We start from the raw sequence: 56,298 nt of genomic DNA on the forward strand, positions 1-56,298 counted from the left end.
GGTGGGGCCCCGGGCCTGGGTCAATGGGGGGCCCCCCCACCCGGCCCTCCCCCCTTGTCCCCCTGGCCCTGGTCTGCTCGGCTTGCCTGGGTCGGTGGTAGACGGGATGGCAGCTCCCCAACCACCTACCCACCGGAACCGTTCGGCAACTCCATCCTGGAGTCGTCTGGCCCCCGCCGGAGGCAGCTCTAACCCCGCCCCCTCCCTCACCTCTCACCTCCCCACTTCCTCTCATCCTGCGGCCCCCAGCGGCCCGCGTGAGTCGTTCGGCAACTCCGGCCCTGCCCGTGGTGAGCTACGGGGCATCCGTGCGCACCTGGATCGCGGAAATGCGGGGAAGTTGTTCCGCCTGGCTCACGGTCACCCCTGGGACTCGTCACCGGATCGCCCTGCCTATCGAGGCGGACGCGCGGGGCGGGGCGTGGGGTTCGGGCCGGCTGACTTTCCGCCCCGGCGCCGTAGGCGGCCGGGGCGGCGGCTCCGGTAGGAGCCGGTTACCGCGCCCCGGCCCGCGCCGCGCGGAGCGCCTTGATCTAGTACAGGCAAATTCGGCAACAGATCACCGGTAGCGTTCTGTCCGGTCACGGGACATGCTTGACACTCGCGTCCCACCACAGCCTTTACAAGATCCGTTCGGCCAGTCGATGACGGAGTGGGTCGGCGGAGATGATGTCGGCATGGACGCATGGGCAGACGGCGACCTGGCTGGCGAGTTCGAGCGGCAGCTTGACGACCTCCTGGCTGAGCTGAGCTCAGACTGGGTAGAGCCCGAACTGCCGCCGAGGTTCGCGAGTAACGAGTCGTTCCGTCGCTACCACCGGAGCAACGGCAAGCGCTGGCAGCTTGCTTGCGCTCTTCGAGAACGTCCTGACCTGGCGGCCGCCCTGGCCGACAGGGTCCTGGCCGCTGTGATCTGCGACGAAGATGCGGCCGCCAATCGCCAACTCATCGAGCCGATGGTGACGGCGGTGGGCCGTCGCAGGGTCCAGGAGTACCTCATCTCGGTCGTCACCTCTGGATCACTACTACAACGCGTCTGCGCAGTCCGCGCCTGGTATTGGTCGCAGGCCGTGCTCGTGTACGAGTCGACTGAGGCGCTGACCAGCAGACAGCCCACGACGGTTAGCCAAGCCCAAGATGACGAGGTTGCCGACCTTCGCGCGTGGTATCGCGCAGCCTGTCTCACCGCCTTCGTCGAATGCGACCACAACACCACACGCGAATGGCTGGCCCGAGGCTTCATTCTGGACGAGTCCTTCTACCCGTCGAACCTCCGCCGCACGGTGGCCCAGGCCCGCGCTATCGCCGAATCCGACCCGGTCCGGTTCAAAGAACTCATTGTCAAGACCACCGACGGGACGAACCTCGCTGCCATCCGGCCCGCTGATGATCGATGATTCTGGCGCAACTCGCCCGAATCTCGTGATTTCCGCGTAGCGACCTGATGCCACATTTGACAACGCAACGAACCGAGGTCTGACAAGCATCAGGTGGGACGGATCCGTCAAGCGTGTGGTGGGACTAGACAATCACCGGTAGCGTTCCGGGTCAGACCCTGGCCGGCACGACACACCCCGCCGGCCGTCGTCGTCCAAGAATCGCCACGGATGCTCTCGGCCCCAACCGTCGCGCGCCCGGCCGTCGTGACCGTCGAGCGCGTCATGCTGCCGCCTGGGCGACTTTCCCTCATCGGCCCCCACGGTGCCCCTGGCAGCTATCCCACCGGCTCTACCTGTGGGTTCCTCCGCGTCTCATCCATCCTGCACTACGCGAACGAGGCGGCCAGCTTGTCGCGGATGGCGGGCCACTCGGAGTCGATGACGCTGTAGAAGACGCTGTCGCGGTATCGACCGGTGCTGAGTATCCGGTGGTTACGCCAGACGCCTTCCCGGTGCGCGCCAAGCCGCTCAATGGCCCGCTGTGACCTCACGTTGCGCAGGTCGGTCTTGATCGCTACCCGTCCGGCGCCAAGCACCTCGAACGCGTGCCGCATCAGGAGGAACTTGGCTTCGGTGTTGGCGCCGGTTCCCCAGTGGCTGGGCGTGAGCCAGGTCCAGCCGATCTCTAACGTGCGGTCGTTCGGGCGGATGTCGATGTAGCTCGTGCTCCCGATCGCCCGTCCGCTGTGAAGATCCACCACGGCGAAGGGCAGTCGTTGACCGCGTCCCTGGTCCTGTAGCGCGTCGCTGATGAACGCGCCGATCGCCTCGCGGGTGCGGGGCGTGGGCTCATCAAGGTACGTCCAGATCTCGTCGTACGCTGCGGCGGCTAGCAGGTCCTCGGCATGCCCCGGCCCAAGCGGTTCAAGTCGGATCAGACGGCCCGTCAGCGTCACCGGTGTCGGCTTCATTCGGCGTCAACTTCGTACAGCAGGACGTGACGGTCCCCGGGCAGGATCACCTGATACACCTCGATCGGCCGGTCCTCCTGGTCCAAACTCGTTCGCAGGAGTCGGCCGACTGGCGTCGCCGGTCCGAGGTGAAGCTTCGTAGCTTCCTCTGCGCTCGGCATCCGCCAGGTGATCTCGTCCTCGTACCGGGTCGGGGTGTGGCCCAAGTCTTCGAGCACTTGGTCCGTGCCTTCCACGACGTCCGCAGGGTCCATGATCTTGCTGTCCTGCACGATGCTGAGCGGGTAGTAGCTGTCCCCGAGCTGCAACGGCTGATCATCGGCGTACATGACTCGGCGCCGCACGGCGACGGGATCACCCGGCTGGACGCGCAGGTGCGATGCGATCTCGTCGTTCGCCGGCACTACCTCGACCGTGCTGACCTGCCGCGCGGTCTTGCCCTGGGCTTCGATCTGCTGGCTGAAGGTGTCCCGTCGGCGGTCAGCCTCCAACCGCTTCCGGCGGGATCCGGTGAGTGAGGCGTAGTAGCGCATGGGCGGCTCGGAGCGCACGAAGCTGCCGCGTCCACGCCGGGACACGATCAGTCCCTCATTACGCAGGACGTCCAGGGCGAGGCGCACCGTGTTCCGGCTGATGCTGTAGCGGTCGGAAAGCTCGCCTTCGGTGGGAAAACGGTCACCCGGCACAAGCTCGCCGCCCTGAATCTGCTGTCTGAGCATCGACGCAAGTTGCTGGTAGAGCGGCCGAGAGTCAGCCGGGTTCAAGGTCATGGCACTTCCTAACGGGGAGTTGTACCTACACGCTAACAACCCCTTGACCCGCGCGCCATCAGACTGATAGACAGTAGTTGTTGTTGGTACAACCCAACAACGACGGATGTCTAGGGAGGCAGAGCAGTGGCTCTTCGTGGTGGTACTCGGTTCTCGGTTCCGTTCGAGGCGGCGTTCCCGCACGGTGCGGTGTTCGTGCCGGACTCGATTGCGGAGGCGCAGGACTTCAACGAGGCGACTCGGCAGCGGACGCCGAGTAAGGACAAGCTGACGGGTCAGCGGGTGTGGCAGTGCCGGGTGATGGACATGGACCCGGAGTTGGGCGCCCGGTCGCGTGAGGTGTCGATCAAGGTTCTGTCGGATGTGCAGCCGGTGCCGCCGGTGGGTCCGTTCCAGCCGGTGGAGTTCGAGAACCTGACCGTCACTCCCTACGTGGGTAGCAACGGCCGGTTGGCCTTCTCCTACCGGGCGACTGCGCTGGTGGCGCCGAAGACCCTGGACGAGTCGCGCGGGAAAGCCGCCTGATGTTCGGCCGGAAGCGCTCTGAGCCGGAGCCGGTGCGCCGTGACCAGGTGATGAAGCTGATCAGCCTGGGGATGAAGGAGACCGACGCCGCCGATCGGGACATCGACAACCCGGAGTTCGACACGGCCAAGGCCGCGTTCGACGCCGCCTTGGGCAAGGCGACTCAGGCGGAGAAGGCCGCGGCGTTCGACGCGCTCAAGCGGCACGGCTACTGACTAGTGATGTTGGCGCGGGGCGGCCCATGCCCTAGGAAAGCCGGCCGCCCCGCTGCCCCACCAATTCCTCTCGGCCTGGAAGGGCGGGTTCATCATGCCTTCTTTCCTGGACTGGACTCGTGGCGGTGGTGCCGGCGAGTCCGCTCCGTGTGTGATCTGCGGGCGTCCGGCGATCTGCCGTAGCCCCAGTGGGAAGCCGGTGCACAAGGTTTGCGCGGAGGCGTGGACCGAGCAGCGCAAGGCTCCGAAGGCGGTGGCGTGATGCGCGCCCCGCTGGTCAACTTCCGCCGTCTTCAGGTCGCTACCCCGTGGCCCCTGGTCTGGACGATCACGATCGCGTTCCTGCTGGTCCGGCTCGTCGTCGCGGTCGTGCGCTTCGGGGTGTGGGCGGTGCGGCATTGGCGTGCCTGGCCGGGCGTGTTCCTGGTCCTGGTCGCCGTCGACGTGTACCAGTCGCACGGCTGGTGGCCTCACCTCCTGGTCCTGCTCGTCCTCGCCGCGGGCGCCGGCCTCTGGTGGTGGCGTGGTCGGGATTCGTTCCACCGCCTGGTCGTCCTCCGGGCCGTGACGGTGTGGCGGCGGCTGTGGGTCTACCGCCGTCAGTGGCACGAGACCATGTCCCTCTGCGGGCTGGTGAAGAAGTACGACGGGGGCGAGAAGACCCCGGAACTGCTCTCCGTCCGCTGCTCGTACGCCACGGATGAAGTCGTGCTGCGGATGCCCCGCGGGCAGAACCCGGAGGCGTACCAGAAGGCGGCTCGCGATCTGGCGTATTCGTTCGGTACCCGGCACTGCCGCGTGTTCTCCGGCCGTCGGCAGGCACCGCCCTTCCGCTCGGGTCGCCTCGCGTGGCTGCTGCGGCTGGTCGACGCGATCCGGTTCCGGGACCGTCCGCGGCACGTGTGGTTGGTGTTCATCCGCCGTGACCCGCTGACCCGCATCGTCGCCCCCCTGCCCGTCCCGGCCCGCCCGGACTTCACCGCCCTACCCCTCGGACTGCGGGAAGACATGGCCGTCTACAGCCTGCGGCTGCTCGCCACCCACGTCCTGGTCGGCGGGGCCACGCGGATGGGCAAGGGCTCGGTGATCTGGTCTCTGCTGCGGTCCTTGGCGGCCGGGATCCGGTCGGGTCTGGTGCGGGTGTGGGCGATCGACCCGAAGGGTGGCATGGAACTCGCCATCGGCCGGCCGCTGTTCTCCCGTTATGTCGATGACGACTGGTCGCGCATGGCGGATCTGCTCGAAGACGCCGTGGCCCGGATGCGCGCCCGGCAGCAGATCCTGCGCGGCAAGGTCCGGGTGCACACCCCGACGGTGGACGAGCCGCTGATCGTCATCGTCATCGACGAGATCGCCGCCCTGCTCGCGTACCTGCCTGACAGCGAGATCCGCAACCGCATCGCTCACGCCCTGGGGCTGCTGCTGTCGCAAGGCGCCGGGCTCGGCGTCCTGGTCGTAGCCGCGACGCAGGACCCGCGCAAGGAAGTCGTGTCGGTCCGGGACCTGTTCCCCACCCGCATCGCCCTCGGTCTCACCGAACGCGGCCACGTCGATCTGCTGCTCGGGGATGGTTCCCGCGACCGCGGTGCCCTCGCCGATCAGATCCCGCTGTCCGGCAAGGGCGTCGCCTACGTGCTGCTCGACGGGCAACCCGAACCCGCCCGGGTCCGGTTCTCCTACATCCCCGACGACCTGATCCGCGACATGGCGGCCACGTTCCCGGCCCCGCCCGAGGTCCAGCCCGGACCGGAACCCATCCCCGCCCCCGCCCCGGTGAAGACGGCCCGCGGCAACGGCAACGGGCGGTACCCCTATCGGCCGACTGCGCCTCGGCAGGCCGCTCCGCTGCTGCCGCCGTCGCTGCTCAACGCCCTGGACCTCAACGGCACCAACGGGAGTGACCCCCGATGACCGATCACGAGCTGCCCGAGTCGGCCCCGGTGCGGATGTCCTACGCCGACGAACCCGACGAGCCGACCCCCCAGGAGCCGCGGCGTTTCTACCGGCTGCGCGCCCCGCACGTCGACAAAGCCTCAGTGCCGGTCACGGTCCGGGTCACCCCCGACGCCGACCTGTACGTCGCGGTCGGCTCCGGCAGGCGCCGCATGTACCTGACCCCGAACGAGGCGTGGGCGCTGTGGCGCTGCCTCTCCGAAGCCGTCGCCTCGACCGGTGAGCCGCCGGAGTGGATCCGCGTGCACATCACCCCCACCCACCGCTGACCCCCGCAATGTCTGGAGCTTGCGTGATGCGTACCCGCCGCCCCATCCGCCGGACCTGCCTCGACCTCACCCACACCGACCCCGACCAGCACTGCCCCTACTGCGCCCCCGACACCCAAGCCGACGCGATCCTCGCCGCCGCCCTCAACCGGCACGCCGAGATCGCCGCCGAGGACGCCGAGACCTGGGGGTGGGCCGCGTGAACCCGCAACTGTGGTCCTGGCTCCTGATGGCCGTCGGCGTCACCGGCCTCTACCTGGCGGGGAAGCGGTCGTGGACCGGCTGGGCCGTCGGCCTCGGCGCCCAGGTCCTGTGGCTGGCCTACTCGATCAGCACCGGACAGTGGGGCTTCCTCGTCTCCTGCTTCGTCTACGGCGCCGTCTACCTGCGCAACCTGCGCGCCTGGCTCCGCCCGGCCCTGCCCGCGGCATCTCAGCGGGAGGTGACTCGTGTCGAGCACTGACCCGAGCACGTTCACCCAGGAGTTCGCCGCCGAGTACGCCCGAAACGCGGTCCCGACCATGCTCAAGGCAATCGGCTCGATCAAGAAATACAACCGTTTCGTCCTGCTCGCCGCGCTCGCGACCAGCTACCTGCACCAAGGCCACTACCTGTGGACCCAGAACGCCGGCTACTTCGCCTACCTGGTGCCGCTGATCTTCGACGCCGCGATGGTGTCCATGCTGACCATCGTCCGCACCTCCGGCATCGCCAAGGACGCCAAACGGGGCGCACTGGTCGTGTTCGCCGCCTGCGGTCTGCTGTCGGCCACCATCAACTTCGCCTCCCCAGGCAGCCTCGGCCTGCGCCTGGTCTTCGCCCTGGTCGTCGTCCTCGTCATCGGCGTCGAACTCGTCGCCGGACGCATCCGCCCCGACTTCGCCGCCATCGAAACCGAAGCCGCGGCACTGCTCGCCGCCGCCCGCGACCTGGCCGGCAAGAGTCAGCACACCGGCGACGACACCGAACCCGACGACACTCCCGACACCGCCGAACCGAACTCGGTCGAGACCGCCCCGGATCCCGCCGACGAGCGCGCCGATTTGGTGCCCGTCGACGTGCCCACCGAACCCGCCCCGGTCGTCGTCCCGCCGGCCCCCGTCCCGACCCCGACCCCGGTTCCGGCTGCGGTTCGTTCGGCGCTCATCACGTCCACCGTCCAGACCCCTCGCAACGGCCACGTCTTCGCCTCGGAGGTCACCCGATGACCCGCACCCAACTCGCCCGCAACAACACCCGCCGTCCCGCCGTCGTCGCCCGTCGGATCATCGGCACCCCCGCCGAGGTCGCCGCATCCGTCGCACTCGTCCGCGACTCCGGCCGACTGCTGTCCATGACTTCACCGCGACAGCTCTCCGGCGATCCCCGGGTGACGGTCACGGTGCGGTTCCTCGACACCGGCCGTTCCGCCCCGGCTCCCGTCCGTCGGCTTCGACATGGCCCCCTCGTCGCCGCCATCGCCGTGCCCGCCGTGGGTGTCATCGCGGCGGTCGGCTACCTCGCCGCCCAACTCGTCCAGGCGATCCGGGCCGCATTCCCGCTCATCGCCGGCGGCGCCCTGGTCCTGCTCGTCATCGCCCTCCTGCTGCGCAAGTCGGGACGCTGCTGCCCGGGTCTGCACTGCCCCGGCTGCGGCCACTGACCGCCATGACCGCCGGTTGGCCCACCTACTGCGCCCGCTGCCGTAGGTGGGCCACCGCCCTCATCGAAGCCGGCAACCCCGGCACCGGCCACTACCGCGCCGAGGTCGCCTGCGCCCGCCACGAGCAAGCGGCCCACCGCTGGGCCGGCCGCCTCGGCCCGACCCGCACCACCCGCATTGACGGCGACCAACCGGCCCTGTTCGAGCTACCGGAGGTGATCACGTGATTGGGACATGGTGGCGGGTCCGGTGGTGGTCATTCAGGGCGCCGAGCGTGCGCCACGCGTGCGGCTGCCACCTGCACCGCCTCTTTCTCCCACCGGTTCGGTCTCAACGGACCTCGGGCGCCCCGCCGCACCTGTTGAGGCGACGGCCCGATCTTGTCACGCACCGCGCACTCACGCCTACCCCGCTCAACCTCTCGGAGGTGACTCGTTGACCGCCCCGACCTTGCCTGGCCTCACCACCGACCCCGCCACCGAACCAACCCCGGACCCGGCTGACCCGCCGGCGGCTGGCTCCCGCGCCGCCCGCCTCGCTATGCCCATGTCCCGCCACGTGCTCACGGAGATGGCCGCCGAGTACGGCGTCTGCCTGCGCCCCGTCACCCTCCGGCGTACCGACCTGCACACCGGTCAAACCGAAGTGATCGACCTGCCCTGCGGCACCACCCGCGAGGACAAGTGCGCCCCGTGCGCGAAACGCGCCCGCCGGCTGCGGCAGACCCAGATCCGCGAGGGCTGGCACCGCGCCGACGAACCCAACCCGTCCGCTCCACACGCCGCGAGCGAGGCACAACGGGAGTTGGTCATGTTCCGGGCGCATCTCGAGTTCGCCCGCGACGAAGCCCAACGCTCCGCACAGTTCGACCAGGTGCCCGGCATCGACGCCGCAATCGCCGAAGTAGAGGAAGCCATCGCCGCTGAGGGCCTCCGCGGGCAAGTAGCCCCATCCCACGACGGCGAAGAATCCTCCGGTGGCCGGCGCAAGCGGTCCACCAAACGGCGTCAGGACACCCCCGACCTGCCCCGCAAACGGGTCGAGCCCCGCACCGTCGGCCGCGTCTACACCGCCCCTGACGGTACCCAACACCGGCCGTCGATGTGGCTGTCGCTCACTCTCGACTCCTACGGCCGGGTCCTGCCCGACGGCACCCCGGCCGACCCGGACACGTACGACTACCGGCGGGCCGCCTGGGACGCCGTGCACTTCCCGCGGCTGCTCGACCGGTTCTGGCAGAACCTGCGCCGCTGCGTCGGCTGGAACGTCCAATACGCCGGCTGCGTCGAGCCGCAGCGACGGTTGGCGCCGCACGCGCACTTCGCCATCCGCGGCACGATTCCCCGCGCGGTGCTGCGGCAGGTTGCCGCCGCGACCTATCACCAGGTGTGGTGGCCCCCGGCCGACGAGCTGGTCTACGGGTTGGATCGGCCGCCGGTGTGGGACAACGACGCGGACGCCTGGGTAGACCCAGACACCCGCGAGCCGCTGACCACCTGGGCTGACGCCCTGGACGCCCTCGACCTCCAAGCCGACCCCGAACCATCGCACGTCGTCCGCTTCGGGCGGCAGGTCCACGCCGAAGGCGTCACCCCCGGCACCGTGCACGCCGAACGCACCATCGGCTACATCACCAAATACATCACCAAGAGTGCCGCCGACTGCCACAAGCCCGAAACGGATCGACAGCGCAACCACCTCGAACGGCTCTGGCAGCAACTGCGCATCACGCCGTGCAACGAGCGGTGCGCCAACTGGCTGCTCTACGGCATCCAACCGAAGAAGGCCCACGGGCGCCTGCAAGCGGGTCGCTGCAAGGGGAAGGTCCACCAGCGGGCGACCCTCGGCATTGGCGGACGCCGCATCCTCGTCTCCCGCGATTGGTCCGGCAAAACCCTCGCCGACCACCGCGCCGACGCCCGCGCCTGGGTCCGCCGACTCCTCGGCGTCAGCACCGGCACCGACGAAGCCAACCCCGTCGACCAGGACGACCCGCCCGCCTACGCCTGGGAAATGGCCCGGCCCGAAGACCCCGACATCCCACCCCTGCAACACCGGCTCCTGCGGGCGCTTTCCCAACGCGCCCAGTGGAGAGCCGCCGTACTCGCCGCGAGAGACCGAGCAGCAACCACCGACCCAACCGCCGATGACCGCGCCACGTACTGACCGGAGGATCCATGGAACACGCCACCACCTCGATCGCCACCCGACCGACCATCACACCTGACTTGTCCGGCCGTACCACGCGTACTAGCGACAGCCGTGCTGTCTACTCCGTCCGCGAAGTCGCCCGCCTCCTGTCACTCTCCCTCGGCAGCACCTACGCCCTGGTCCGCGAAGGCGAGATACCCGCCCGCAAGCTTGGCGGACGCTGGGTGATTCCCAAGAAGCGATTCCACGAATGGCTCAACGAAGCCACCGAGCTAACCCAGGTTCCGGGAGGCTGGGCCTAATGGGACACATCGTCAAGACGCCAGCGGGAACGTTCCGCGCAAACTGGCGCGATGCCAGCGGCCGGCAGAAGGCAAAGACGTTTCCCACCCGCCGGCAGGCGGCCTCCTTTCTGGCCGAGACGGAGTCCGCCATTAGCCGCGGCGGGTACATCGATCCCCACGCCGGCCGCCTGCTGTTCGGAAAGTACGCCGAACGGTGGCGAGAGTCCCGCAACGATGAGCTGACCACGCGTGCCCGAGATGGGTCGATCCTGCGAACCCACGTGCTTCCACGCTGGTCAGAGGTGCCGCTCGCCCGGATCGATCACCTCGCCGTTCAGCACTGGGTGACGGACCTCGGCACCCGCCGCTCACCCGCCACCGTGGCGGAGTGCTTCCGTCTGCTGTCCGCCATCCTCCGTGCGGGCGTTCGGGATCGGCTCATTGGCACCAATCCGTGCGAGGGCGTCAAGGTCCCGGCTCGACGGAAGAAGGACACTGACGGGCACGTGCTGTCCCGTGCGGACCTGGTCACTCGTCTCCTGCCGGCGGTCCCGGACCGGTATCGTGCCCTGGTCGCGCTCGCCGGCGGCACCGGGCTTCGATGGGGCGAGTGCACCGGGCTCCGCTGGGAATCACTTGACCTGGCTGCGAGGACGGTCGAGGTGGTCCGGGTCGCGGTCGAGGTTGCGGGCACTGTCACGATCAAGCCCTACCCGAAGTCGAGGGCTGGCCGGCGAATCGTCCCGCTGCCGGAGTTCACCGTCGATCTGCTGACCGCACACCGTGAGGCGTTCCCGGCTGGCGCCCGCGGTGAGGTGTTCACCAATTCGTCGGCTGGTCCGCTGCGACGGACGCTGTTCCGGGCTCGTGTCTGGCGGCCGTCCCTGGTTCGCGCTGGGCTGCTCGGGAAGGTGGATCAGCTGGGGCACTTCAAGTGGCGAGCAGTCTGGGCGGACTCCGAAGGGGTGGAGTGGTCGGCGGAGTTCACCACCGAACGAGAAGCGGTCGCGCACGTGGTGAAGATGGCGCCGGGCGGGCTGCGCTTCCACGACCTGCGGCACTCCTACGCCACGGAGCTGGTGTCGCGGGGCGTGCCGGTCAACGACGTCCAGGCGGTGATGGGCCACGAGAAGCCATCAACCACTCTGAACCTCTACACCCACCGCTCCGACGGACGGCACCAACGCATCCGTGACGCGTTCGCTGACGATCCGCTGACGCCCAACGACGAATGACGATGGAATCAGCAAGAGGCACCCTCTTCCGAGGGTGCCTCTTCTGGCTATTTCGATGGTGGGCGATACTGGGATCGAACCAGTGACCTCTTCGGTGTGAACGAAGCGCTCTCCCGCTGAGCTAATCGCCCTCAGCGCGGATGACTTTACCTGATCGTCCGCCTCGACCGCGAATCCGGGGTCAGTGCGTCGCGAGGTACTGCATCAGGCGGGCGATCACGTCGATGCCGAGGCTGTACTTCAGCGACAGCCAGAGCACCACCGCTACGAAGATCAGGCCGACCGAGCCGAGCACGATGCGTACGCCGAGGGTTTGTCGCGTCACCCAATGTGTCCAGCTCTGCACGTGGCGGCGGGTGAAGCCGAGCAGCCTTCGGGCCCAGTGGTACTCGACGGCCCAGATGCCGAGGCCGGCGATCACCAGCAGCCAGCCGGGTCCGGGTAGCGGGATGAGAGCGACACCCACGGTGACCACGATCGCGCCGGCGATCGTGATGAAGATCTTGAGGGTGATCCGGCCGGTCGGGTTGGCGCGGATGAGTTCGAGGGTGGTGGAGGCACGGGTCCGCCAGCGCGGCCGTGGGTCCGCGAGGGCTACACCCCCCGCGTCGACCTCCGACCACCTTTCGCCGGAGTCCGGCCGACCGGTCTGGTCGTGCTGATCCATCGGCACCGCGTACCCCCGCTTTTTGGCTGCTCGGACCGCGACTTTCGGTGGGCGAGGCGCCGCGATCGGATCCACTGAGGATCGGTTCGTGACCATTTCACCCCCTAGTGTCGCTCGGGACCGTCACCCCTTCCGACGACTGGACGTTACCGGAGTAAGTCGACGACTGAGCCACCCGATCCCGGGCGGGACGACGCACTGGGCAGAACCGGAAATCCTACATGAATTTTCACATTCAGGGAGCCTTTCCGAACCCCTTCCCACCACTGGGTGAAGTCAGCGTATGGCGGAGCGTAGCCAGGAGTAGCACCTGAGTATGGGAAAAGCGGGACACGCGCGTTCCGCAGCGGTGCCGGGGGGAGAACGTCCATGAGTGTCATCCGACCGACGACCGTAGAGGTCGAGACGTCGCTAAGGCTCGTCGCGCCTGACGCCACCGCCTTGCCGGTGCGTGCCAGCTTGCGTTACGACCCTGCTGACCCGTATGCGGTCCATGTCCTGTTCCATGCCGAGTCGGCCGGTGGCGAGGCGGTGAGCTGGTCCTTCGCCCGCGAACTGCTGGTCACCGGGCTCGACGAGCCGGCCGGCATCGGGGACGTCCGGGTATGGCCGTGGGCCACCCCGCGCGGCGACTTCGTCGCGCTCGCGCTGTCGTCACCCGACGGCAACGCTCTCTTCGAGGTGCCGCGGAGCGTTCTGGTGCGCTTCCTGCGGCGGACGTACGTCGTCGTCCCACGTGGCCGCGAGGCCGAGCACCTGGACGTCGACACGGCGGTGAACCGGCTGCTCGCCGGTCGCTGAATACCCGCACACCGGGCAACACCGGCCATCCGGCCACAGGGGCCGCGCGGATCTGCCGAGTCCGCGCGGCTCCGGCATGCCCAGGCGTACGCCGACCGCCCGCCCCCGACGCCGGTCCGGCGCTCGGGGACCGCCGGTCTCTCAGCCGTGGGTGGTGATGCCCCCGTCGACCGGTATGACTGCTCCCGTGAGGTACGCCCCGGCGCGCGACGAGAGGTAGATGGCCGTACCGGCCATGTCCTCCGGCCGCCCGATCCGCCCCAGTGGCACCTGCTGCTCGATGGCGGCCCGGGACCTCGGGTCGTCCAGCGCGAACGCCATCATCTTGCTCTCGAACGGGCCCGGCGCGATCGCGTTGACGGTGATCCGCTCGCCGGCGAGCTGGTGGGCGAGGCTGCGGGTGAGCATGTGCACGGCAGCCTTGGTCGCCGAGTACGCGTACACCTCCATCCACGGCACCCGAATGCCGTCGATGGAGCCGATGTTGATCACGCGGGCGGGGTCGTCGTCGCCGGCCGCGGCGCGCAGCGCCGGCAGCAGCGCGGTGGTGAGCCGGAACACGGCCTTGACGTTCACCGCCCAGAGCTTGTCGAACGCGCTCTCCGGGTACGCCTCCAGCGGCGCGCCCCAGGTCGCACCCGCGTTGTTGACCAGGACGTCGAGCCGGTCGTACCGCTGGCGGATCGCGTCGGCGAGCCCTTCGGCGCCGGCGTCGGTGGACAGGTCCGCCGGAATCGCCTCGCAGCGTCCCTCCGCGGAGAGCTTCTCGGCCACGGCGGCGCAGACGTCCGCCTTCCGCGACGAAATGATCACGTGCGCGCCGGCCTGGACGAAGCCCTGGGCGATCATCAGGCCGATGCCTCGAGAACCGCCGGTGACCAGGACCGTCTTGCCTTCGACCGAGAACAGATCCGTCATGCCCATCCCATCGCGAGTCGCCGGGTCGCCGCCGGCCGTGCACCGGGCGGCGGCCGGTCGAGCGACGACGCGGCACTGTCGTCGCCGACCGGCACTACCGCCGGGTAACGTAGCCCGGCACGGCGGACCGGGACAAGACCGTGCCGCCGCGGTCCGTTGGTGGGCCACACCACGTCGAAGATCCGCGATGCGGCGGAGAGATGCGACGACCTGCGAGGCGGGCTAACGTCGGGTGCGATGCTCTCCTCTGGTCAGTACCCCCCGGCAACGGTTAGCACGGCTCTCCCCTCCGCCGCGGCCGAGATCGACACTCTCGGGCTGGCCGACTTGGCCGGCGATCCCGGCTGGCGCCGGCCGGTGCTGGTCGACCGGGACCTGCTGGTGCTGACCACGAGCGGGCACGGTGACGCCGAACTGGACTTCGAGCCGATCCCCTGCCGCCCCGGCACCCTGCTGCGGGTGCACGCCGGGCAGGTGCTGCGCTGCCCCTGTCCACAGCTGGACGCCACGGTGGTGCGCTGGAACGCCAATGCGCTGCGGGGCCTCGACGTGGATCCGGACGCCGTACCGACCTGGCGGCAGCTCGCCGGCGAGGACGAGGACGCGGTGATCACCGAGGTGAGCCAGCTCGCTGTGGACTGTGCCCGGCACCGGACGGTGCCCGCCGCGCGGGGGCTGCTGCGCCATCAGCTCGCCGTGCTGCTGCTCCGGCTCACGCTGGCCGGCGGTGGGCCGCCGACGTCCCGGCCGGAGGAAGTCACCTTCCACCGGCTCTGCCGGGAAGTCGAACGCCGCTACCGGCACACCCGCCGGGTCGAGGACTACGCGGCGCGGCTGGGCTGCTCGGTGCGTACACTCACCCGGGCCTGCCTGGCGGTGACCGGGCGCAGCGCCAAGCAGGTGATCGACGAGCGGGTGGCCTTGCAGGCCAGCCGGTTGCTCGCGGCAACCGACGAACCGATCGCCCGGATCGGCCGGGGTCTGGGCTTCAGCGAGCCGACCAACTTCGGGCGGTTCTTCACCCGCGAGACGGGGACGAGCCCCGGCGCGTTCCGGGCCGCCCGCGAGCAGCCGCTACCCGGTCAGGTCGTCCGGCCCCGTACGCTCGCCGAGCCGAGCCTCGATCGTCCGCTCAACGCTCTCCCCGACGCCCGGCGACCGCGCTGACTCCAACGTGGACCGGGCGGGCGTTTCCCGATCCGCCGCTACGGGCATCTTCGATCCCGACACGACTGGCATGGCGGGGAAGGGAGCGCGGCGATGGGTGTGATGTTCCGCAAGCGGCAGAAGATCGGGCCGCTGATCCTCAACTTCACCGAGAACGGCTTCTCCTCGTGGAGCGTCAAGATCGGCCGATGGTCCTGGAACTCCCGGGCGCGGGCGCACCGGGTCGACCTGCCCGGCCCGCTGTCCTGGAAGCAGGACAAGTCGCGCCGCTGACCTCCGGAGGACGGGTGGGGTGCCGGTGGCGACACCGGCACCCCGTTTTCGTCGCCGGGTGTCGGTGCTGATCAGGCGGCTGCTCCGGCCGGAGGAGCGATGATCACGTCGCCGCCGAGCCGGCCCCCGACCGGGTCACGGGTGACCACGCCCGCCGTGAGCAGCTCGGTGAGCGCCCGCACCGCGTCCGACGAGCGGTAGACGGTCGCGGTCAGGGCGTGGCGGCGAAGCTCGGTGACCGTACGTGGGCCGGTTCGGGCCAGCTCGGCGAGGAGTTCCCGGCCCAGCGGGTCGAGCTCCGGGTCGGGGCCGGCGTCGGGCAGCCGCCCGGCCGGGTCGCGCAGCCGTACGTCGCCGGCCGCCCAGAGCGCCTCCTTGAACGCCTCCAGGCTCCGGTCCGACCCGGTGCCGAACGTGATCGACGCCGGCTCACCGGCGGTGGGCACCAGATCCACCTCGGTCACCAGCGGAAAGCCCGCCGCGTCCAGTTCGGCGCGGGCGCCGCGGCCGGCGCGGAGCAGGATCTCGGCGGGGCGCCCCCCGGCTGCCGCTCGCAACACCGCGGCGTCCGGGACACCGGGGGCGCCGGCGGCGTCCACGAAGGAGAAGAGTGGGGCGCCGGCCGCCCCGCCCGCCTTCAGCGCGACCGGCAGCCGGCTGGGGTCACCCGGCACCACGTGCACGGCGACGTCGGCCGGCAGCCCGGCCTCGATCGGGCCGAGCCGGGCCGGCAGGTCGGCCGCCGTGTCGGCGAGCACCAGCACGGTGAGTCGGAGCCCGCGCAGCCGGTCGGCCTGCCCGGCGACGAGCCGCAGCGCGGCCTCGGCGGAGTCGACGTCGCGGTGCGCGTACGCCAGGGCCAGGGTGGCCCGTCGGGAACGGTGCTGGGCCGTCGGCAGCCAGGTCTCCAGCTGGCGGACGAGCAGCTCGCGGAGGGCGGCGGCGGTCGGGTCGGTCGGCATCCTGCCGTTCTACCGCATCGGCGAGGCCGGCACGGAGATGCCCACCCCGCCGCGGGTCTGCCCGCCGTAGCGCTGCCGCTCGCGGTCCAGGTCGAGCCGTCCGATGCTCTTGCGTGCGGCGCGGGTGGCGTCGTCGAGCAGGCCGGCCGGGACGAGCCAGACCACCTCGAACTCGAGGCCGTCGGGGTCCTGCCCGTAGAGGCTCTTGGTGGTGCTGTGGTCGGAGCTGCCGACCAGCGCGCCGGCCGCGGCGAGCCGCTCGGCGGTGACGGCGAGCTCGTCGAGCGTGTCCACCTCCCAGGCCAGGTGGTAGAGGCCGACGGTGCCGCGCCCGGCGGTCGACCGGCCGGCGTCCGCACCGATCTCGAACAGGCCGAGGTCGTGGTCGTTGGCCGAGTCGGGTGCTTGGAGGAAGGCGCCGCGGAAGCCGTCCGGGGCCATCTCGACCGGGCGGAAGCCCAGCACGTCACGGTAGAAGGCGACGCTGCGTGCGAGGTCGCTGACGTAGAGGACGGCGTGGTTGAGGCGGTGGATTCCCATGCCCCAACGGTAGCCCGAGTTAGTTGAGCGTTCAACTACCGACGCTATGATGGGTGTCATGACGCGGTGGTTGACCCCGGACGAGCAGCGCACCTGGCGGGCGTTCCTCGCCGCCTCCCGCGGCGTGATGGACGCCCTCGACCGCGAGCTGCAACGGGACGCGGGCATGCCGCACGCGTACTACGAGATCCTGGTCCGCCTCTCCGAGGCACCCGAACGCCGGATGCGGATGAGTGAGCTGGCCGAGCAGACCGGCTCGTCGCGCAGCCGGCTCTCGCACGCCGTCGCCCGCCTCGAGGCGGCCGGCTGGGTACGCCGCGAGGACTGCCCCGCCGACCGGCGCGGCCAGGTCGCACACCTCACCGAGGCCGGTTTCGAGACCCTCGCGGCCGCCGCGCCCGGCCACGTCGAGGGCGTACGCCGGCACCTGTTCGACGCCCTCTCCCCCGCCCAGGTCGACCAGCTGCGCGGAATCAGCGAGACACTGGCCGCCCACCTGACCGGATCCTGACGCATCCACACCGGCGCGGGTCTTGTACTTACCGTCGTCGGATGAGCACGATGGGGCGTGCCCTCCGGCTTCGGCGAACTGACTGACCAGGCGCACCACCTGGTGTCCACCGGCGACCTGGCCGGTGCCCAACGGCTGCTCTCCGACGCGCTGAGCGACGCCGATCCGCGCCCGGCGAACGCCACCACCGAACTGGCCGAGGCGGCGAGCCTCCAAGCGCGGGTCCTGGTCGCCCTCGGCGAGCCGCACTCCGCCCGGGGTTGGGCCGCGTTCGCGTACGCCGCCCACACCCGGCTGCACGGCCACTCCGACCCGCGTACGGTGGCCGCCGCCGCGACCCTGGCCGCGGTGCTGCACCGGGTGGGCAGCCACTCCCGGGCCGCCCGGCTCTACCAGGACGTCATCATCGAACTGACCGCGCAGGACGGGCCGGAGTCGCTGCGGGTGCTCGCCGCCCACGCCGACCTGGCCACCGTCGAGTACGCCCGCGGGCAGTGCCGGACCGCCCGGGACCGCCTGCAGGACGCCTGGGAGCTGCACCGCGAGGTCTACGGCGACGGGCATCCCAGCGGCATCAAGATGCTGGCACGGCTCGGCGCGATGCAGCGCGACTGCGGGCAGTTCGCCGAGGCGCACGACAACCTTGCCCTGGCCCGGGAACTCTGCCGGCAGCACCTCGCCGGCGACGACCCGCTCGCCGGCCAGGTCGCCACGCTGGCCCGGGCCGCCGCCAACTCCGATCACGTCTGCACCGACTCCGCGCAGGCCACGCACGACGCACCGGTCGTCCCCGCAGCCCGCACCCCGTCCCACGGGGACAAACCCGGGTACCCGCAGCCGGAGCCGGAGGGGCGGACCGTGCCGGTGCCGCGACAGCCGGTGGACGACCCGGCGGAGGCGGGGCAGGCGGGGACGGAGCAGGCCTGGTGGCCGCCGGAACACCCCGACCGACCGGCCCGGGAGGACGCCGTGCCGCCGGCCGGGAACGCCGTGCCACCGGCGGTGCTGGCGCTCGGCGGTGGGCAGCAGGAGGCCGACGGGGTGCACCGGGTACGGCGCGACGTCGAGCCGTACGAGCCCTCGAGGCGGCTGCCCGTGCCGGTACCCCGCGCGCCCTCCGCGTCGGGGCGACGACTGGTACCGCTCGTGATCGCCGGGGTGGCCGTGGTGCTGCTCGGCGCCGCGGCGGTGATCGCCGGCGTTTCCGGGGTCGGCGGCGACGACCCGCCACCCGATGCACCCCCCGGCCCGGCCGGCGCCACCCCGACGAGCACGGCCGCGAGCCGGTCCGCCGCGGCGAGCCCGACGCCCCGCATCGGCGCCCCTCCCGCCGGCGTGGACCTGCGCGACAACCGGGACAACGTAACGCTGCGTTGGACCTACCCGCCCGGCGGCGAAGGGCCGGTGGTCATCTCCGGTGGACGGGCCGGCCAGCCGAAGAGCGCCCTCACGGATCTGCCCGCGGGCACGAGCGACTTCGTCGTCTACGGGCTGAGCCCGAGCAACGACTACTGCTTCACGGTGGCCGTCGTCTGGTCGACCGACACCGTCGCCACCGCCGACGAAGTCTGCACCCACCGCCGCTGACCCCCGGCCCGCCCGGCATCCGCGCGCTTCGGTGGATCAGTTGCCGCGGTCGTCGGTGGGTAGGGGCGGGAGGCGGAGCAGCACCCGCAGCCCCGGCTCGGCATCGGCGAGGCCGACCGTGCCACCGGCCCGGCGCACCAGCTCGCGGACGATCGACAGCCCCAGGCCGGCCCCACCGGCGTCGCGGGTCCGCGCGTCGTCCAGGCGGGTGAACCGGTCGAAGACCCGATCGCGGTCCGCGGCGGGAATGCCCGGTCCGTCGTCGGTCACCGTCACCAGGTGGTACGCGCCGTCCGGTACGGCGGTCAGCACCACCCGGGTACGCGCGTGCCGAACGGCGTTGTCCACCAGGTTGGTCAGCACCCGGCGCAACTCGTCCGGGTGCCCGACGATCCACAGCGGCTCCTCCGGCGGCGACACGTGGACCGGCGGTGCCGGGTATCGGGCGGCCACCGCGGTGAGCAACTCACCCAACTCGACCGGGCCGATGCTGCTCGACCCGGCCCCACCGCCGGCGCTGCTGCCCGCCCCGGTCGCGCCGGCACTCCCATCCTGGCCGGTGCCGGACTCGTCGAGCCGGGCCAGCAGCAACAGGTCGTTCACCAGCCGGCCCAGCCGTTCGGTGTCGACGAGCAGGTTCTCGGTGACCGCCGCCCAGTCCGTACGGTCGCCGAGCCGGCGGGCCACCTCCAGTTCGGTGCGGATGTTGGTGACCGGGCTGCGCAGCTCGTGGGCCGCGTCGGCGAGGAAGGCCCGCTGCCGCCGCCGGGCCGAATCCAGCCGATCCAACATTCCGTTGAGGGTGAGAGCCAGCCGGTGCACCTCGTCGTGCGAGGCGGGCACCGGAAGACGGTCGGGTCCGGCGCGTCCGGTGATCTCCTCGGCGCCGCGGCGCAGCGCCTCCACCGGCCGCAGGGTCGCGCCGACCACCCGCCAGGCGACCGCGGCGAGCGCCGCCACGAGCAACGGGAAACTGATCAGGAGGATGGTCCCGACCACCTGAGTGCTGTGCCGTACGTCTGTCATCGACTTCGCGACCAGGACGGTGAGCGGGTCGGTGGCCGTGCCGGCGGGCACCGTCACGACCCGGACCGGGCCGGCGAGCCCGGCCCGCTCCCCCGACACCGACAGTCGCTGCCGGCGGTGCGGTTCGAGCCGTCCGGGGCGGACCATCGGGACCAGGCGGTCGGCGTCGATCGACGCGGCTCGTACCCGCCCCCGGGTGTCGATCACCTGGACCCGGACCTGACCGCCGGCCACCGGCAGCGGATCGGGCAACGCGTCCTCGGCGGCGAGCAGGGCGACCGCGTCCGCGGTGCGGAACGCCTCGCTGTCCACGCTGCGCTGCAGCACCCACCCCAGGACACCGAGCAGCACCAGCCCGCCGAGCGCCAGCCCGACCGAGAGACCGAACACGCCGATCGCCATCAGCCGGCCGCGCAGCCCGAGCGCGGCCAGCCACGGACGCGGCAACGCGCTCACGTGGCGAGCCGGTAGCCGGCGCCGCGGACCGTCTCCAGTCGCTCCCGACCGATCTTGCGGCGCAGGTAGCCGACGTAGACCTCGACCGCGTTGGGCGCGGTCTCCACGCTCGCGTCCCAGACGTGGTCCAACAGTTCGGTCTTGGACACCACCTCGCCGGGGCGGCGCATCAGGTAGTCGAGCAGCGCGAACTCGCGGGCGGTGAGCGCCACCTCCGTGCCGGCCCGGGTCACCCGCCGTCGCGCGGGGTCGAGCCTGAGGTCGCCCACCGCCAGCACGGCCGGGCGTTCGGGCGCGCCGCGGCGCAGCAGCGCGCGCAGCCGAGCCAGCAGCACCACGTACGAGAAGGGCTTGGTGAGATAGTCGTCGGCCCCGCAGTCCAGCCCGTCGGCCTGGTCGTACTCGCCGTCCTTGGCCGAGAGCATGAGCACCGGAAGCCAGTGCTCCTCGGCGCGCAGCCGGCGGACCACCTCGTAGCCCGAACAACCCGGCAGCATGACGTCCAGGATCATCGCGTCGTAGCCGCCGCCCCGCGCCGCGTCCAATCCGGCCGGCCCGGTCGGCGCCACGTCCACCGCGAAGCCCTCAGCCTGCAACCCTCGTTGCAGCGAGGCCGCCAGCCGCGCCTCGTCCTCCACCACCAGCAGCCGCACGGGTCAAGGGTGCCACTGCGCCGCACTGGGGCCTCCTCGCCCTCGAAGCCGGGCGAGGAGGCCGGTGCCGCCGGCCGGGGTGCGGCCGTTCGTACGCCGAGCCGGGCAGGCGTCGTCGATCGGCTGGTCGGGGCGGCGGGGAGTTCAGCGGACGACGTCGTAGACGAGCTTGGTGATGCCGTTGGCGTACGTCTCGGACTCGAGCAGCTTCAACATCTGCTTGTCCTTGTCGGTCTCGCTGAACATCCGCTTGCCGGCGCCGAGCAGCAGCGGGTAGAGCAGCAGGTGGTAGCGGTCGATCAGGCCGGCGTCGGAGAGGTTGCGGGCGAGGGTGGCGCTGCCGTGGATGAAGATCGGGCCGCCGTCGGTCTCCTTGACCTTCGCGACGTCGTCGAGGTTGCGAAGGATCGTGATGTCACCCCAGTTGTCGACGAGGGCGTCCTCGCCGAGGGTGCCGGACACGACGTACTTCGGCAGTTCCTTGAGGTCGGCGAACTCCGCCATGTCCGGCCACACCGGCGAGAACACCTCGTAGCTCTTGCGGCCGAACATCAGCGCGGTGGCCTCCTGGGTCTCCCGGCCCTTGAGCTCGTACGCCTCGGGCACGACCTTGATGTCCTTGAAGGTCCAGCCACCGCTGCGGTGGTTCTCGGTCGGGCTGCCGCCGCCGGGCGAGTCGACGACGCCGTCGAGCGAGACGAAGGCGGTGTAGATCAGGGTGCGCATTCTCAATGTCCTATCCGTTGTCCGAATGGTGACCTCAGTCTGTAGTGGTGTCCCACGCCCGGCCACGATTAGGCTCAGACCTAATCGGGGGGGGTGGCGGATTGATCCACCTGCACTTCACGGCGGCCGACCTGGCCCGGGTACGCTTCGCCGCCTCGCCCCTCACGGAGACCGTCGCCAGCCTCCGTGCGCTGGCCGCCGGGAGTCGGGGACGGCACCTGCACCGTCCGTGGATGGACCGGTTCGCCGAGGGCGCGGGCAGGCTGCGCAAGCGCGACCTGGACCTGCTACGGGCGCTGGTGCCCCCGGCGGGCTACATCCCCGACTTCCTGGTGCCGCCGCCGGGTCGCCGGTCCGCGACCTTCGCGGAGGCCCTCGCGCAGCTCGCCGACGCCGACCCGGAGGCGGTGGCCAGGGAGTTGGCGCACCTGGCGTCACACCGGGTCGCCCAGCAGGGGCCCGGCTGCGAAAGGCGGCAGGCACTGCTCCAGGCGCTGGTGGACCGGCCCGATGCGGGCATCGGCCCGATCACCGAGGCGATCGAGGCGTACCACCGGGCCGCCATCGCCCCACACTGGCCGCGGATCGACGCGCTGCTCAACGGCGACATCGCGTACCGGCTCGACGCGCTGGCCGACGGCGGCGTCGACCGGATGATGAACAATCTGCATCCGTCGGTCACGTTCGCCGACCTGACGCTGACGATCGCCAAGTACTACGAGGGCCACGCCGACTGCGGCGGACGCGGCCTGCTCCTCGTGCCCTGCGCCTTCGCCTGGCCGGATGTCCTGGTGCGGACCGCGCGGCCGGAGTCACCCAGCGTCTCCTATTCCCCGCGCGGTCTCGGCCGGCTCTGGGGAGAGCACGCCGAGCAGCCCGACTCGGCGCTCGCCGGCGTGCTCGGGCAGACCCGGGCCGCTTTGCTGGCCCAGCTCGACCTGCCGATGTCGACCAGCCAGGCCGCCACCCAGATGGCGCTCTCCGCGCCGACGCTCAGCGTGCACCTTCAGGCGCTGCGCGCCGCCGGACTGCTCACCTCGCGTCGGACCGGCCGGCAGGTGCTCTACTCACGGACGGCGCTCGGCGACCAGCTGCTCAGCGAGGCGGGTCGACGGTCCGGCGCCTGAACGTGCCCACCCGCTGGTGTGGCGCGACGCCCGACGAGCGCCCGGATCGGCCGCTCTCAGCACCGTCACAGCGTGCACCAGGCAGTATGTCATCAGGAGGTGTCACATCATGTCCGTCCTGAAGAGCCGTCCCATTCTCCGCTGGCTGGTGCCGGCGGCCGCCGCGGTCACCGTGATCGGCGGTGGTGCCGCGGTCGGCACGTTCGCCGCCGAGGCCGAACCGAGCCTGCCGCCCCGCACCGCCGCGCAGCTCCTGGTAGACCTGCAGACCTCCCAGCTGGAAGGGCTCTCCGGCACCGTCGTGCAGCGGGCCGACCTGGGCCTGCCGCCGATCGCGGGCCTCGCCGCCGGCAGCAACGAGCTGGCCGCGTTGGCCAGCGGTACGCACACCCTGCGGGTCTGGCACTCCGGGCCGGACCGGCAGCGGATCGCGCTGCTGGACACGCTCGGCGAGCGTGACCTGATCCGCGACGGGCGGGACCTGTGGACCTGGGACAGCCGCGGCAACACGGCGACCCACCGCACGCTGGGCAGCGCGGCCGCCGGGAAGCACGGGACCGGCGACGCCGCGCCGGAGCTGCCGGCCACGCCTCAGCAGGCCGCCGACCAGGCGCTCGCCGCCATCGACCCGAGCACCGCGGTCAGCGTCGGGCGCGCCGCGACGGTCGCCGGGCGGGAGGCGTACGAGCTGGTGCTGGAGCCGCGCGACGAGGCATCGCTGGTCCACCAGGTGCGGATCGCCATCGACGCCGACGAGCACATCCCGCTGCGGTTCGAGATCTTCGCCACCGGCAGCGACCAGCCGGCGTTCGAGGTCGCGTTCACCCAGGTCGACTTCCAGCGCCCGGACGCCGACCAGTTCAGCTTCAACCCGCCGCCCGGCGTGACGGTGCAGGAGGAGAAGGCCGACCGGACGGACCGTCCGGCGCCCCGGTCCGGGATGCCGGAGCACCCGCAGGTGCGTACGGTCGGGACCGGCTGGACCACGGTGCTGGTGGCGCAGGTCGGCGCGAAGGGCGCCGCCGGCGCCAAGAGCCCGGCCGGCGGTGAGATCGCCGGCGTGCTCGGCTCGTTGCCGGAGGTCAGCGGCGCCTGGGGCAGCGGACGGCTGTTCACCGCGAAGCTGTTCAACGTGCTGCTCACCGACGACGGCCGGGTGCTGGCCGGGGCGGTGACCCCGGAGCGGCTCTACGAGGCGGCCCGCGGCTGACCCTGGCCGCCCGCCCGACTCGGCGGGGGTGACATCGAGAGACGACGGCGCCGCCGGCACATCACCGGCGGCGCCGTCGCACATACCGGACCGGTGGCGACCCCCACCGGTCCGTTCGTTTGGCCGGGACGGCGGCGGCACGCTATCTTTCAGAATTCAGGCACAAAAAAGAACGGCTGAAAAATGCCGTTCTCGCGTCAATCATAGTTTCTAGGGAGACGGCTTGTCAAGGCACTCCGGCGGTACCGGCGAATTGCCGCTCGACGACGAGATCGGCCGCGAGCAGGAGTACGTCTCCGTGCTCTACCAACGCCTCGACCAGCTTCGTGAGCAGGCCGCCAGCCGGCTCACCGATGAGCTACGGACGACCGGCGGCACCCTCCAGGCCCGCTCCCAGCGCGACAGTTCCGTACGCATGTACGCCGAACAGGTCGAGCAGCTCTCCGCCGTCGAGAACGGGCTCTGTTTCGGCCGGCTCGACGGCGAGGACGGTTCGCGCCGCTACATCGGCCGGATCGGCATCTTCGACACCAGCGGCGACTACGACCCGCTGCTGATGGACTGGCGGGCCCCGGCGGCCCGCCCGTTCTACCTCGCCACGGCCGCCAACCCGCAGGGCCTACGGCGCCGACGGCACCTGCGTACGCGCCAGCGCAAGGTGACGGGCCTCAACGACGAGGTGCTGGACATCAACACCGCCTCCCCCACGGCACACGAGGAGCTGACCGGTGAGGCGTCGCTGCTGGCGGCCCTGAATGCCGGGCGCAGCGGCCGGATGCGGGACATCGTCGAGACCATCCAGGTCGAGCAGGACAAGATCATCCGCGCCGATCTTCCCGGCGTCCTCGTGGTCCAGGGCGGCCCGGGCACCGGCAAGACCGCCGTCGCGCTGCACCGGGCCGCGTACCTGCTCTACACGCACCGGCGCGAGCTCTCCACCCGGGGCGTGCTGCTGCTCGGCCCGAACGCCACGTTCCTGCGCTACATCTCCCACGTGCTTCCGGCACTGGCCGAGACCGGTGTGCTGCTGCGTACCCAGGCCGATCTCTTCCCCGGCGTACAGGCACGCCGCGTCGAGCCCGCCGAGACCGCGGCGCTCAAGGGCCGTGCGGTGATGGTCGAGGTGCTGGCGGCCGCGGTCCGGGACCGGCAGCGGGTGCCGGACGAACCGATGGAAATCGAGATGGAGCGGGAAGCGCTCACCCTGGACCCCGAGACGGTACGCGGGGCCCGGGATCGCGCCCGCCGCACCGGCCGACCGCACAACCTGGCCCGGGCGCTCTTCGACGTCGAGATCGTCCACGCACTCGCCGAGCAGGTGGCCGAGCGCATCGGCGCCGATCCGCTGGGCGGCGAGAACCTGCTCGACGAGGCCGACCGCGCCGAGATCCGCCGCGAGCTGCGGGAGGAACCGGAGATTCAGGCGGCGTTGGACGAGCTGTGGCCGGTGCTCAGCCCGCAGCGACTCCTCGCCGACCTGTACGCCGACCCGGACCGGATCGCCACCGCGGCCCCGATGCTGACCGCGGACGAGCGGACGCTGCTGCACCGGGAGCCGGGCGGCTGGACGCCGGCCGACGTGCCGCTGCTCGACGAGGCCGCCGAACTGCTCGGCGAGGACGAGCGCGAGGCGGCGGCCGTCCGCGAGCGCATCCGCTCGCTGCAACGGGAGTACGCCGAAGGCGTACTGGAGATCGCCCGGGGCTCACGCTCGATCGACGTGGAGGACGAGGCCGACGGCGGTGAGATCCTCGGCGTGACCGACCTGATCGACGCGGAGCGGCTGCTGGAACGGCAGGAGGAGACCGACCGGCTGACCACCGCGCAGCGAGCGGCGGCCGACCGGAAGTGGGCCTTCGGACACGTCATCGTGGACGAGGCGCAGGAGTTGTCACCGATGGCCTGGCGCCTGCTGATGCGCCGCTGCCCGAGCCGGTCGATGACCATCGTGGGCGACGTGGCGCAGACGGGCGCGCTCACCGGCACCCGGTCCTGGCGGGAGGCCCTGGCGCCGTACGTGGCCGACCGGTGGCGGCTGACCGAGCTGACCGTCAGCTACCGCACCCCGGCGGAGATCATGGCGGTCGCCGCCGACCTGCTCACCGAGATCGACCCGACGCTGACCCCGCCCCGCTCCGTACGTGCCAGCGGCGTACCGCCGTGGGACCGCACGGTCGCCGCGGGCCGGCTGACCGCCGAGCTGGTCGACGCGGCGGCCCGGGAGGCGGCCGGCCTGGGCGACGGCCGGCTCGGTGTGATCGTCCCGGCCGGCCTGGTCGACGAGTTGGGGGCGACGCTCACGGCGGCGCTGCCGGAGGCCGCCATCGGCGACAACCCCGAGCTGGAGAGCCGGGTGGTCGTCCTCACCGTGGCGCAGGCGAAGGGACTCGAGTTCGACTCCGTGCTGGTGATCGACCCGGACCTGATCGTGGCCGAGTCGCCGCGCGGCCGCAGTGATCTCTACGTCGCCCTCACCCGCGCCACCCAACGCCTCGGCGTCCTCCGCCCGACCACGACGGCCTGACGGAGGACACCCACCGGTTGATCATGAGGTTGACGTGGACTTTCGCTCTCCGACAGCCCCGCCAACCTCGTGGTCACCGGGACGGGTCCGTCTCGGTGGTGAAGTTGCCCACCTGACTGGCGCTGCTGGACTGGTCACTTGTGGAGCCACTGGCCGGAGTGCTCATGCCACCGGTGGTGGCGTCCCCAGTGGTCGTCGGCGCCACCTTGCCGCGGTGTTTCTCCGGCTGCCGCGCCACCCGCCGTACGCTGGCCGGGCCGGCGGTGCCGCCGGTCGTGGTGACCGCTCCCTGCCCGCCGACGGGGCCGCCGTCGCGGAGCACGGTCGGGTCGATCCGCTCGTGTGCCGGGTCGTCCGGATCGACATCCTGAATCGCCCGCTGCACGTCCGTGCGCGGCACCGTCACCTCGTCGACGGCACCCTTGCCGTAGATCCCGCCGGCGATGCGTTCCTCGGCCCGCCGGGCGGCCTCCTGTCGCAGGTCATCTTCACGCACGTCAAACCACCTCGCAGAAACGTCGGTCTCGCTGCGTGCCCGCCACCGGGGACGTCAAACACCACGCCCGGGCCGGGGATCCCGCGGCTCACAGCGACGGACGACCCGAGCCGGAGCCGGCGCCGCAAAGGACGCCGTCGCGCCGAACGCCCAGCCGGCACGACGAACCTCCATCGGGAGGAGGTCCCGCGCACAACCGCCGATTCGCGCCGACGTACCACGCCGGTGGTGCCCGCCCGGACGCCAACCGGTGTCGGCGCGACGCACGCTACCGCCGATTTCCGGCCCGGCACCGGGTGTTACCTCTCCCCGAGCCTCGGGTAGTCGGTGAGCGTCCCCGCCACGAGACCCGAAACCATGCCGTGGCCGAAACGCGGTAGCGGGGCGGGGCAGCGCACGACTCATCGCATCCTGAGGAGGACAAGATGAGCACCCAGGCTGCATCCACCAGGCCGATGAACCGACCGGCCGCCGACATCCAGAACCGTCAGGCGATGCAGGAGACGCCGACCCGTCCGATGCCGGTCGTCAGTGACGGGCATCGGGAGCAGATGCCGCAGACCGGCACCGAGACCAAGCAGGCGTTCCTCACCACGGAATTCTGGATCTACGCCGTGGTGATGGCGGGCGTGGTGATCGCCGCGTTCTGGGGCGGTTCGGACACCAACGGGTTGAACATCAACAACCCGGTTCAGTCGTGGTGGATCATCGCCGCGCTGACCGCCGGTTACCTGGTGAGCCGAGGTCTCTCGAAGGCCGGGTCGCCGAAGCGGTCGCTCAGCGAGCGGCGCACCGGCCGGCGTTGACGCCTCGTACGGACGGCGGCCTCCGGGAACTCCCGGAGGCCGCCGTCATGCGCGTTCCACATGCGAACCCGATGGACCTACTCGTCGAAGCCGAGGTCCTCACCGGAGTCGCCCTCGAAAGCATCCTCGATCAGTTCCCCGGCGACCAGGCCACCGGCGACGCCGAGCGCCCCGGCGGCGAGCATCCCGCCCACCCCCGGGCCACGCCCGTGTCCGTGGTGCCCGTGGTGGCCGCCGTACGCCGGGGCGTGCCCGAAGCCACCGGCGCGCATGCTGCCGTAGTGCGAGGTCGTCTCGCGCAGCCAGCCGTCGACGACCTGCGTCCAGTCGAGCCGGTCGGCGTCGGCGTGCGCGACCTGGTAGCGGCCGTAGCTGTCGTGCCCGGAGCTGAGGAAGCCGCCCCGCTTGTCACACTCCAGCACCACGTCGACGCCGTACTGGTTGGTCACGAAGGTCAGCTCGACCTCACGGACCGTCTGCGCGTACTGCGGCGCCGCGAAGAACTCGATCTCCTGGTAAAACGGCAGCGTCTGCTGCAAGCCGTAGATGTGACCGCGTTCGAGGTCGGCGTTCTTGAACTGGAAGCCGAGGCGCTGGAACGCGTCGAGGATCCGCTCGTGCACCGGCAGCGGGTGTACCGCCACCTGGTCCAGGTCGCTCTTGTCCACCGCCCGGGCCACCGCCACCTCGGTACGCAGACCCATCGTCATGCCGCGCAGCCGCTGGCCGTAGACGTCGGTGATCGGCGTCTCCCACGGCACCGGGAGCTGGAACGGGATGGCCAACTGCTGCTTCGGGGCCAGTTCCAGCGGGCCGCTGACCACCATGCGGTGGAACTCCACAGCGCCCGCGTACTCGGTGTCGTGCCCCTCGATCTCGACCCGGGTGACGAGGCCGAGCACCACCTGCTCGATCTTCGCCTGCGTTTCCCCGCCGAGCAGGTTGACCTGCCCGTCGAGGCTCAGACCGGGGCGGGTGTTCGGGTTGTTCAGCACCGTGTCGACGCTGGGGCCGCCCACACCGAACGCGCTCATCATCTTCTTGAAGACCATCGGAACTCCCGTGAGACCGCGGAGGGCTCCACCGTGGAGCCGGACGTTGCTCGATCGCACCCTATCCAGCAGCCCTGTGAGGTCCCTGTGAAGCGCGCCGGGCCGGCGGTGAACCGGCGCGGGTTCCGGAGCCCGCCGGCGGCGACGGCAGGCAGGGCACCCGCTCGCCGAACCGGTGCTACGCCGGCTCGACGAGGATCAGCTCACCGACCTGCTCACCGATGAGCGTCCGCCCCTCCGGGGGCAGCCCGGTGTCGGTGATCAGAATGTCGGCGGCCTCCAGCGCCGCGATGGTGGCGATGCCGATCGTCTCCCACTTCGTGTGGTCGGCGAGCACGACCAACCGGCGGGCCGAGCCGACGAGGCACCGGTTGACGCCCGCCTCGAGCAGGTTCGGCGTGGTGAAGCCCGTACGGGGGCTCATCCCGTGCACGCCGAGGAAGAGCAGGTCGACGTTGAGCGTGCCGATCGCCGACTCGGCCACCGGTCCGGTGAGCGCGTCCGAGGGCGTACGGATACCGCCGGTCAGCACGACCGTCTGGTCGGCCCGGGGATCCTGGTAGAGAGCGTCGGCCACCGGGATCGAGTTGGTCACCACGGTGAGGCCGCGTACCTCGGCGAGCAGCCGGGCCAGCGCCGCGGTGGTCGTACCGGCGGAGAGCGCCACGGCCATGCCGGGCTCCACGAGCGAGGCGGCCCGCCGGGCGATGGCCCGCTTCTCGGCCTGCTGGCGGATCGACTTCGCCGCGAATCCCGGCTCTTCGGCGGAGCCCGGGCCGGCCAGCGTCGCACCACCGTGCACCTTGTCCACCAGGCCGCGTTCGGCCAGCACCTCCAGGTCCCGCCGGATGGTCATGTCCGACACGCCGAACCGGCTCACCAGGTGGCTGACCCGGACGCCGCCGTGCTGCCGGATCAGATCGAGGATGGCACTCTGCCGCTGCTGGGCGAGCATCCGGTCAACCTCCCGTCGACCCGTCGTTTGCCGGTGGGTCAGGCCGTCGCCGCGGCGTCCTCGCGGACCACCGCGACCTCGCCGGCGGGCACCAGCAGCTCGCCGTCGCACCGTTCGCCGGTCAGCAGGTCGACGCCGGTGGCGGTGATTCTCGCGGCGTCCTCGGTGTGGTTGACGACGAACAGCCAGCTGCGTTCGCCGTCGCGGCGGCGGACCACCTCCACACCGGCCGGCGCCACGGCGGCCGGCCGGACGCCGGACTCGGCCACCAGCCGGGCGACCAGCCGGTCGGTGGCCGGCTGCGCCAACCGGGTGCCGAGGTACCAGGCGGCGCCCGCGCCGACCGCGTGCCGGGTCACCGCGGCCACGCCGGGCAGCGGCCCGTCGGTGTACGAGGCGAGCACCTCGGCGCCCTCCGGGTGCAGCCACTCCGTCCACACGTCGGCCGTGGTTCCGTCGTCGAGCCGGACCTGCTCCCCCTGGCGCAGTGGGAAGAACTCCTCGGTTCGTACACCGAGCAGCTCGCGGAACGCGCCCGGGTAGCCGCCCAGCCGGATGTGGTCGTTCTCGTCGACGATGCCGCTGAAGTAGGTGACCAGTGCGGTGCCGCCGGACTCGACGAACCGGCGCAGCGCGGCGGTGTCGGCGTCCCGAGTCAGGTAGAGCGTGGGCACCAGGACCAGCCGGTACCGGTCCAGGTCGGCGCAGGGGTGCACGACGTCGACCGTGATCCCGGCCCGCCAGAGCGAGTCGTAGAGGGCGGTGATCCGGTCCAGGTACGTGACGTCGGTGCTGGGGTGCGAGTCGAGTTCGACGCCCCACCACGCCTCGTAGTCGAAGAGGATCGCCACCTCGGCGTCGACCCGGCTGCCCCGGATCTCGGCCAGCGCTTCGAGGTCGGCGCCGAGGCGGCAGACCTCACGGAAGACCTTGGTCTCCGGTCCGGCGTGCGGCACCAGCGCCGAGTGGAACTTCTCCGCGCCGGCCCGGGACGCCCGCCACTGGAAGAAGAGCACCCCGTCGGCGCCCCGGGCCACGTGCGTCAGGCTGTTGCGGCGCAGCTGGCCGGGGGTCTTGGCGACGTTGCGCGGTTGCCAGTTGACCGCGCTGGTGGAGTGCTCCATGAGCAGCCAGGGTTCGCCTCCGGCCACGCCGCGGGTGTGGTCGGCGGAGAACGCCAGCCCGACGTGCGCCCGCGGGTCGGCGGCGGTCAGGTAGTGGTCGTTGGCGACGAGGTCCACGTCGTCGGCCCACGAGTGGTAGTCGAGGTGCTTGATGCCCATGCCGATCATGAAGTTCGTCGTCACGGGCTGATGGACCAGCCCCCGCAGCACCTCACGCTCGGCACGCAGTTGCGCGCGCTGCTCGTCGGAGGAGAAGCGCAGGAAGTCCAGTTGCTGGGTGGGGTTGGCGAAGGTCGGTGCGGTGCGCGGCGGATTGATCTCGGCCCAGTCGCCGTACCGCTGGCTCCAGAAGGCAGTGCCCCAGGCGGCGTTGAGCCGCTCCAGGTCGCCGTAGCGCTCGCGCAGCCAGACCCGGAACGCCTCGGCGCTGACATCGCAGTAGCAGTGCACGTTGTGGCAGCCGAGCTCGTTCGACACGTGCCACATGACCACGGCCGGATGCTCGGCGTACCGGGTGGCGATCGCCTCCACCAGCGCGAGCGACCGCTCCCGGAAGATCGGGGAGCTCGGGCAGTACGCCTGCCGGCCGCCCGGCCAGAGGAGTGTGCCGTCGGCCCGGCGAGGCAGCGTCTCCGGATGGTTGCGCGCCAGCCATGGTGGTGGGCTGGCGGTGGCGGTGGCCAGGTCGACGCCGACACCACCGGAGTGCAGCAGATCGAGCACCCGGTCCAGCCAGCCGAACTCGTACCGGCCGGGCGCCGGTTCGAGCAGGGCCCAGGAGAAGATCCCGACGGAGACCAGGTTGACCCCGGCCCGGCGCATGAGCTGGACGTCCTCGGCCCAGGTCTCCTCCGGCCACTGCTCCGGGTTGTAGTCGCCGCCGTAGAAGATCCGATCGCCTTGCCATTGCCGCATGGCAGCAGAGCGTGCCTCTATCGATCCCTCAAGTCAACAGATTCCAACATAGAAAGGTTTCCAACGTTTACCTGATAACGGCCCAGTCACGACTAGGCCATCGATCCCTTCCAGCCCTCTTGACACCGACGTCGGGACGGGTAGCTTGAGGCGCCACTGGGAGTTCGTGTTTGGCAATGTGGATTAACGGTGGATCCAGTGTGCGATCACGAGCACCCACACCACCCCCCCCACCCCCGACTTTGGGCACAGCGCACCTCTTCATCCGCAGGAGGAACCATGTCCCGTCCCCGTACCCAGGCCGAGTATCTGGCCAGACTCGTACCGCCCTCCGTCGCCGGCCTCAACCGCCGTACGCTGCTGGCCGGCGCGGCCGGCGCGAGCGGCCTGCTCGGCACGGGACTGCTCGCCGGTTGCGGCGACTCCGACTCCGGCGGGTCCGGAGCCAAGACGGTGTCGATGGGCTCGAACGCGTCCGACCCGACGCCGAAGGACGTGCTCGCCAAGGTGTCGGGCGCCTTCAAGACGTCCTCGGGCATCGAGGTCGCGATCAACACCGTCGACCACAACACGTTCCAGGAGAACATCAACAACTACCTGCAGGGCAAGCCGGACGACGTGTTCACCTGGTTCGCCGGCTACCGGATGCGGTTCTTCGCCGAGCGGGGGCTGGCCGGTGACGTCTCCGACGTCTGGGGCAAGCTCTCCGGGTTCTCCGACGCCTTCAAGAAGGCCTCCACCGGCGACGACGGCAAGCAGTACTTCGTGCCGTTCTCGTACTACCCGTGGGCGGTCTTCTACCGCAAGTCGGTCTGGCAGCAGTACGGCTACCAGGTGCCCAAGAACCTGGACGAGTTCACCACGCTGGCCAACCAGATGAAGAAGGACGGCCTCGTCCCGATCGCCTTCGCCGACAAGGACGGCTGGCCGGCGATGGGCACGTTCGACATCCTGAACCTGCGGATCAACGGCTACCAGTTCCACGTCGACCTGATGGCCGGCAAGGAGACGTGGACCTCCGACAAGGTGAAGAAGGTCTTCGACACCTGGGCCGGGTTGCTGCCGCTGCACCAGCCGGACTCGCTGGGCCGCACCTGGCAGGAGGCCGCCCAGTCGCTGCAGCAGAAGAAGAGCGGCATGTACCTGCTCGGCCTCTTCGTGGCGCAGCAGTTCAACGCCGACGAGCAGGCCGACATCGACTTCTTCACCTTCCCGGAGATCGACTCGGTGATCGGCGCCAAGGCGCTGGACGCCCCGATCGACGGCTACATGATGGCGCGCAAGCCGAAGTCCGAGGCGAACGCCAAGAAGCTGCTGGAGTACATCGGTGGCGTGGACGCCGCGAACATCTCGGTGCAGACCGACCCCGGCACCCTCGTCGGGAACACCGGCGCGGACACCAGCGGCTACAGCGCCCTGCAGCAGAAGGCGGCGGAACTGGTGGGCTCGGCCACCGAGATCGCCCAGTTCCTCGACCGGGACACCCGGCCGGACTTCGCCTCCACGGTGATCATCCCGGCGCTCCAGCAGTTCATCAAGGACCCGAAGGACGTCGCCGGTCTGCTGACCAGCATCGAGAACCAGAAGAAGTCGATCTTCACGAGCTGACGGCGAGAGGGGGAGGACATCATGTCCGACCTGCCCCTGATCCAAGCGGATCGCGCCGTGGAACCGCCGGCCGCGCCCACCACCACGGGTGGTGGCCGCGGCCGGCGGCTGCGGCTGCTGTCCCGCACCGACCGCGTGGTGATCACGCTGATGGTGCTGGTCCCACTGCTGCTGGTCACCGCCCTGGTATGGCTGCCCGCGCTGGCCACCGTGGTGCTCTCGGGCACCGACTGGGACGGCATCGGCCCGCTGGCCGACATCGACTTCGTCGGCGGGCGCAACTACCGCGACGTCTTCACCATCTACCCACCGTTCGTGCCCGCGGTGCAGCACAACCTGCTCTGGCTCGCGGCGCTCTTCCTGGTGGCCACGCCGTTCGGCATGTTCCTGGCCGTACTGCTCGACAAGGAGCTGCGCGGCGGCCGCTTCTACCAGACCGCGCTCTACCTGCCGGTGGTGCTCTCGCTGGCGCTGATCGGCTTCGTCTGGCAGCTCATCTACTCCCGCGACCAGGGCCTGCTCAACGCGGCGCTCGGCACCGACGTCGACTGGTACGGCGACCCGGGTGTGAACATCTGGGCGGTCATGCTCGCCTCCGGCTGGCGGCACGTCGGCTACATCATGCTGCTCTACCTGGCCGGGCTGAAGGGCGTCGACCCGTCGCTGCGCGAGGCCGCGTCCGTCGACGGAGCCTCGGAGGCGAAGGCGTTCTTCCGGGTGATCTTCCCGGTGCTGCGCCCCATCAACATCATCGTGCTGGTCGTCACGGTGATCGAGTCGCTGCGCGCGTTCGACCTGGTCTGGGTCGTCAACAAGGGACGCAACGGGCTGGAGCTGCTCTCCGCCCTGGTGACCCAGAACGTGGTGGGCGAGGCGAGCCGGATCGGCTTCGGCTCGGCGCTGGCGACGATCATGCTGGTCGTGTCGCTGGTGTTCATCACCGTCTACCTGGTCACCGTGATGCGCGGGGAGGACCGATGACCACCAGTGCCCTGACGCGGCCACCGGCCGCCGAGGACGCGCCGCCGCGACGGCGCCGGCTCACCCCGCAGCGGGTGGTGCTGCACGTCTTCCTCATCGCGGTGGCGGTCGGCTGGCTGTTCCCGATCCTCTGGGCCGTACTCACGTCGCTGCGGTCGTACGACTACACCGCCACCCACGGGTACGTCTCGTTCGGCGGCTGGACCATCGACAACTATGTGACCGCGTGGCAGACCGCGGAGTTCGGCAAGCACTTCCTCAACTCCGTCTACATCACCGTCCCGGCGGTGCTGCTGACCCTCTTCCTCGCCTCCTGCGTGGCCTTCGTCATCGCCCGCTTCAGCTGGAAGATCAACCTGGTGCTGCTCGGCCTCTTCACCGCGGCCAACCTGCTGCCCCAGCAGGCCCTGCTCATCCCGCTGTTCCGGCTCTTCACCGAGGTGCCGCTGCCCGAGTTCATGAGCGACTCGGAGCTGCTGTACGACAGCTACTGGGGCCTGATCCTGATCAACGTCGCGTTCCAGTGCGGCTTCTGCGTCTTCGTGCTCAGCAACTACATGAAGGCGCTGCCGCGCGACCTGTACGAGGCGGCGATGGTCGACGGGGCGAGCGTCTGGCGGCAGTACTGGCAGGTGACCATGCCGCTGTGCCGACCGGCCCTGGCCGCGCTCGCCACGCTGGAGGTGACCTGGATCTACAACGAGTTCTTCTGGGCCACCGTGCTCATGCGCACCGGGGACAAGTTCCCCGTCACCAGCTCGCTGAACAACCTGCGCGGCGAGTTCTTCACCGACAACAACCTGGTCTCGGCCGGTAGCGTGCTGGTCGCGATCCCGACCCTGGTGGTCTTCTTCCTGCTCCAGCGACACTTCGTCCGGGGCCTGACCTTGGGAGCCAGCAAAGGATGAGCGTTGTCCACCTGCGCCGCGCGCGGACCAGCCTGGTGCTCGACGCGCGCGGCCCGGGACTGCCCCGGGTCGTGCACTGGGGCGGCGACACCGGCGACCTCGACGACGACGGCCTGCGCCAGCTCGCCGACGCCACGGTGCCGCCGGTGGTGCCCAGCAGCTTCGACGTTGCGACAGTGCTCTCCCTGCTGCCCGAGGCGAGCGCCGGCTGGAGCGGACGGCCGGCCCTGGCCGGGCATCGCGGTCGTGCCGACTGGTCCACCTCGTTCCGGCTGGACCGGCTGGACGTGGACGACCCGGCGGACTCGGGCGCTCCCGCGCGGGTCGGCGTCCACGCGTCCGACCCCGAAGCCGGCCTGTCCCTGACCATCGAGCTCACCCTGGACCCGACCGGCCTGGTGCTGCTGCGCCACCGGCTGCGCAACGACGGTGCGAGCCCGTACGAGCTGCGCGAGCTCACGCCGGTGCTGCCGGTACCTGCGGTCGCCACCGAACTGCTCGACCTGACCGGCCGGTGGTGCCGGGAACGGTCGCCGCAGCGGCACCCGTGGCCGATCGGCAGCTGGGTACGGGAGGGCCGGCACGGGCGTACCGGCCACGACGCGACGTTGCTCCTGGTCGCCGGCACGGCCGGATTCGGCTTCGGCACCGGTGAGGTGTGGGCGGTGCACACGGCGTGGAGCGGCGACCACGTGACCTTCGCCGAGCGCGGCCCCACCGGCACGGCGACCCTCGGCGGCGGCGAACTGCTCGCCCCGGGCGAGGTGGTGCTCGGTCCCGGTGACTCGTACGCCACTCCCCTGCTCTACGCGGTCTGGTCCGACGCGGGGCTGGACGGACTCAGCGACGTACTGCACACCCACCTGCGGGCCCGGCCGCAGCATCCCCGTGCGCCGCGACCGGTCACCCTCAACGTCTGGGAGGCGGTCTACTTCGACCACGACCTGGCCCGGCTGCGCGCGCTCGCGGACCAGGCGGCCGAGGTCGGCGTCGAACGGTTCGTGCTGGACGACGGCTGGTTCCGGGGCCGGCGGGCGGACACCGCCGGGCTCGGCGACTGGTACGTCGACGAGGGCGTCTGGCCGGACGGCCTGCACCCGCTGATCGACCACGTCACCAAACTCGGGCTCCAGTTCGGCCTCTGGGTCGAGCCGGAGATGGTCAACCCGGACTCGGACCTGTTCCGCGCCCACCCCGAGTGGGTGCTCGCCGCCCCGGGGCGGCTGCCCCTGCCGTGGCGCAACCAGCAGGTGCTCGACCTGGCCCAGCCCGGGGCGTACGCGTATCTGCTGGACCGGCTGGACGCCCTGCTGACCGAGCATCCCGGGATCAGCTACCTGAAGTGGGACCACAACCGGGACCTCACCGAGGCGGGCCACCAGGGCCGGCCCGGTGTGCACGGGCAGACCGAGGCGGTCTACCGCCTGCTCGACGAGTTGCGCCGCCGCCACCGGAACGTGGAGATCGAGAGCTGCGCCTCGGGTGGCGCCCGGGTCGACCTGGAGATCCTCGCCCGCACCGACCGGGTCTGGGCGAGTGACTGCAACGACGCCCTGGAGCGGCTCGCCATCCAGCGTTGGACCGGGCTGCTGCTCCCGCCGGAGCTGATCGGCAGCCACATCGGCCCGGAACGTTCGCACACCACCAACCGGGTGCACGATCTCGGCTTCCGGGCCACCACGGCGCTCTTCGGCCACCACGGCATCGAGTGGGACATCGCCTCGATCAGCCCGGTGCAGCGGACCGAACTGGCCGCCTGGGTGGCGCTGCACAAGCGGCTGCGCCCGCTGCTGCACACCGGCCGTACGGTTCGGGTGGACCACCCCGACCCGGCCGTCTGGGCGCACGGCGTGGTGGCCCACGACGGCTCCCAGGCGGTGTACGCGGTCAGCCGGCTGGCCACCTCCGTGGCCCAGGTGCCGGGCGCGGTCCGGCTGCCCGGCCTGGACCGGCGGCGCCGGTACACGGTGCGACCGGCGCAGGGCGTACCGGCGCCGGCGACGGTGCAGCGGGCCGAGCCGGGATGGCTGCCGACCGGGGTGACGCTGACCGGTGCCGCGCTGGGCACCGTGGGCCTGCAACTGCCGGCCCTGCACCCCGAGCAGGCGTTCCTGCTGGAGGTCAGCGCGGTCGACTGATTTTCTTCGAAGATTTTCGGCCGGGCATGTCGAGACGGCGGGCCGCTGCTTCTACCTGAGGGTGAGAGCACCGAGAATGAGGTGCGCAGGCGTGAGGAGCCGACCGTGAAGTACATGTTGCTGATGCAGTTCAGCGCTGCCGGGACCGACTTCCCTTCGATCGGGACGTGGACGCCGGAGGAGATCCAGGCGCACATCGCCTTCATGGGCGATGTGAACGCCAAGCTCACCGCGGACGGCGAATGGGTACAGGGGGAAGGGCTCGGCGGCCCGGAGCAGGCTCGGATCGTCAGGGCCGGCGAGGGCGGCCTGCCGGTGGTGACCGAGGGCCCCTTCCCGGAGACGAAGGAGTTCCTCGCCGGCTGGTGGATCGTCGACTGCGCGACCCCGGAGCGGGCCGTGCAGATCGCCGCGCACATCTCCACGGCCCCCGGTCCGGGCGGCCGGCCGCTGAACATGCCGATCGAGGTGCACCCGGTGATGTCCGCCCCGCCGCAGGAGCTGTGACGGCTGGCCACCACCGACCGACGCACCGAGGACCTGCTGCGCGAGCTGGCGCCGCAGGTCCTCGGCGTGCTCGCCCGCCGGTTCGGCGACTTCGCCACCGCCGAGGACGCCGTCCAGGAGGCGCTGCTGGCCGCGGCGACCCAGTGGCCGGACGAGGGGACACCGGCGAACCCGCGTGGTTGGCTGATCCAGGTCGCGTACCGCCGGATGATCGAACTGGTCCGCGCGGAGGCCGCCCGGCGCAACCGTGAGGATCTGGTGGCGCGGCGGGAGCCGGACGACCGGCGGGCCGCCCCGGCGGCGGACGACGAGCTGTTCGGGAAGCGCGACGACACCCTGATCCTGCTCTTCCTCTGCTGCCACCCGGCGCTCTCCCCCGCCTCGGCCATCGCGCTGACCCTGCGCGCGGTCGGTGGCCTGAGCACCGCCGAGATCGCCCACGCCTTCCTGGTGCCCGAGGCCACGATGGCGCAGCGCATCAGCCGCGCCAAGCAGCGGATCCGCTCCTCCGGGCTGCCGTTCCGGATGCCCGACGAGGCCGAGCGTGTTCATCGACTGGCGGCCGTCCGGCACGTCCTCTATCTGATCTTCACCGAGGGACACACCAGCAGCGCCGGCCCCGACCTGCGCCGGGTGGACCTGTCGGTGGAGGCGATCCGGCTGACCCGGACGCTGCACGAGCGGCTGCCCGCCGACAGCGAGACGGCCGGGCTGCTGGCGCTGATGCTGCTCACTGAGGCGCGCAGCCCGGCGCGTACCGGCCCGTCGGGCGAACTGATCTCCCTGGCCGAGCAGGACCGCGGCCGGTGGGACGCGGCGGCCGTCGCCGAGGGCGTCGCGCTGGTCACCCACGCGCTGCCCCGCGGCCCCGTCGGGCCGTACCAGCTCCAGGCCGCCATCGCGGCGCTGCACGACGAGGCGCCCTCGGCCGAGCGGACCGACTGGCCACAGATCCTCGCCCTGTACGAGGTCCTCGAACGACAGTCCGGCAGCCCGGTGGTGGCGCTCAACCGCGCCGTGGCCACCGCCATGGTGCGCGGGCCGGACGCCGGCCTGGCCGCCATCGCCGAACTCGCGGACGATCCCCGGCTGGCCGGGCACCATCGGGTGTACGCCGCCCGCGCCCATCTGTACGAGATGGCCGGTGACCGCGAGCGGGCGGTGGCCGACTACCGGGTGGCGGCGGCCCGGACGAACAGCCTGCCCGAGCAGCGGTACCTGGCCATGCGTGCCGCCCGGCTGGCCGGTGCGCAGAGCTCACCGAACGACGAGTGACGGGGTACGAGATGGCGTACGTCCTGCTGGGCATCGCGATCGCGGCCGAGGTGACGGCCACCAGTCTGCTCAAGGCCACCGCGGGGTTCACCCGGCTCTGGCCGACGCTGGCCTGTCTCAGCGGCTACGGGCTGGCGTTCGTGCTGTTGTCGCAGGCGGTGAAGCAGATCCCGGTCGGCGTCGCGTACGCCCTCTGGTCCGGGTTGGGGACCGCGACGATCGTGGCGATCGGCGCGGTCTTCCTCGGTGAGCCGGTCGGCGCGGTGAAGCTCGTCGGCATCGCGTTGATCATCGCGGGTGTGGTCGTCGTGAACCTGAACGGCGCCCACTGACCCGACTCCTCAACAAACCGGCCTGAACCGGACCTGAGGGTTGACCGTGGCCCGACGGGGTATTCGCCGATGATCAGCCGGTGGGGAAGGAGACGCCACATGGTCAGCGTGGGCTACACCCTGTTGTGCGAGCAGGCCGGGCCGAAGGAACTGGTCGACCATGCGGTTCGGGCGGAGGCGGCCGGCTTCGACCACCTGGTCGTCTCCGACCACTACTACCCCTGGCTGGACTCGCAGGGCCACTCCCCGTACGCCTGGTCGGTGCTGGGCGCGGTCGCGCACGCCACCGACCGCGTCGACCTGATGTCGTTCGTGACCTGCCCGATCCGCCGCTACCACCCGGCCGTGGTGGCCCAGAAGGCCAGCACCGTCGGCCTGCTCTCGGACGGCCGGTTCACCCTCGGCCTCGGCGCGGGCGAGAACCTCAACGAACACGTGGTCGGCGGCTGGCCGCACGTGCAGCAGCGGCACGAGATGTTCGAGGAGGCGCTTCAGATCATCCGCCCGCTGCTCAACGGCGAGACGCTGACCTTCTCCGGCAACCACTTCGACGTGCCCGACGCGTACGTCTGGGACCGCCCGGACACCCCGGTGCCGATGGCGGTCGCCGCCTCCGGCCCGCAGTCGGCCGGCCTCGCCGCCGAGTACGGCGACGGCCTCATCGCCACCGAGCCCGATCCGCAGATCATCGCGCTGTACGAGGACGCGGGCGGTGGTGACCGCAACCGCTACGGCCAGCTGGCGATCTGCTACGGCCCGGACGAGGCCGAGTGCCGCAGGATCGCGCACGACCAGTTCCGCTGGTTCGGGTTGGGTTGGCGGGTGATGCCCGACCTGCCCAACCCGGAGGCGTTCCGCGCCGCCACCCAGTTCGTCCGCGAGGAGGACGTGGCGCACGGCATCACCTGCGGTCCGGACGTCGACCGGCACGTCGAGGCGTTCCGCGCCTTCGTCGAGGCCGGCTTCACCCACGTCGCGCTCGTCCAGGTGGGTGGCGAGCGCCAGCCGATGTTCCTGGACTGGGCTCAGGAGCAGCTGCTGCCGCGGCTGCGCGAGCTGTGAACCGACCGGGAACGAGGGAACCCTGATGCGAATCGGCAACGTGGAGATCCGCCCGCTCGGTGGCGGCCTCGGCTGCCTGCTGATGATCCTCTTCTCGGTGCTCGCCTCGGTGGTGCTCACCGTCCTGGTCAACCTGCTGCTCTGACCGCAGCGCCGGCGACCGCGGCGACCGTCGGCCCGGCCCGGCGACGGACCTGCGATGCCGGTCGGCGTACCGGTCAGGCCGGGTCCAGCGCCACGTCGGCCACCACCGGGTAGTGATCCGACGCGTGCTCCGCGACGCCACCCCGCACCACCCGCACCTCGCGCACCCGCGCCGCCAACGCCGGCGAGCCGAGCAGGTAGTCCAGCCGCATCCCGACGAACTCCGCCCCGCCGTGCCAGGTCGGTACGGTGAGCCCCTCGTCCGACCCACCGACCGCTGGTTGCAGGTCGACCAGGCCCGCGCCGAGCAGCACGGCCACCGCCCGGGTGTCCACCGTGCGCCTGTCGCGGCGCAGGTGCCGGCGACGGTACTTCGGCTGGAGCCGGCTCAGCTGCTCGCTGTGATCCGTCGCCGGGTCGAGCGCGTTCAGGTCACCGCCGACCAGCGTCAACTCGCCCGGAGCCCGCCGGACGGCTGCCGCCAGCCAGTCCACCTCAACCCGCCGCCACCCGCCCGAGTACGGACTCAGGTGGGCACCGAGCACGGTGAGCGGTCCCGCGCCGGTGGCCAGCACCACCCGGGCCGCCGCGTGGTGGAACGGCCGGCGCAGCGGGCCGGCGGCGAGCGTACGCAGCGGTGCGCGGACGAGCACGGCCACCGGCTGACCCACGCAGCTGCCCGCCCGGTGCGGACGCAGGCCCAGCCGGTCGGCGAACCCGGCGAGCACCTGGTCGTCGAAGCCGCGCAGCTCCTGCAGGAGCAGCACGTCGGGCCGCCGCTCGTTGATCAGCTCGACGATCTCGTCCCGCCGATCGGAACCGTCGGCGTCCCGACCGCCGGTACGGATGTTCCAGGTCATCACGCGCAGCACGGCTCAGTCCTCCCGGGCGGCCCGGACCAGCTCGTCGTCGAGAGTGTCCACGTCCTCCGCCTCGATGCTCGGTCGGTTGCCCTCGTACACGTCGGCGTTGGGCCGCACGACCCAGTAGAGCAGGCCGATCCAGAGCGCGCCGAGCAGGATCGCGCCCAGGAAGTCCGTGGGGTGGTGCATGCCCCGGTAGATCCGGGAGGCGGCCACCCCCAGCGGCATGACCACGGCAAGCACCACGGTCAGCCACCGCCACCAGCGGTCGGTACGTGCCATGACCAGCACGGCGATCGCCGTGTACAGGCAGATCGTCGCGGCGATGTGACCGGACGGGAACGACGAGGTGGGCATCGGCCCGTCCAGGTTCTCCACCGGCGGGCGGGGCCGGTCCACCGCGTGGGCGCTGGTGAGGAAGAGGCTCAGCTCGCCGAACATGGCCAGCGCCACGAAGAGCACGGGCCGCCACCGCCGCCACACCGCGAGCACCAACGGGCAGAACACCAGTGAGACGAGCAGGATCGCGTGGGTGTCGCCGAACTTGCTCCACCACCAGCTCAACTCGGTGAGGGCCGGGGTGTGCCGGTGCGCGAACCAACGCGGCACCTCGGTGTCCAGGGTGGCCAGGAACGTCCCGCCGGCGTGGTAGCTGACGTACCTGCCGAAGCCGTAGAGCACGCCGAAGACCAGCACCCACCCGACGAGCAGTTCGGCCACGGCGGAGCGTGGGTGCTCCAGTACGTGTTCCTCGGCCGGCGCCGGCGCGATGTCGTGCCCCGCCTCCGGCTCCAGGCCGTCCGCCAGCGACGGCGTCCGCCGGCCACGCTCGCGCCGCCAGAGCCGGAAGGCGTACGCGGTGACGCCGAGCCAGGCGGCGCCGAGCAGCCAACCGGCGAGCACGTCGGAGACGAAGTGCACGCCCAGCGCTATGCGGGTCAGCCCGATGAGGACCACCAGCGCGGCGACCAGGGCGATGGCCGGCCTACGCCAGCGGGCGGCCAGCGCCGGAAGGAACACCAGCAGCAGCGCCCCGTACGCCACGAACGACCCGAGGGCGTGCCCACTGGGGAAGCTGTTGCCGGGTGCGCTGGCCACCGGCACGTCGACGATCGGCCGGAGCCGGCCCACCAGCGTCTTCAGCGACGGGTCGAGGATCAGGCCGCCGACGCCGGTGACGATCAGATAGACGGCCAGCCGGGGCTGGCGGCGGATGAGCAGCCCGACCACGGCGATGGTGACCAGCCAGATCAGGATCGGCCGTCCACCGAGGTCGGTGGCCGCCTGGAGCACGGTCACGACGGGACCGTGCGCGGCGACCAGGTGGTTGAACCACTCGGCGACCGCCCGGTCGGCGGTCTGCAGCGGGCTCCAGCCGAACCGGACCAGCATGAGCAGCAGACCGAATGCGGCTCCGGCGCTGATGATCACCGCCAGCCCCGCGACGCTCCGCTCGGCGAAATGCCCGATCGGTCGCCGCAGTACCTCCCTGACCGCGGTCACCCCGCACCTCCCTCGATCTGCATGGCGAGGCGGCTTTACCCGGTTCGCGCGCCGCGTACACAGGAGGGCCCGGCGATCGGGGGCGCGACGTCGCCGGTCGGGAGGGCGGCGCGTCAGGTGACGGTCATCTCGCCCGGGTCCACCGCGCGTTCCTTCTCCGGCTCCCACAGGTCCGGCTGGGCCGGCTCGCGCACGCCGATCCGCAGCGCCTCGAGCTGGGCGGTGAACGCGAGCCCGCCGAAGAGCGCCATACCGGTGAGGTTGGCCCAGATCAGCAGCGCCATCATCCCCGTCAACGCGCCGTACGTCTGGCCGAACGCGTCGCTGAAGCCGACGTACGCGGCCAGCAGCAGGCTGGTCAGCCACCAGAGCACGGTCGCGATGCCGGCACCGAAGAACAGCCAGGACAGGCCCGGCTGCCGCCGCCGGGGCGCGTGCCGGAAGAGCACCGCCACCGCGAGCACGGTCAGCGCCAGGCTGAGCGGCCAGCGGGCCAGGTCCCAGACGCCGTGGACCCACCGGCCCCACGCGTAGTGCCGCTGGACCGAGTCCCCCATCGGTCCCCCGCCGACGAGGATCAGGAACCCGGTCAGCGCGGGCACGCCGGCGGTGACCGCGAGGACGGCGGCCCGCAGGTACTTCCAGAGAGCGGGCCGGTCCCGCTCGACGCCGTAGATGCGATTGGCGCCGCGCTCGATCTGGGCCATGGTGGTGGTGAGCGCCACCAGGCCGGTGAGCAGGCCGAGGGTGAGGGCCAGCTCGCCGGCGCGCTCGGTGCTCTCCCCCTCGCCGAGCAGCTCGGCCACGACCGGCTCGCTCGCCCCGGGGGTGACCGCCAGTACGGTGTCGGCGACCACCCGGCCGCCCTCCTCCACACCGAGCTCGCTGATCAGGCCGGTCAGCGCGATCATGAACGGCACCACGGCGAGGCAGAGCTGGAGCGCGAAGGCGCGGGAGTGGCTGAAGCCGTCGCCGTAGCGGAACCGGATGAACGCGTCCCGCAGCAGGTGCCAGCCGCCCTGCCGGCGCAGGGTGTGCCAGGCGTCGTCGGCGGAGAGCTCCTCGTCGGCCATGAGGCGGGTCTCCGGCACCATCCGGGTACTACTCACGGCGCGCCTCCTCGACCAGCTCGTCACCCCGCTCGGCGGCGCGCTCGGCGTCGACGGCGAGGTCGCGCGCCCGCTCGGGTTGCGGCACGCACAGCCAGAGCGACTTGGGCCGGATCACCGCGCGCAGCCGGCGGCCGGCGGCGATGAGGTCACCGTCGAGTTCCCGGGGCTGGGCGCGGCTGGCGGTGACGATCACCCGCCGGCCGCGGAACACCTCCATCCTCGGCACCCGGTCGCGACGGCGGATCACCGCCCAGCCGAGGGAGAGCCAGTGCCGCAGGGTGCGCGGGGTGAGCACGGCGACGTCCAGCCAGCCGTCGTCCGGTTCGGCCTCGGTGAGCAGCCGGATGCCGCCCTGCAACCGCCCGACGTTGGCGACCAGCACCGAACGGGCCCGGCGGCGCATCGGGGGCCGGTCGTCGACCCGGATCGACACCCGCATCGGACGGTCGCGCAGGTGCCGGGCGGCCCCCACCACGTACGCGGGCCAGCCGATCCGCGCCTTGGTCGCCTCGCTGGTCGCGGCGAGCATCTGCGCGTCGAAGCCCATGCCGGCCATGACGGTGAAGTAGCGTCCGTCGACCTCTCCCACGTCCAGCAGCCGGCGGCCGCGTTCGATGGCCACCTGCAACCCGGCGGCCAGGTCGGTGGAGAGGCCGAGGTTGGCGGCGAGGAGGTTGCCGGTGCCCTGGGGCAGGACGGCCAGCGCCACGTCGGTGCCGACCAGCCCGCTGACGCAGGACATGACGGTGCCGTCGCCGCCGTAGGCGAAGACCACCTCGACGCCGGCCTCGACCGCCGCCTCGGTCTGCCCTCGCCCCGGGTCCTCGACGGTAGTCTCGTACCACAGCGGCTCGGGCCAGCCGGCGGCGGCGAGAACGTCGTTCACCGTACGTCGCAGCCGGTCCGGATCGGCCACCTTCACCGGGTTGACCACTACGGCGGACCGCAGCCCGCCGTCGTCACACGCGTGCCGCGCGCCCCGTCCACCAGTCACGGCGTCAGTGTGCAGCAACCGGCATCGGCTGGCGAGCCGTGGTGGGCGAGCGTAGGAAGTGCCACAGACGGGTTCGGGTGGATGTGCCTACGCCCGAGCCGCGGGGCTGGGGCGGACCGGCCCGGCCCGCCGCCGGTCGGGTCGACCTCGTTCGGACCGTGGGGCGGGCGGGCCGGGGCACCTGATCAGGCGGCCGTACGCAGCGCCTGCTCCACCCGTCGGCGCAGGTCGTCGAGGTCGACCCCGGCCTCGGTGAGCACCAGTGCCGCCAGCCCGTGGCCCTCGCGGAGCAGGCCGAGCAGGATGTGCTCGCTGCCGATGTGGTTGTGCCGCAGCCGGATCGCCTCGCGCAGCGACAGTTCCAGCACCTTCTTCGACCGGGGTGAGAACGGGCCGCCGGTGTGGCGGCGCCGTCCCCAGCGGCGGCGCGGCTCGGGCATCGCCTCGCGCAGCGCGTCGGGGCCGAACGTCTGTTCGACGCGGGCCACGATGGCGGCCAGATCGATGCCGATCTCGCGTAGTGCCGCCGCATCGGCGTCGCCGAGCCCGACGCCGCCGACCTCGACGTGCCGCTGGATGCCGGCCCGCAGGTCGTCGGCGTCGACGCCGGCCTCGGTGAGCAGCCGGCTGGCGAGGCTGGCTTCGTCCGAGAGCAGGGCGAGCAGCAGGTGCTCGGTCCCCACCGGCCGTTGCCCCTCGGCTCGGGCCTCGTCCCGCGCCCGCCGGACGATCTCGCGGGCTCGGTCGGTGAACCGTTCGAACATCACGCCTCCCAGGAGGTGGGGACCGCGGGTCGCCCGCCGTGCTTCTTGTGGACCGCCTGCCGGCTGACCTCGAGCGCGTCGGCGATCTCCTGCCAGGACCAGCCCTGTCGGCGGGCGTTGTCCACCTGGACCACCTCGAGCCGCTCGAGCAGCCGGCGCAGCGCGCGGACGGCGCGCAGGCCGACCCGGGGGTCGGGGCTGCCCGCCGCTGCCGCGAGTTCTGTCGCCTGAGTCATGTTGTCAACGTACGTTGACAAACTCCTCGTGTCAACCCTGGTTGACATTCCGATGGTGAACCGACCCGCCGCCGTGGTCACGCGACTACCCTCGGTCGAGGAGCGTGGTCGTGCCGGGCGCGACGCCCGGGAGGTGATGTCCGATGACCGCAGCCACCGATCGGGCGGTGCTGGTCGGCCTCGGCACGGAGCGCAACCTCCCGATGGTGCGGCTCGCCGCCGAAGAGGCCGTCGAGCACGGCCGGCCGCTGCACCTGGTGCACGCCTTCGACTGGCACAGCGCGTTCGAGGCGGAGACCGTGGCGGCCCCACGAGATGAGGCCGAGGACCTCATCGCGTGGGCCAACGACCTCGCCCGCGACGTCGGGCCGGAGCTGGCGGTCACCGGCGAGATCGTCGAGGGGCCCCGGATCCCCGTCCTGCTGCGCCGGTCCCAGCAGGCGGACCTCCTCGTCGTCGGCGACGGCGGCATGTCCACCTGCGAGGGCCGCACGCCGACGGAGGCGCCCGCCGTGCAGCTCGCCGCCCGGGCAGGCTGTCCGGTGCTGGTGGCCCGCCGCGATCCGCCGCCGCAGGGTCCCGTTCTGGTCGGCGTCGACGGATCACCCAGCTCCTACCAGGCACTGGAGTGGGCGTTCGACTGCACGCGACGGCGCGGCAGCCGACTGCTCGCCATCCGGGTGGTGGAACCCGACGAGGACGACGAGGAGACCTCTCGACAGCTCACCGAGGCGATCGACCGGTACGCCGGCCACCACCCCGAGGTACCCGTGGAGTGCCACACGATCCGCGGTGACCCCGGGAGGGTGCTGGTCGAGCAGTCCCGCTCGGCGCAGGTGGCGATGATCGCCCCGCGTGGCGACGAGCCCGGCCGGGGCATGCTCGGCGCGGTGGCGCAGGCGCTGCTCTACCACGCCGCGTCGCCGGTGATCGTCGTCCGCGGTATGACCGGCACCGCCCCGTAGGGATCTGCCGCTCACCCGACGGGACCAACGAAATGCGCTTCCGGATGCAGCACTCCCCCAACCGCGAGAGGCTCAATCACCATGGACACGGCTCTCGATGCGCAAAACCCGCTGACCGAGGACGAGCTGCGCCGGCTGGACGCGTACTGGCGAGCGGCCAACTACCTCACCGTCGGACAGATCTACCTGCTGGACAATCCGCTGCTCCGTCAGCCGCTGACCGCCGAGCACCTCAAGCCGCGCCTCCTCGGCCACTGGGGCACCAGCCCGGGGCTGAACCTGCTCTACGCCCACCTCAACCGGGCCATCGTCGCCCACGACCTGAACGCCATGTTCATCACCGGGCCGGGTCACGGCGGCCCGGCGATCGTGGCGAACACCTGGCTGGAGGGCACGTGGAGCGAGCGCTACCACGACGTCGGGCAGGACGAGGCCGGCATGGCCCGGCTGTTCCGGCAGTTCTCCTTCCCCGGCGGCATCCCCAGTCACGTGGCCGCGGAGGTGCCGGGCTCGATCCACGAGGGCGGCGAGCTGGGGTACGCCCTCAGCCACGCGTACGGTGCCGCGTTCGACCATCCCGACCTGCTGGTCGCCTGCGTGATCGGCGACGGTGAGGCGGAGACCGGGCCGTTGGCCGGCAGTTGGCTCTCCGACGTCTTCCTCAACCCGGCCCGCGACGGGGCGGTCCTGCCGATCCTGCACCTCAACGGCTACAAGATCGCCGGCCCGACGGTGCTGTCCCGGATCCCGGAACCGGATCTGCTCGAACTCATGCGCGGCAACGGCTACCGGCCGTACGTGGTCGCCGGCGACGACCCGGCGAAGGTGCACCAGCTGCTCGCCGCCACGCTCGACCGGGCACTCGACGAGATCGCGACCATCCAGCGGACGGCCCGCTCCGGCGGACCCGTCGAACGCCCCCGCTGGCCGATGATCATTCTGCGGACGCCGAAGGGCTGGACCGGACCGCGCGAGGTCGACGGCAAGCCGGTCGAGGGCACCCACCGCTCGCATCAGGTGCCGCTGGCCGAGGTACGCACCAATCCGGGGCACCTGGCCGAGCTGGAAAGCTGGTTGCGCAGCTACCGGCCGGAGGAACTCTTCGACGCCACCGGCGCGCCCGTCGCCGAGCTGGCCTCGCTCCCGCCGCGGGGCGACCGGCGGATGAGCGCCAACCCGGTCACCAACGGCGGCATGGTGCTGCGGGAACTCGCCCTGCCCGACTTCCGCGACTACGCCGTCGACGTGCCCCGCCCGGGCGAACCGATGGCCGGCGCCACCGGCGTGCTCGGCCCGTGGATCCGCGACGTGATCGCGGCCAACCCGGAGACGTTCCGGCTCTTCGGGCCGGACGAGGTCGCCTCCAACCGGCTCGGCGCCGCGTTCGAGGTCACCGACCGGGCCTGGGTCGCCGGCATCGTCCCCGGCGACGACCACCTCTCCCCCGACGGGCGGGTGATGGAGGTGCTCTCCGAGCACCTGTGCCAGGGCTGGCTCGAGGGCTACCTGCTGACCGGACGGCACGGCTTGTTCACCAGCTACGAGGCGTTCATCCACATCGTCGACTCGATGGTCAACCAGCATGCGAAGTGGCTCAAGGTCACTCGGGGCATCCCCTGGCGACGCCCGCTCGCCTCGCTGAACTACCTGCTCTCCAGCCACGTCTGGCGGCAGGACCACAACGGCTTCTCGCACCAGGATCCGGGTTTCATCGACCACGTGGTCAACAAGAAGGCCGAGGTGGTCCGCATCTATCTGCCGCCGGACGCCAACACCCTGCTCTCCACCCTCGACCACTGCCTGCGCAGCCGGCACTACATCAACGTGGTGGTGGCCGGGAAACAACCGGCCCCGAACTGGCTGACCATGTCCGAGGCGATCCAGCACACCCGCCGGGGACTGGGCATCTGGGACTGGGCGAGCAACGACGCCGGCAGCGAGCCGGACGTGGTGCTCGCCTGCTGCGGTGACGTGCCGACCCTGGAGACGCTGGCCGCAGCGGACCTGCTCCGCCAACACCTGCCGGAGCTGAAGGTGCGGCTGGTCAACGTGGTCGATCTGATGCGGCTCCAGCCGCCCAGCGAACACCCGCACGGCCTGTCGGACAGCGAGTTCGACACCATCTTCACCGCCGACCGGCAGATCATCTTCGCGTACCACGGCTACCCGTGGCTGATCCACCGCCTCACCTACCGCCGCACCAACCACGACAACCTGCACGTACGCGGCTACAAGGAGGAAGGCACCACCACGACCCCGTTCGACATGGTGATGCTCAACGACCTGGACCGCTACCACCTGGTCATCGACGTCATCGACCGGGTGCCCGGGCTGGCCGCCCGCGCCGCCCACCTGCGTCAGCACATGGTCGACACCCGTCAGGCGTGCCGCGACTACACCCGCCGGCACGGCGAGGACGACCCGCGGGTGGCGGAGTGGCGCTGGGTCCGGGAAACCGACCCCGGGTTGCGGGGCGGCATGTGAGCGGCACCGAGATCCTGGTCGGCTACGACGGCTCCCCCGACTCGACGGTGGCACTGCAATGGGCGCTGGACGAGGCGGCACGCAGCGGCCGCCCGATCCGCCTCGCGTACGTCTTCGAGTGGACGACCGTGGTGGGCTGGCTCGGCCCCGGCGTGGCCCCGGGCGTCTGGCCGGACGAGTCCGCCCGGCGCGAGGTCGAGCGGCTGGTACACCGGACGGCGGGCGACACCGCCAACGCGCACCCGGATCTGGACGTCACCGGCGAGGTGCTCGACGGTCCGCCCGCGTTCGTGCTCCAGCAACGGTCGGCGGAGTCCGCGCTGCTGGTGCTCGGCAGCCGGGGACACGGCGGGTTCGTCGGACTCCTCGTCGGCTCCACCACCGTCACGGTCACCGCCCACGCGCACTGCCCGGTCGTGGTGGTACGCGCCCCCGCCGGGAACGTGCCCGCCGGATTCCCCGACGGGCCGGTGGTGGTCGGCGTGGACGGCTCCGAGCAGTCACTCGTGGCGTTGGGCTTCGCCGCCGAACGGGCAACCCAGCGACGGGTGGGGCTGCGGGCGATCCGGGCCTGGTCGCCGCACGACGCAGGCGACGCGTCCGGCGACGTCGACGAGCGGCTGGCCGGTGAACGTGCCGCGCTGGCGGAGTCCCTCGCGCCCTGGCAGCGCACGTTCCCGGGGCTGGACACCACCGTCGAGGTGGCCGTCGGCAGCCCCGCGTCCATGCTGGTCGAGGCGAGCGACGGTGCGCAGCTGGTGACGGTCGGCACCCGCGGCCGGGGCGGGCTGCGCGGCATGCTGCTCGGCTCGGTGAGCCAGCAGCTCATCCAGCACGCGCGGTGCCCGGTGGCGGTCGTCCGGGAGCGCTGAGCCGGGGATGGCGTCGAGGCATCCGGGCCGGACGGTCGGCCGGGAGCGCTGAGCCGGGGATGGCGTCGAGACGTCCGGGCCGGACGCTGGGGCCCGGCTCGATCAACCCGATCGGGTGTGGACCTTCACCACCCGTCCGACTGCATGCCCGTCGATCCGTACGCTACGCTCCCCACACTTGCGTGGGGGACGCGAACGGGTAGCCGAGGCAGGGGCCGGGTCGCCGCGTGGTCCACCACGCCTACTTCTCTGCTCAGGAGGATCGGTGGCCCGACCTGGTCGCCCGCGAATCGCTCAGCGGAGACGCGTCTACCTCTTCAAGGGCACCAGCACGGGCACCCTGTCGGCCCGCAGCAGGATCGCCACCGGCTGGACCGGCTACAAGCAGATCGTCGGGGCCGGCGACCTGAACGGTGACGGCCGCGGCGACCTGCTCGCCCTGGGCGCGTCGAACGCGCTCTGGCGCTTCGACGCCGATCCCACGAGCCCCGGCACCATCAAGGCGGGCGTCAAGGTGTTCGACGGCTGGGGCGGGTCGTACAGCGGATCGTTCGGCGGCGGCACGAAGATCGCGAGCTGGCAGGGCTACCGGGCGGTCGTCTGACGCCGACTGCCCGCTGGAGCGGTGGCTCGCGCTGCGGGTCACCGCCCCACCCGTTTCGGGTCCGGATCACGCCGGGTCGACGGCTCCGGCAGCAGCCAGCAGGGCCGCTTCCCGCGCCGGGTCCAGGCCGACCGGGGCCCGCGCGGGACGGCCGGCGCGCGGCGGCACCGTGCCCACCTCCTGCAGCCACCGCCAGGTGTCCGCGACCGTCTCGGTCACCGGGCGGCAGGTCAGTCCGGCCGCGTACGCCCGCTCGACCGCACGTTCCTGCAACCACCGGTACTCGTGGCCGCGCGGGATCCAGATCGGCAGGTCGTTCCAGGGCACGACCCCCGCCGACAGGATCGGCTCGGGTGGCGTCCAACGCAGCCGCACGTCCGCCCCGGTCACCCGCACACACGCGTCGAGCAGCTCGCCCGTGGTGGCGTGCCCCGTCCGGCTGACCACGTTGTACGCCCCGCCGCGGGCCCGCGCGCCCTGGTCGAGCAGCCAGCCGGCGAGGTCGCGTACGTCGACGTACTGCACCGGCAGGTCGGCCGGGCCGGGCGCCAGCACGTCCCCGCCCCGGGCGACGCGCCCCAGCCACCACGGAAGCCGGCCGATGTCCTCGCCCGGGCCGAGGATCAGCCCCGCCCGGGCAAGCAGCGCCCGCTCACCGAAGACCTCCCGCACCGCCCGCTCGGCACCGGCCTTGTTCTGCGGGTAGTCGCCGTCCTCGGCGTCCGGGGCGGCCTCGACGGTGGGCGCGTCCTCGTCCGACCCGGGCGTCACCGGCTCGGCGTAGACCGAGCCGCTGGACACGTAGCCGTAGTGCCCGACCGAGCCGGCCAACGCGCGGGCCGCGTCGAGGGCCACCCGCGGCGCGCCGTCCCAGGTGTCCACCACGAGATCCCACTCGCCGCCGGCCAGCGCGGCCAACCCGTCGGGGGTGGTCCGATCACCGCGCAGCCGGCGCACACCCTGCGGCACGTCGCCGTGCAGCCCCCGGTTGAACACCGTCACCGACCAGCCGCGGCGCACCGCCTCCGCGACCGTCGCCCCGCCCACGAACCCCGTACCGCCCAGCACCAGAAGCCTCATGCCTCCACCGTGCCCGGCCGTCGGCCGAGGATCGAGGGTTGTTCACGGTGAGCGGATCTGCCGACGGCAGAACTCAGTCCCCGATCAGCTCGCGGCAGCGGCTCACGGCGGCCACGGCGACCGGGGCGTCGCGTCCCTCGATGCCGGCCGCCAACTCGCGCACCACGGCCACCGCCCGCGCCGGCTCGCCCGCCGCCACGGCCGCCTCGGTCAACACCAGGACGGCTTCGGCGGCCCACGCCCAGATTCCCTTGCCACGCACCAGCATCAGGGCATCGGTCGCGTGCCGGGAGGCCTCGTCCGGTCGCTCGACGAGGATCAGCCGGGCCAACGCCGAGAGCGCCTGCACCAGCGGCCAGATCGCCCCGACCCGCTGGGCGGTCACGACGACCTCGCGCAGCGTCCGCTCGGCCCGCCCGATCTCGGCGCCGGTGGCCGTACGGGCCAGCACGGTGGCGAGCTCGGCCCGCGCGTCGAGCAGGGTGACCGGCATCCGCTCGGCTGCGGCGACCAGTCGCTCGAACCGCCCGGCCAACCCGTCCAGCCGCCCGGCGGCGCGCTCCAGCGACAGCCCGGTCGCCTCCACGAGAGCGGTCAGCCGCTCGTACCCGGTCTCCTCGACCAGTTCCCGGCCGGCCGCGAGGAGCGCCGCGGCCTGGTCCAGGTGTCCGGCGTGCAGTGCGCCCTGCGCCCAGTTCAGGCAGGCCCGCGCGTGTTCCCGGGGCCGGTCGGCCAGCGCCACGGAGGCGCGCAACTCGGCGATGACCGTCCAGGCCGCCGGGTCGCCCAGCTCCAGCAGCAGCGAGGCGCGGGCGATACGTACCGCGAGGTGCGCGGCCGGGTCGCCGCTGGCCTCCGCGGCGGCCTCGGCCTCCGCGCACCGGGCCAGGTGGTCGTCGACGTGGCGGCCGACGACCGTGTCGGGGGCCGCCAGCACCGCGAGGGCCGGCGCGCGACGGCGCGGCGTCCGCAGGTACGGCATCGCGCGCTCGATCTCGGTGTACCCGCGCAGCGCCTCCCCCTGCTGGCGCAGCAGCCGGCCGAGCACCAGGCCCAGCTCGCCCCGCGCCCCGGGTGGCAGTCGCCGGTCGGCCAGCAGCCGTTCCAGCACCGGGATCGCGGTGGCCTGGCTGAGCCCGTCGATGGCGGATCGGCCCAACTTGCCGGCGAGCCGGACCCGCACCGGCCGGGGCAGCTCCGCGACGTCCATCGTCTGGAGGAGGAAACCGGCGGCGGTCGCGTCGTCGCCGCGTTCGGTGGCCAGGTCGGCGGCGGCCTCGGCGTTGCGGACGAAGTCGGCGTCGCTGCCGGCCAGCCGGTAGTGGTGCGCCAGCTGGGCGACCGGCCGGGGCAGCTTCTGCTCCAGCACCCGGGCGATCCGCAGGTGCAGCCACTCCCGGGTCTGCCGGGGCACCAGGTCGTACACGACCTGCCGGGCGAGGGCGTGCCGGAACCGCAGCCCGTCCCCCGCGTCGTGCAGCAGCCCGGCCCGGTGCGCGGCGGTCAACGCCGCGCCGACGGTCGCCCTGTCCTGGCCCAGCACCGCCGTGAGGATGCGCGGGTCGGGGGCGAGGCTCAGCACCGCGGCCGCGCCGAGCACCTCCCGGGCGCCCTCGTCGAGCGGGCGCAGCCGCCACAGGAGCACGTCGCGCAGGACGAACGGGACGCTGTCGTCGGCGAGCGGGTCGCCGCCCCGCTCGGCGAGCGTACGCAGCACCTCCTCGACCACGAACGGAATCCCGGCCGTGCGGTCGAGCAGGGTCGTGGTGAGCTGCTGGGGCGGCTCACCGAGCCGCAGGGTCCGCGCCGCCAGCCGGCGCACCTCGTCGGCTCCGAGCGGGCCCAACGGGACACGGGTGACCGCCCCGGGTGGCGTACGCGCCAGCGCGTCGTGGATCGGCGTGCTGCCACCCGGCACCGGTGTGCGGGCGGTGAGCACCACGGCCAGACCGTCCACCGGGTGGCCGCTCAGGTAGGCGAGGAACTCGCAGGTCGCCGGGTCCGCCCAGTGCAGGTCCTCCAGGACGAGCACCGCGGGAGAGAGCCCGGCGAGCAGCGCGGCGACGGCCCGCAGCAGCCGGTGCCGCTCCGCCGCCGGGTCGGTCAGTGGGGGTGGCGCGGCGGGGAGCAGGTCGGCGAGTTCGGGCAGCAGCGGGGCGAGTGCCCCGGCCACCGGGTTGAGCGGACCGAGCCGGTCGCCGTACGCCCGGACGGCGTCGAGCAGGACGCCGAGCGGGAAGGGTTCGGGCACGTCGTCGCACTCGCCGATCAGGTGGTGCCCGGGCAGCGTGGCGAGCAGTTCGCGGACGAAGCGGCTCTTGCCGATGCCGGGTTCACCCTCCAGCAGGACCAGGCACGGCGGGGCGCCGATGAGCCGGCGCAGCAAGGCCAGCTCGTCGGCACGCCCGACGAACTCGACGGGCCCGCGCAGGCGCGCGGGGCGGATCGGGGATGTGACCCCGCCGCCCCGCACGTCGTCCTCGCCGCCGCCGGTCACCGTGATGGCGAGCACATCACCCCGGTGTCGACCGGGAACGGCCCGGCGGGCCGGCGGTGACCTGGGTCACGTCGCCGGCCCGCCGGGGCGGAGGTGGATCAGGACTCGACGGTGATCGGCACGGTCTTGAGCGGGCCGTCGCCGTTGCGGAACTCCAGCTGCCCGACGTAGCGGACCCCCGGCTCGAGGCCGGACCACCGCAGCGTCAGGTTCGCCTTCGCGCCCGGCTGGACCGTGCGCTGCTTCGGATCGATGGTGAGCTTGCCGGTGGAGCTGCCCGGCGCGCCCGGCAGGTAGGTGGTGACGGTGTACCCGACGCCGTCCTGATCCGCGGGCAGGTTCTCGACGAACTCCTGCTCGACGACGAGGACGTAGTCCCCGGCGGCCGGCAGGTCCACCTTGGCGCCGCGGCGGGAGCTGACCGTGGCGGTGACGAACTTACCGGCGGTGTCGTAGACGTAGACGCTGTACTCGGTGCACGCCATCACCCCCTCCTCGTCCTCCCAGTCGATGGCCGAGCAGGCGGGCAGCTGCGAGGTCACCAGCACGTGCGGGTCAGGGGTGCCGGCCGGCACGTGCAACGTGCTGCGGTACATCGACGCGGGCAGCGGGTTCGGCAGGTTGTCCAGCGACGACCAGTCCCACGAGGCTCCCTCGCCGCGCAGCGTGACCGCGTCACTGGTGCCGGCGGTCAGCCCGGTGAGCTGCGCGACCAGCTTGCCCTGGTAGCCGGCCTCGGTGGCGATCTTGACGCTGCCGGAGGTGCCGGAACCGGTGATCGAGTCGGGGGCGATCAGCCCGCTGTTGTGCACGACCAGCGGGATCCGTACGTCGTGCCGGTACTGGTCGCGCCAGGCCAGCGCACCGTCGGCCCAGGTGTCGAACGCGCCACCGCTGTTGGTGACCTCCACCGTGAAGCGGGCCGTCTTGCCGGGGCGGACGGTCAGCTTGGCCGGGGTGATCTTCACCTGGTAACCCGCGGGCGCCTCGACCGACGCGGTGTACGTGCTGGTCCGGTCGCTGACGTTGGTGACGGTACGGGTGACCTTCTGCTTGCCGACCATCCGGCCCAGGGCGATCGACGGGTAGTTCAACTGGACGGTGTCGATCGCGCCGATCTCGTCGCAGCCCTCCACGTTCGCCCCGGTCTCACTGGCCCGGTCCTCGTCCAGCCCGCACAGGTACCGCAGCCAGTCCTGCGGGGTGGAGTCGTAGACCAGGCCCGGGTCGAACGCCCCACCGGGCAGCACCTCACCGGCGCCGTAGTTCAGCGGACTGGCGTCGTAGCTGCCGATCTTGATCGGGTTGCCCTTGTCGGTACGGTCGGCCGCGCTGGTCATCAGCGCCGAACGGACCGCCGCCGGTGACCAGTCGGGGTGCTTGGCCAGCACCAGCGCCGCGATGCCGGCGATGTGCGGCGCGGCCATCGAGGTGCCGGACTCCAGGGCGAAGTCGTTACCGCCCGCCGACGGCGAGAAC

56 protein-coding genes and 1 tRNA gene (1 of these 57 only partly in view) are annotated in these 56,298 nt (G+C 71.7%); 34 read left to right on the plus strand and 23 right to left on the minus strand.

Annotated features, from left to right (window positions below):
• Positions 1–590 precede the first annotated feature (590 nt).
• Complete coding sequence (locus ABZS42_RS12435) at positions 591–1,397, plus strand: hypothetical protein (protein WP_355144521.1); 807 nt, start codon at positions 591–593, stop codon at positions 1,395–1,397.
• 368 nt (positions 1,398–1,765) lie between these two features.
• Here the strand turns inward: ABZS42_RS12435 and ABZS42_RS12440 are convergent, their stop codons facing one another.
• Together ABZS42_RS12440 and ABZS42_RS12445 are read right to left on the minus strand one after the other, a co-directional pair.
• Positions 1,766–2,350, minus strand: a complete 585-nt coding sequence (locus tag ABZS42_RS12440) for a GNAT family protein (RefSeq protein ID WP_355144523.1) — start codon at positions 2,348–2,350, stop codon at positions 1,766–1,768.
• Positions 2,347–3,120, minus strand: a complete 774-nt coding sequence (locus ABZS42_RS12445; protein WP_355144525.1) for a GntR family transcriptional regulator — start codon at positions 3,118–3,120, stop codon at positions 2,347–2,349. Before ABZS42_RS12445 ends, ABZS42_RS12440 begins: the two co-directional genes overlap by 4 nt.
• A 126-nt stretch (positions 3,121–3,246) precedes the next feature.
• Here ABZS42_RS12445 and ABZS42_RS12450 point away from each other — a divergent pair, with 126 nt between their 5' ends.
• The 12 genes from ABZS42_RS12450 to ABZS42_RS12505 all read left to right on the plus strand — a co-directional run bounded on the left by ABZS42_RS12450 (position 3,247) and on the right by ABZS42_RS12505 (position 11,394).
• Positions 3,247–3,645, plus strand: coding sequence for a transcriptional regulator (locus tag ABZS42_RS12450; RefSeq protein WP_355144527.1), 399 nt, complete (start codon positions 3,247–3,249; stop codon positions 3,643–3,645).
• Positions 3,645–3,860 carry a hypothetical protein gene (locus ABZS42_RS12455; protein ID WP_355144529.1) on the plus strand — a complete coding sequence of 72 codons (216 nt, stop codon included), beginning with the start codon at positions 3,645–3,647 and terminating at the stop codon, positions 3,858–3,860. The genes ABZS42_RS12450 and ABZS42_RS12455 overlap by 1 nt, the downstream gene beginning before the upstream one ends.
• Before the next feature lie 261 nt (positions 3,861–4,121).
• Entirely contained in the window at positions 4,122–5,771 is a 1,650-nt protein-coding gene (locus ABZS42_RS12460) for an FtsK/SpoIIIE domain-containing protein (RefSeq protein WP_355144531.1), read from the plus strand.
• Positions 5,768–6,082, plus strand: coding sequence for a spread protein (locus ABZS42_RS12465; protein WP_355144533.1), 315 nt, complete (start codon positions 5,768–5,770; stop codon positions 6,080–6,082). The genes ABZS42_RS12460 and ABZS42_RS12465 overlap by 4 nt, the downstream gene beginning before the upstream one ends.
• Before the next feature lie 23 nt (positions 6,083–6,105).
• Positions 6,106–6,285, plus strand: coding sequence for a hypothetical protein (locus tag ABZS42_RS12470; RefSeq protein WP_355144759.1), 180 nt, complete (start codon positions 6,106–6,108; stop codon positions 6,283–6,285).
• On the plus strand, positions 6,282–6,545 hold the full coding sequence (locus ABZS42_RS12475) for a hypothetical protein (RefSeq protein ID WP_355144535.1): 264 nt from the start codon (positions 6,282–6,284) through the stop codon (positions 6,543–6,545). The genes ABZS42_RS12470 and ABZS42_RS12475 overlap by 4 nt, the downstream gene beginning before the upstream one ends.
• Positions 6,532–7,290: a DUF2637 domain-containing protein gene (locus ABZS42_RS12480; RefSeq protein ID WP_355144537.1), complete on the plus strand. Its 759-nt coding sequence runs from the start codon at positions 6,532–6,534 to the stop codon at positions 7,288–7,290. Before ABZS42_RS12475 ends, ABZS42_RS12480 begins: the two co-directional genes overlap by 14 nt.
• Complete coding sequence (locus ABZS42_RS12485; RefSeq protein ID WP_355144539.1) at positions 7,287–7,724, plus strand: hypothetical protein; 438 nt, start codon at positions 7,287–7,289, stop codon at positions 7,722–7,724. The genes ABZS42_RS12480 and ABZS42_RS12485 overlap by 4 nt, the downstream gene beginning before the upstream one ends.
• Before the next feature lie 5 nt (positions 7,725–7,729).
• Entirely contained in the window at positions 7,730–7,951 is a 222-nt protein-coding gene (locus tag ABZS42_RS12490) for a hypothetical protein (protein ID WP_350793947.1), read from the plus strand.
• 208 nt (positions 7,952–8,159) lie between these two features.
• Positions 8,160–9,890 (plus strand): replication initiator, encoded by a 1,731-nt coding sequence (locus tag ABZS42_RS12495; RefSeq protein ID WP_355144541.1) that lies wholly within the window; start codon positions 8,160–8,162, stop codon positions 9,888–9,890.
• An 11-nt stretch (positions 9,891–9,901) separates the two neighbouring features.
• A complete protein-coding gene (locus ABZS42_RS12500; protein ID WP_355144543.1) occupies positions 9,902–10,177 on the plus strand; it encodes a helix-turn-helix domain-containing protein in 276 nt (91 codons plus the stop codon).
• Entirely contained in the window at positions 10,177–11,394 is a 1,218-nt protein-coding gene (locus ABZS42_RS12505) for a site-specific integrase (RefSeq protein ID WP_355144545.1), read from the plus strand. Before ABZS42_RS12500 ends, ABZS42_RS12505 begins: the two co-directional genes overlap by 1 nt.
• 56 nt (positions 11,395–11,450) lie before the next feature.
• Here ABZS42_RS12505 and ABZS42_RS12510 read toward each other — a convergent pair.
• A tRNA-Val gene (locus tag ABZS42_RS12510) sits at positions 11,451–11,525 on the minus strand.
• Positions 11,526–11,575: 50 nt separating this feature from the next.
• Complete coding sequence (locus ABZS42_RS12515) at positions 11,576–12,157, minus strand: TIGR02611 family protein (protein ID WP_355144547.1); 582 nt, start codon at positions 12,155–12,157, stop codon at positions 11,576–11,578.
• A 273-nt stretch (positions 12,158–12,430) separates the two neighbouring features.
• On the opposite strand from ABZS42_RS12515, the gene ABZS42_RS12520 reads away from it, so the two are divergent.
• A complete protein-coding gene (locus ABZS42_RS12520) occupies positions 12,431–12,862 on the plus strand; it encodes an SsgA family sporulation/cell division regulator (RefSeq protein ID WP_007457244.1) in 432 nt (143 codons plus the stop codon).
• A 141-nt stretch (positions 12,863–13,003) separates the two neighbouring features.
• Here the strand turns inward: ABZS42_RS12520 and ABZS42_RS12525 are convergent, their stop codons facing one another.
• Complete coding sequence (locus tag ABZS42_RS12525) at positions 13,004–13,780, minus strand: glucose 1-dehydrogenase (RefSeq protein WP_355144549.1); 777 nt, start codon at positions 13,778–13,780, stop codon at positions 13,004–13,006.
• 237 nt (positions 13,781–14,017) lie between these two features.
• Between ABZS42_RS12525 and ABZS42_RS12530 the strand changes: the two genes are divergently transcribed.
• Positions 14,018–14,947: an AraC family transcriptional regulator gene (locus ABZS42_RS12530; RefSeq protein WP_355144551.1), complete on the plus strand. Its 930-nt coding sequence runs from the start codon at positions 14,018–14,020 to the stop codon at positions 14,945–14,947.
• 93 nt (positions 14,948–15,040) lie between these two features.
• Positions 15,041–15,220, plus strand: a complete 180-nt coding sequence (locus ABZS42_RS12535; protein WP_076471474.1) for a DUF4236 domain-containing protein — start codon at positions 15,041–15,043, stop codon at positions 15,218–15,220.
• A 71-nt stretch (positions 15,221–15,291) separates the two neighbouring features.
• On the opposite strand, the gene ABZS42_RS12540 is transcribed toward ABZS42_RS12535, so the two are convergent.
• Together ABZS42_RS12540 and ABZS42_RS12545 are read right to left on the minus strand one after the other, a co-directional pair.
• The gene (locus tag ABZS42_RS12540; RefSeq protein WP_355144553.1) at positions 15,292–16,182 is read right to left on the minus strand and encodes a hypothetical protein; all 891 of its coding nucleotides are present in this window, start codon (positions 16,180–16,182) and stop codon (positions 15,292–15,294) included.
• Positions 16,183–16,191: 9 nt separating this feature from the next.
• Positions 16,192–16,722, minus strand: a complete 531-nt coding sequence (locus ABZS42_RS12545; RefSeq protein WP_355144555.1) for a VOC family protein — start codon at positions 16,720–16,722, stop codon at positions 16,192–16,194.
• 49 nt (positions 16,723–16,771) lie between these two features.
• On the opposite strand from ABZS42_RS12545, the gene ABZS42_RS12550 reads away from it, so the two are divergent.
• Together ABZS42_RS12550 and ABZS42_RS12555 are read left to right on the plus strand one after the other, a co-directional pair.
• Positions 16,772–17,233: a MarR family transcriptional regulator gene (locus ABZS42_RS12550; RefSeq protein WP_355144557.1), complete on the plus strand. Its 462-nt coding sequence runs from the start codon at positions 16,772–16,774 to the stop codon at positions 17,231–17,233.
• 57 nt (positions 17,234–17,290) lie between these two features.
• Complete coding sequence (locus tag ABZS42_RS12555) at positions 17,291–18,820, plus strand: tetratricopeptide repeat protein (protein WP_355144559.1); 1,530 nt, start codon at positions 17,291–17,293, stop codon at positions 18,818–18,820.
• Between the two features lie 36 nt (positions 18,821–18,856).
• On the opposite strand, the gene ABZS42_RS12560 is transcribed toward ABZS42_RS12555, so the two are convergent.
• The 3 genes from ABZS42_RS12560 to ABZS42_RS12570 all read right to left on the minus strand — a co-directional run bounded on the left by ABZS42_RS12560 (position 18,857) and on the right by ABZS42_RS12570 (position 21,681).
• Positions 18,857–20,248, minus strand: a complete 1,392-nt coding sequence (locus ABZS42_RS12560) for an ATP-binding protein (RefSeq protein WP_355144743.1) — start codon at positions 20,246–20,248, stop codon at positions 18,857–18,859.
• Positions 20,249–20,298: 50 nt separating this feature from the next.
• Positions 20,299–20,955, minus strand: coding sequence for a response regulator transcription factor (locus tag ABZS42_RS12565; RefSeq protein ID WP_355144561.1), 657 nt, complete (start codon positions 20,953–20,955; stop codon positions 20,299–20,301).
• A gap of 144 nt (positions 20,956–21,099) precedes the next feature.
• On the minus strand, positions 21,100–21,681 hold the full coding sequence (locus ABZS42_RS12570; protein WP_355144563.1) for a dihydrofolate reductase family protein: 582 nt from the start codon (positions 21,679–21,681) through the stop codon (positions 21,100–21,102).
• Positions 21,682–21,782: 101 nt separating this feature from the next.
• On the opposite strand from ABZS42_RS12570, the gene ABZS42_RS12575 reads away from it, so the two are divergent.
• The 3 genes from ABZS42_RS12575 (at position 21,783) to ABZS42_RS12585 (ending at position 26,542) form a co-directional block, all read left to right on the plus strand.
• Positions 21,783–22,808, plus strand: coding sequence for a DUF5937 family protein (locus ABZS42_RS12575; protein WP_355144565.1), 1,026 nt, complete (start codon positions 21,783–21,785; stop codon positions 22,806–22,808).
• 109 nt (positions 22,809–22,917) lie between these two features.
• A complete protein-coding gene (locus tag ABZS42_RS12580; RefSeq protein WP_355144567.1) occupies positions 22,918–24,018 on the plus strand; it encodes a sigma-E factor regulatory protein RseB domain-containing protein in 1,101 nt (366 codons plus the stop codon).
• 223 nt (positions 24,019–24,241) lie between these two features.
• Complete coding sequence (locus ABZS42_RS12585; RefSeq protein ID WP_355144569.1) at positions 24,242–26,542, plus strand: ATP-binding domain-containing protein; 2,301 nt, start codon at positions 24,242–24,244, stop codon at positions 26,540–26,542.
• Between the two features lie 73 nt (positions 26,543–26,615).
• Here the strand turns inward: ABZS42_RS12585 and ABZS42_RS12590 are convergent, their stop codons facing one another.
• On the minus strand, positions 26,616–27,038 hold the full coding sequence (locus ABZS42_RS12590; RefSeq protein WP_355144571.1) for a hypothetical protein: 423 nt from the start codon (positions 27,036–27,038) through the stop codon (positions 26,616–26,618).
• A gap of 425 nt (positions 27,039–27,463) precedes the next feature.
• On the opposite strand from ABZS42_RS12590, the gene ABZS42_RS12595 reads away from it, so the two are divergent.
• Entirely contained in the window at positions 27,464–27,844 is a 381-nt protein-coding gene (locus ABZS42_RS12595) for a hypothetical protein (protein WP_355144573.1), read from the plus strand.
• A gap of 77 nt (positions 27,845–27,921) precedes the next feature.
• Here ABZS42_RS12595 and ABZS42_RS12600 read toward each other — a convergent pair whose 3' ends face one another.
• From ABZS42_RS12600 to ABZS42_RS12610, 3 genes are all read right to left on the minus strand, one after another.
• Positions 27,922–28,896: a sporulation protein gene (locus ABZS42_RS12600; protein WP_355144575.1), complete on the minus strand. Its 975-nt coding sequence runs from the start codon at positions 28,894–28,896 to the stop codon at positions 27,922–27,924.
• Positions 28,897–29,074: 178 nt separating this feature from the next.
• Positions 29,075–29,851: a DeoR/GlpR family DNA-binding transcription regulator gene (locus tag ABZS42_RS12605; RefSeq protein WP_355144577.1), complete on the minus strand. Its 777-nt coding sequence runs from the start codon at positions 29,849–29,851 to the stop codon at positions 29,075–29,077.
• Between the two features lie 38 nt (positions 29,852–29,889).
• Positions 29,890–31,890, minus strand: a complete 2,001-nt coding sequence (locus ABZS42_RS12610; RefSeq protein WP_355144579.1) for a beta-galactosidase — start codon at positions 31,888–31,890, stop codon at positions 29,890–29,892.
• Positions 31,891–32,169: 279 nt separating this feature from the next.
• Here ABZS42_RS12610 and ABZS42_RS12615 point away from each other — a divergent pair, with 279 nt between their 5' ends.
• From ABZS42_RS12615 to ABZS42_RS12650, 8 genes are all read left to right on the plus strand, one after another.
• Positions 32,170–33,498, plus strand: coding sequence for an ABC transporter substrate-binding protein (locus tag ABZS42_RS12615; RefSeq protein WP_355144581.1), 1,329 nt, complete (start codon positions 32,170–32,172; stop codon positions 33,496–33,498).
• A gap of 21 nt (positions 33,499–33,519) precedes the next feature.
• Positions 33,520–34,479, plus strand: coding sequence for a sugar ABC transporter permease (locus tag ABZS42_RS12620; protein WP_355144583.1), 960 nt, complete (start codon positions 33,520–33,522; stop codon positions 34,477–34,479).
• Positions 34,476–35,387 (plus strand): carbohydrate ABC transporter permease, encoded by a 912-nt coding sequence (locus ABZS42_RS12625; protein ID WP_355144585.1) that lies wholly within the window; start codon positions 34,476–34,478, stop codon positions 35,385–35,387. The genes ABZS42_RS12620 and ABZS42_RS12625 overlap by 4 nt, the downstream gene beginning before the upstream one ends.
• Entirely contained in the window at positions 35,384–37,525 is a 2,142-nt protein-coding gene (locus tag ABZS42_RS12630) for an alpha-galactosidase (RefSeq protein ID WP_355144587.1), read from the plus strand. The genes ABZS42_RS12625 and ABZS42_RS12630 overlap by 4 nt, the downstream gene beginning before the upstream one ends.
• Positions 37,526–37,639: 114 nt before the next feature.
• The gene (locus ABZS42_RS12635) at positions 37,640–38,032 is read left to right on the plus strand and encodes a YciI family protein (RefSeq protein ID WP_355144745.1); all 393 of its coding nucleotides are present in this window, start codon (positions 37,640–37,642) and stop codon (positions 38,030–38,032) included.
• Positions 38,033–38,035: 3 nt separating this feature from the next.
• Positions 38,036–39,307, plus strand: a complete 1,272-nt coding sequence (locus ABZS42_RS12640) for a sigma-70 family RNA polymerase sigma factor (protein ID WP_355144747.1) — start codon at positions 38,036–38,038, stop codon at positions 39,305–39,307.
• An 11-nt stretch (positions 39,308–39,318) separates the two neighbouring features.
• The gene (locus ABZS42_RS12645; RefSeq protein ID WP_355144749.1) at positions 39,319–39,639 is read left to right on the plus strand and encodes a multidrug efflux SMR transporter; all 321 of its coding nucleotides are present in this window, start codon (positions 39,319–39,321) and stop codon (positions 39,637–39,639) included.
• Between the two features lie 99 nt (positions 39,640–39,738).
• Complete coding sequence (locus ABZS42_RS12650) at positions 39,739–40,701, plus strand: TIGR03557 family F420-dependent LLM class oxidoreductase (RefSeq protein WP_355144589.1); 963 nt, start codon at positions 39,739–39,741, stop codon at positions 40,699–40,701.
• A 218-nt stretch (positions 40,702–40,919) separates the two neighbouring features.
• Here the strand turns inward: ABZS42_RS12650 and ABZS42_RS12655 are convergent, their stop codons facing one another.
• The 6 genes from ABZS42_RS12655 to ABZS42_RS12680 all read right to left on the minus strand — a co-directional run bounded on the left by ABZS42_RS12655 (position 40,920) and on the right by ABZS42_RS12680 (position 46,317).
• The gene (locus ABZS42_RS12655; protein ID WP_355144591.1) at positions 40,920–41,717 is read right to left on the minus strand and encodes an endonuclease/exonuclease/phosphatase family protein; all 798 of its coding nucleotides are present in this window, start codon (positions 41,715–41,717) and stop codon (positions 40,920–40,922) included.
• A gap of 3 nt (positions 41,718–41,720) precedes the next feature.
• Complete coding sequence (locus tag ABZS42_RS12660; RefSeq protein WP_355144593.1) at positions 41,721–43,211, minus strand: phosphatase PAP2 family protein; 1,491 nt, start codon at positions 43,209–43,211, stop codon at positions 41,721–41,723.
• A gap of 113 nt (positions 43,212–43,324) precedes the next feature.
• The gene (locus ABZS42_RS12665) at positions 43,325–44,320 is read right to left on the minus strand and encodes a YihY/virulence factor BrkB family protein (protein ID WP_355144595.1); all 996 of its coding nucleotides are present in this window, start codon (positions 44,318–44,320) and stop codon (positions 43,325–43,327) included.
• Complete coding sequence (locus ABZS42_RS12670) at positions 44,313–45,317, minus strand: diacylglycerol kinase family protein (RefSeq protein WP_355144597.1); 1,005 nt, start codon at positions 45,315–45,317, stop codon at positions 44,313–44,315. The genes ABZS42_RS12665 and ABZS42_RS12670 overlap by 8 nt, the downstream gene beginning before the upstream one ends.
• 185 nt (positions 45,318–45,502) lie before the next feature.
• Entirely contained in the window at positions 45,503–46,081 is a 579-nt protein-coding gene (locus ABZS42_RS12675; protein WP_355144599.1) for a Clp protease N-terminal domain-containing protein, read from the minus strand.
• Complete coding sequence (locus ABZS42_RS12680) at positions 46,081–46,317, minus strand: HTH domain-containing protein (RefSeq protein WP_355144601.1); 237 nt, start codon at positions 46,315–46,317, stop codon at positions 46,081–46,083. The genes ABZS42_RS12675 and ABZS42_RS12680 overlap by 1 nt, the downstream gene beginning before the upstream one ends.
• A gap of 143 nt (positions 46,318–46,460) precedes the next feature.
• Between ABZS42_RS12680 and ABZS42_RS12685 the strand changes: the two genes are divergently transcribed.
• The 4 genes from ABZS42_RS12685 (at position 46,461) to ABZS42_RS12700 (ending at position 51,242) form a co-directional block, all read left to right on the plus strand.
• Positions 46,461–47,282 carry a universal stress protein gene (locus ABZS42_RS12685; protein ID WP_355144603.1) on the plus strand — a complete coding sequence of 274 codons (822 nt, stop codon included), beginning with the start codon at positions 46,461–46,463 and terminating at the stop codon, positions 47,280–47,282.
• 81 nt (positions 47,283–47,363) lie between these two features.
• On the plus strand, positions 47,364–49,766 hold the full coding sequence (locus ABZS42_RS12690; RefSeq protein WP_355144605.1) for a phosphoketolase family protein: 2,403 nt from the start codon (positions 47,364–47,366) through the stop codon (positions 49,764–49,766).
• Complete coding sequence (locus tag ABZS42_RS12695) at positions 49,763–50,638, plus strand: universal stress protein (protein WP_355144607.1); 876 nt, start codon at positions 49,763–49,765, stop codon at positions 50,636–50,638. The genes ABZS42_RS12690 and ABZS42_RS12695 overlap by 4 nt, the downstream gene beginning before the upstream one ends.
• Before the next feature lie 265 nt (positions 50,639–50,903).
• Complete coding sequence (locus ABZS42_RS12700; RefSeq protein WP_355144609.1) at positions 50,904–51,242, plus strand: VCBS repeat-containing protein; 339 nt, start codon at positions 50,904–50,906, stop codon at positions 51,240–51,242.
• Between the two features lie 66 nt (positions 51,243–51,308).
• Here ABZS42_RS12700 and ABZS42_RS12705 read toward each other — a convergent pair whose 3' ends face one another.
• The 3 genes from ABZS42_RS12705 to ABZS42_RS12715 form a co-directional block, all read right to left on the minus strand.
• Complete coding sequence (locus ABZS42_RS12705) at positions 51,309–52,322, minus strand: NAD-dependent epimerase/dehydratase family protein (RefSeq protein ID WP_355144611.1); 1,014 nt, start codon at positions 52,320–52,322, stop codon at positions 51,309–51,311.
• 73 nt (positions 52,323–52,395) lie between these two features.
• The gene (locus ABZS42_RS12710; protein ID WP_355144613.1) at positions 52,396–54,834 is read right to left on the minus strand and encodes an AAA family ATPase; all 2,439 of its coding nucleotides are present in this window, start codon (positions 54,832–54,834) and stop codon (positions 52,396–52,398) included.
• Between the two features lie 83 nt (positions 54,835–54,917).
• Positions 54,918–56,298, minus strand: partial view of a S8 family serine peptidase gene (locus ABZS42_RS12715; RefSeq protein WP_355144614.1) — the end only. The gene runs 1,700 nt beyond the window's last position; the window shows 1,381 of its 3,081 coding nt (coding positions 1,701–3,081); its start codon lies off the right edge, out of view — the gene reads right to left on this strand; its stop codon occupies positions 54,918–54,920.

Source organism: Micromonospora sp. NPDC005367, from assembly GCF_040606825.1.
Taxonomy (GTDB): Bacteria; Actinomycetota; Actinomycetes; order Mycobacteriales; family Micromonosporaceae; genus Micromonospora.

Bases quoted from the DNA above. Each gene is read 5' to 3' on its own strand.
- ABZS42_RS12435 (WP_355144521.1), top strand. From the start codon at position 591: ATGCTTGACACTCGCGTCCCACCACAGCCTTTACAAGATCCGTTCGGC.
- ABZS42_RS12440 (WP_355144523.1), bottom strand. From the start codon at position 2,350: ATGAAGCCGACACCGGTGACGCTGACGGGCCGTCTGATCCGACTTGAA.
- ABZS42_RS12445 (WP_355144525.1), bottom strand. From the start codon at position 3,120: ATGACCTTGAACCCGGCTGACTCTCGGCCGCTCTACCAGCAACTTGCG.
- ABZS42_RS12455 (WP_355144529.1), top strand. From the start codon at position 3,645: ATGTTCGGCCGGAAGCGCTCTGAGCCGGAGCCGGTGCGCCGTGACCAG.
- ABZS42_RS12460 (WP_355144531.1), top strand. From the start codon at position 4,122: ATGCGCGCCCCGCTGGTCAACTTCCGCCGTCTTCAGGTCGCTACCCCG.
- ABZS42_RS12465 (WP_355144533.1), top strand. From the start codon at position 5,768: ATGACCGATCACGAGCTGCCCGAGTCGGCCCCGGTGCGGATGTCCTAC.
- ABZS42_RS12485 (WP_355144539.1), top strand. From the start codon at position 7,287: ATGACCCGCACCCAACTCGCCCGCAACAACACCCGCCGTCCCGCCGTC.
- ABZS42_RS12490 (WP_350793947.1), top strand. From the start codon at position 7,730: ATGACCGCCGGTTGGCCCACCTACTGCGCCCGCTGCCGTAGGTGGGCC.
- ABZS42_RS12500 (WP_355144543.1), top strand. From the start codon at position 9,902: ATGGAACACGCCACCACCTCGATCGCCACCCGACCGACCATCACACCT.
- ABZS42_RS12505 (WP_355144545.1), top strand. From the start codon at position 10,177: ATGGGACACATCGTCAAGACGCCAGCGGGAACGTTCCGCGCAAACTGG.
- ABZS42_RS12515 (WP_355144547.1), bottom strand. From the start codon at position 12,157: ATGGTCACGAACCGATCCTCAGTGGATCCGATCGCGGCGCCTCGCCCA.
- ABZS42_RS12520 (WP_007457244.1), top strand. From the start codon at position 12,431: ATGAGTGTCATCCGACCGACGACCGTAGAGGTCGAGACGTCGCTAAGG.
- ABZS42_RS12525 (WP_355144549.1), bottom strand. From the start codon at position 13,780: ATGACGGATCTGTTCTCGGTCGAAGGCAAGACGGTCCTGGTCACCGGC.
- ABZS42_RS12530 (WP_355144551.1), top strand. From the start codon at position 14,018: ATGCTCTCCTCTGGTCAGTACCCCCCGGCAACGGTTAGCACGGCTCTC.
- ABZS42_RS12535 (WP_076471474.1), top strand. From the start codon at position 15,041: ATGGGTGTGATGTTCCGCAAGCGGCAGAAGATCGGGCCGCTGATCCTC.
- ABZS42_RS12540 (WP_355144553.1), bottom strand. From the start codon at position 16,182: ATGCCGACCGACCCGACCGCCGCCGCCCTCCGCGAGCTGCTCGTCCGC.
- ABZS42_RS12545 (WP_355144555.1), bottom strand. From the start codon at position 16,722: ATGGGAATCCACCGCCTCAACCACGCCGTCCTCTACGTCAGCGACCTC.
- ABZS42_RS12550 (WP_355144557.1), top strand. From the start codon at position 16,772: ATGGGTGTCATGACGCGGTGGTTGACCCCGGACGAGCAGCGCACCTGG.
- ABZS42_RS12560 (WP_355144743.1), bottom strand. From the start codon at position 20,248: ATGGCGATCGGCGTGTTCGGTCTCTCGGTCGGGCTGGCGCTCGGCGGG.
- ABZS42_RS12570 (WP_355144563.1), bottom strand. From the start codon at position 21,681: ATGCGCACCCTGATCTACACCGCCTTCGTCTCGCTCGACGGCGTCGTC.
- ABZS42_RS12580 (WP_355144567.1), top strand. From the start codon at position 22,918: ATGTCCGTCCTGAAGAGCCGTCCCATTCTCCGCTGGCTGGTGCCGGCG.
- ABZS42_RS12595 (WP_355144573.1), top strand. From the start codon at position 27,464: ATGAGCACCCAGGCTGCATCCACCAGGCCGATGAACCGACCGGCCGCC.
- ABZS42_RS12600 (WP_355144575.1), bottom strand. From the start codon at position 28,896: ATGGTCTTCAAGAAGATGATGAGCGCGTTCGGTGTGGGCGGCCCCAGC.
- ABZS42_RS12605 (WP_355144577.1), bottom strand. From the start codon at position 29,851: ATGCTCGCCCAGCAGCGGCAGAGTGCCATCCTCGATCTGATCCGGCAG.
- ABZS42_RS12610 (WP_355144579.1), bottom strand. From the start codon at position 31,890: ATGCGGCAATGGCAAGGCGATCGGATCTTCTACGGCGGCGACTACAAC.
- ABZS42_RS12615 (WP_355144581.1), top strand. From the start codon at position 32,170: ATGTCCCGTCCCCGTACCCAGGCCGAGTATCTGGCCAGACTCGTACCG.
- ABZS42_RS12620 (WP_355144583.1), top strand. From the start codon at position 33,520: ATGTCCGACCTGCCCCTGATCCAAGCGGATCGCGCCGTGGAACCGCCG.
- ABZS42_RS12625 (WP_355144585.1), top strand. From the start codon at position 34,476: ATGACCACCAGTGCCCTGACGCGGCCACCGGCCGCCGAGGACGCGCCG.
- ABZS42_RS12630 (WP_355144587.1), top strand. From the start codon at position 35,384: ATGAGCGTTGTCCACCTGCGCCGCGCGCGGACCAGCCTGGTGCTCGAC.
- ABZS42_RS12635 (WP_355144745.1), top strand. From the start codon at position 37,640: ATGTTGCTGATGCAGTTCAGCGCTGCCGGGACCGACTTCCCTTCGATC.
- ABZS42_RS12645 (WP_355144749.1), top strand. From the start codon at position 39,319: ATGGCGTACGTCCTGCTGGGCATCGCGATCGCGGCCGAGGTGACGGCC.
- ABZS42_RS12650 (WP_355144589.1), top strand. From the start codon at position 39,739: ATGGTCAGCGTGGGCTACACCCTGTTGTGCGAGCAGGCCGGGCCGAAG.
- ABZS42_RS12675 (WP_355144599.1), bottom strand. From the start codon at position 46,081: ATGTTCGAACGGTTCACCGACCGAGCCCGCGAGATCGTCCGGCGGGCG.
- ABZS42_RS12680 (WP_355144601.1), bottom strand. From the start codon at position 46,317: ATGACTCAGGCGACAGAACTCGCGGCAGCGGCGGGCAGCCCCGACCCC.
- ABZS42_RS12685 (WP_355144603.1), top strand. From the start codon at position 46,461: ATGACCGCAGCCACCGATCGGGCGGTGCTGGTCGGCCTCGGCACGGAG.
- ABZS42_RS12690 (WP_355144605.1), top strand. From the start codon at position 47,364: ATGGACACGGCTCTCGATGCGCAAAACCCGCTGACCGAGGACGAGCTG.
- ABZS42_RS12705 (WP_355144611.1), bottom strand. From the start codon at position 52,322: ATGAGGCTTCTGGTGCTGGGCGGTACGGGGTTCGTGGGCGGGGCGACG.